Here is a 57,671-nt window from a genome sequence, read left to right on the forward strand (position 1 = left end):
CAGACCGTTTTTTACCATAAAAAAGCTCGCACCGCTTGCTTCTGCCACATACCCTTGATCATCCAAAAGAAGTGCTTCTTCATAACCACAATCGATAGCTTCATACTTTGCCATTTGAGAGTTTAAGTAGTTTGCAGTTGCTTTTGCTTTGCCCATGTTAGAAGTGTTTGCAGGTCTTGTCATAGAGACGATTTTGAGTTTAATCCCTTTTTTCATCCCCTCTTCGCCAAGATAAGCACCCCACTCCCATGCAGACATAACCGTCTCAACAGGTGCGTTTTTGTGATAAACCCCCATAACACCGTAACCCAAAAATGCAAAAGGACGGATGTAAACATTGTCACCCGTAAACTCATTGCGTCTAAGAAGTTCTAACTGCGCTTCGTTCATCTCTTCAACACTATAAGGGATGTTGATAAGGGTCATTTTTGCAGACTCTTTAAGTCTTTTTGTGTGGTCGTTCAGACGAAAAATAGCATACCCTTTTTCGGTTTTGTACGCTTTTGTTCCCTCGATAACGCCGTTTCCATAATGGATAGTGTGTGAGAGAACATGCACCTTTGCATCATCCCATGCCACAAACTTTCCATTCATCCAAATATACTTCGCTGCATCCATCTGTTTCTCCGATAATTATTACAAAAAATTGAAGTATTTTATCCAAAATGACGTTTATATTGCATTAATCTGTGAAAGAGTGGCAACAGAAGAGAAAGGTCTGTTGCCGTTTTTAGGAGAAAAAGGAGAATTTTGAGAATTTGAATATCGTGTTTGTTATCTAGGCTTTAAAAAGCCTAGAAGCAGTTGTTACCATTTTACTTCTGTAGTGAACATGTAAACGTCTTTAGATTCGCCAGAGTCATACTTTGTTGTTGCACCACTCTCCTCTTCTATAAACTTTGCAGAACCGATAAATGATACATACTTGTTATATTTGTATGCTAAAGCAGCAATCATTTTTGTGCCTTCAGCGCTTGAACTCATTGCAGTACCATTTACCGCTGTATCATCCCATTTATAGTCATCGTATCTACCGATGATTGTCCAATCTTTCATTGGACGTATTTCAGCATTTACAGAGAAAAGATCATATTCACGTTTATCCCAGCCAGTAACAGCTGTTGTATTTCCACCGCGAGCTTCATCTTCAGCAGTTACATACTGAGCAGCGATTAAGAAAAGTGGTTGATTATATACTGCATGGATACCGTAGAATGCTCTATCATATTCAACTTTTAGAGCAGAGTTGCTTGATTGATCAAATTCACCTTTATCATCTTTATGGTTTGCTGACAATAGACCAAAAGTAGAGATATGTGCATAACTATCTTTTGTACGATCTTGCTTACCTACTTTTTTACCGCTTCCGATTAGGTGACCAGTTAAACGCCACTCAACTGAAAGTTTCTCATCATTTTCTTGATTTGCTCCACCTTTATCAGCATGGTAACCCTCACCGTTAAATATACCTATTTCAGAAGAGAACACATCTGTTTTAGTCTTGAAGTTAACACCAAGGTCTGCAGAGTTTACAAGGTCAACACCTGACTCTGTCGCTGTACCTTTTTCTTCAAGAGCAACTTTGTTAAATGAGCGATAGAACCATCCATTATGCTCCTCATAGTCAATCCATGGGCGATGAGCGATACCAAACTCAACTCCAGTGTAAGGAAGAATACCATCTAAATAAAGATAAGCATATTTTACGAATACTTCTGAGTAGCCTTTTGTCTTACCGTCAGTACCTGGGTCAGAAGCAAGTTCTTTTGTTGCGTCAAATGTTACACGCCAGTAGTCTTTATCGTTAAAGAAACCTTTTACCTGAACATAGTTTCTTCTCATCTCAAAACCACCTGAGTTTCCAGCGTAATTTGACTGGTCTCCGCTTGGTACATCCAATCTAGTAGTAGGGCGCGTATTTGTATAACCAAAATAGTGAGTACCACTAAACTCTAAACTTTTTGCTTTAGAAAGAACTGAACTCTCTTTGTTTTCGATAGCAATACGATCTGGCGCAGAAGTAGTAAATACTTGCCCTTTTTCATCTACATAAAACTGCTGTGCAGCACTTAAAGCCGTTGCGCTCACTGCTAAAGCAGCGATTGTCGATAAAACGATTTTTTTCATTTTTCATTCCCTTGTTTTTTTGTATGAGAAGTATAAAATGATTAGATTACGAAAGGATTACAAAAAGTGTCTCAAAAATGAGATTTCAGAACGAAAAAATCCCCTGCAAACATTCGTAAGCAAGGGCTTTAGAGGAGAATTTCTTAGGAGAGAAATTTTGAGAAAAATGATGTCTGTTTGGGTGATTATTTGAGGTTGGCTGCCCAGTACTCTCTAATCATATTTTTAGTCTCTTCAGGAAGAGGAATGTATCCTAACTTCTTAGCAGCTTCGTCACCTTTTTTGAATGCATAGTCATAAAAAGCAACTACTTTTTTGTTCATCTCGCCACCTTCTCTTGGAAGCAAAATAAATGTTGCCGCTACGATTGGGTATGATGTATCACCAGCTTGTAGTGCCAAAACAGAGTGAAAGTGCTTCTCTTTTGTCCACGTTGCATACTTTGCAGCAGCTTTGAAGTTCTCTTCAGTTGCAGCAACCCATTTACCACTTGCAGTCTGAAGTACAGCCGCACTTAGGTTGTTTTTCTCTTTGTATGCGTTTTCGATATAACCGATAGAGTTTGGAGTCTCTTTGATAAGACTTGCTACACCCTCGTTACCTTTACCGCCGATACCTGTTGCCCAGTCGATTGCTTTACCGATACCGAACTTCTCTTTCCAGTTTTTAGAAGCATGTGTTAGGTAGTATGTAAAGTTAAATGTTGTTCCAGAACCATCTGAACGGTGTACTACAACGATTTTTTGGTTTGGAAGTTTTAAACCTTGGTTGTCTGCTACGATAGCAGGGTCATTCCAAGTAGTGATTTTTCCAGCGAAGATATCTGCAACAACTTCATTTTTAAGCTTCAAAGTAGCATCAGCAATCCCGTCCACGTTAAACGCGATAACGATAGAACCGATAACTGCAGGGAATTGGAACAAGTTGTCTTTTGCAAGTTGAAGTGGCTCTAGTGCCTCATCTGTTGCACCAAAGTTTACTGTTCTTTTAGCGATTTGTTTGATACCGCCGCCTGAACCTATAGACTGATAGTTAACAGCATTTTGAGTCTCATTTTTATAAGTGAAAGCCCAATCATAATATACAGGCGCAGGAAACGATGCACCTGCTCCACTTATCTTATCAGCCGCAAACGATGATGTAATCGACGCAGCAGCAACCAATGTAGCGAGAGCTAATTTCTTTAACATTTGTTTTCCTTTTTGAATGTTTGCGAAATTGTAGTTGCTCCTTATTACGAAATGATTACAGCGCTACTCCCCTTTTGAAGTAAACTTAAAGTAACTCTCCATCGCGATAGCCTCATCTCTGCCGAAGATTACGACCTCTTTATCGACTTCTATCTCACTTGCATCTATCTTGTCTGGGTACTCAACAAAGTTCAAGATATGCTTGATGGTGTTAATCCTTGCCTTTTTCTTGCTATCGCTTTTGATAACCGTCCACGGTGCCACATCCGTATGCGTTGCACTAAGCATCATATACTTTGCCAATGCGTACTCATCCCAAAGTTCTTGCGCTTTGAGGTCAACCGGAGAGAGTTTGTACTGCTTAAGCGGGTCTTGTTCTCGCTTGGCAAATCGTCTTGCTTGCTCCTCTTTGGTAACTGAGAAGTAAAACTTAAAGATTTTGATATCATCTTCTACTAACATTTTTTCAAAGAGCGGTGCGTCTTTTAAAAATTTACTCTGTTGTCTTTGCGTACAAAAACCCATAACAGGCTCTACCATCGCTCTGTTGTACCAGCTTCGATCAAAAAGGACTATCTCTCCGGCACTTGGCAAATGCATAGCGTAACGCTGAAAATACCACTGTGTCATCTCTTGGTCGCTTGGTCTTGGAAGTGCCACAACTCTAGCACCCCTTGGGTTGAGATGCTCTGTGATTCGCTTTATGGTTCCGCCCTTTCCCGCCGCATCACGCCCCTCAAAAATCATCAGAACCTTCAACCCCTTTTCTTTTACATAGTTTTGAAACTTTAAAAGCTCAATTTGAAGTTTTTCAAGCTCCCCTTCATAAAGAAGCGTCTCTTCTTTTACCCAAATACGCACTTTGCCATCTTTTGCATTTTCTCTTCTGTCTCTGTCCGTTTTTCTTCTGTCAGATTTTGATTCTCGTTGCTCTTTTTGCTCTTTCATAAAAACTCCTTTATAGCGCAATTATAGCCTCTTGTAATCTTTTTGTAATCATAAAAACTTAAAATTGCATACTTTTTATACATAGGAGCATCATTGAAAAATATCATCGATACAATCTTTGCAAATGCCACAAGAGCCATAGCCTTTGGTGTTTTGCTGCTTTTGGCATGGATATTTACCGTACTCTTTGAGCATTCGTTAGAGTCGCTCAAAGCGTTTGGGTTTGACTTTATCCTCGAGGACAAATGGGCTCCGAACTTAGAAAAATTTGGTGCACTTCCTGCCATCTACGGTTCTGTTGTCTCTACGTTTTTGGCAATGGTTTTGGCTGTTCCTGTTGCTATCGGTATCGCTATCTTCTTAAGCGAAATAGCGCATGCGAAGCTTAAAACTCCAGTAGGTGTCTCCATAGAGCTTCTAGCCGCTATTCCATCGGTCATCTACGGTATGTGGGGACTTTTTTACTTTGTGCCTATCATCCGTGATACATTTGGCGGCGTGGGCATAAGTATGCTCACAGCAGGTATCGTCCTCTCCATCATGATACTTCCGTTTATGGCGGCGGTTACTCGTGATGCGATGAACACAACGCCAGACATCCTCAAAGAGTCCGCTTATGCGCTTGGCGGAACAAAATGGGATGTTATAAAAGACATCATTATCCCTTACGCAAAGTCTGGAATCATCGGCTCTTTTATCTTGGCCCTTGGACGTGCTATCGGCGAGACGATGGCAGTTACCTTTGTTATGGGAAATGTCCACAAAATCTCTATGGACCTCACCGAACCCGCAACATCTATCCCAGTAGCACTTGCAAATGAGTTTGCAGAGGCGGACAGTGACCTTTACTACTCATCACTTTTTGAGTTGGCACTTTTACTTCTTGTCGTAAGTTTCGTAATCATCTCCATCGCAAAATTTTACTTTTTGCGTAGAAAAAGGGTAGGACAATGACACATACACAAAAAAGAATTTTTATGAGTCAAATCGTTATGATTCTCTCAACTGCTTCTGCGGTTGTGGGGATTGGATTTTTGTTTTGGATTTTGGGTGTTTTGGTTATCAACGGGGTTGATGCACTCACACTTACTATCTTTACCACAGAGGGAACACCTCCCGGAAGTGGCAACGGAGGTCTTAAACACGCACTTATCGGACAGTTGATGCTAGTTTTTTATGCCTCTTTGTTTGGTGTTCCGCTTGGCGTTTTGGCAGGAACTTACCTTAGCGAGTACAGCCAAAAATCAAAAATAGGCGAGATTATTCGTGATATCTCCGACATTATGATGAGCGCACCGAGTATCGTTATCGGTGCGTTTGTTTATGCGGTTGTTGTTGCACCTATGGGGCATTTTAGCGGATGGGCAGGCTCTATCGCGCTTACCATCATCATGCTCCCTATCGTTTTGCGTACAACCGATGACATGCTCCAACTTGTTCCGTCCACACTGCGAGAGGCTGCATTTGCCCTTGGAGCACCAAAATACAAAGTTATTACACAAGTCGTTTACCGCGGAGCAAAAGCGGGAATCCTCACAGGAATTCTTCTTGCTGTAGCACGTGTAGGAGGAGAGACCGCACCGCTGCTCTTTACCTCGTTTAACGATAACTTCTTAAACACAGACATGATGCAACCAGTCGCTTCGCTTACGGTAACTATGTATAACTATGCAACAAGCCCGTATGAGGATTGGCAGAAGCTTGGATGGGCGGCGGCGTTTATCTTAAGTATGTTTATCTTAACGCTCAACATTCTTGGAAGATTGATTTTATTAAAGAAAAAGGTTAAATAATGGCAACTATCGTAGAAATAGAAGAAGCAAAAGCACTTGAAGTAAAGGATTTTGAGTTTACCTATGCAGGAGCAGATGCACCGAGTGTGAAAAAACTCAATATGCCCATAGCAAAAAACAGTATTACCGCACTTATTGGACCATCAGGATGCGGAAAAACAACACTGCTTAGAAGCTTTAACCGCATGCACGACCTCTACCCTGGCAACAAATATGAGGGCGAGATTCTCTTTAAAGAGAGAAATATTTTGCTTCCAAAAGAGGATTTGATACAGTTACGAATCCAAATCGGGATGATTTTTCAAAAGCCAACTGCTTTTCCAATGAGCATTTTTGATAATGTTGCGTATGGGCTAAGACTTCAAGGGTTCAAAAACAAAACAGAGCTCAAAGACAGAGTAGAAAAAGCGCTTCAAGATGCGGCGATTTGGAATGAGGTCAAAGAGAGACTCTCTCACGATGCAAATGGACTCTCAGGCGGACAGCAGCAAAGACTTTGCATCGCTAGAGCGGTTGCCGTAGAGCCAGAGGTACTTCTTTTTGATGAGCCAACTTCCGCACTTGACCCTATCTCAACAGGCGGCATCGAAGAGCTTATCGTACAACTTCGAGAGAGAGTCTCCATCATCATCGTTACGCACAACATGCAACAAGCCGCACGTGTGAGCGACTACACAGGCTTTATGTACTTAGGCGAACTTATAGAACTCGGACGCACAGAAGAGCTTTTTGTTACACCAAGAGAAAAGCTAACAGAAGAGTACATCACTGGAAAATTCGGTTGATAATAGTGCAAAAAATTTATAAAATAAATTAAAGGAAAAGAGTATGGGATCAAAATATCATGAAAAAGTAAGTAACATTAAGGCGAAACTCTCGCTAATACTAGCAGACATTGTAACAGCAAACGAACTCGCACTTGATGCATTTAAAACATTAGACTTTGCAAAATTCAAAGAAGCAGAGACTATTTTAAGCAAAATAGGACTAAAAGCCGATGAAGTAGATAACGAAATTATCAAAGCATTTGCTCTTTTTGGACCAGAGGCGAATGAGCTTCGTTTTCTTGTTGCGTTTTTAAAGATGACAAACGAACTTGTAGGCATTGGCGACAATATCAAAAAATATGCACGCCGTATGAACGAGCATATGCAGAGCCAATGCGACCTTGAAGAGTTTAAATCAAGCATCGTTTTGCTCCACAAAAGCAGTCTCAATGCACTCAAATTTATCCTTGAGTGCTTTGGCGACTTGCATGCATGCAGCTATGAAGATAGTTACAGAAAAGTTCTTGTGGAAGAGAGCATCAATGATGATTTGTTTGCTGTTTTGGAAAAAGAGCTTCTTAGCAAAGTCATAGAAGAAAAAGAGCTCTCAGTCGATTATGTAAAAGTGCTTGGAACGCTCAGAAAACTAGAGCGTTCATGCGACAGAAGCGTCAATATCGCCAATCTTATGATGTACGCAGAACAAGGCGGAGAGATTAAGCTTTTTAAGTAATTGATTAAATTTTAATCAATTACCCCTGCTCTTTTGAGAGTGATTTTTGATATACTTCAAGCAATAAAATTTCTAGGAGAGACCTTATGGGAAAATTTGTAAATAGTATAGAAGAATTTTTTTCTTTTTGTGAAGAAAATGATGTTAAATATGTAGATTTAAGATTTACTGACTTAAAAGGAACATGGCACCATGTTACTTACAGAATGAGCGCGGTAAATGAAGGAAACTTGACAAACGGTTTCCCTTTTGATGGCTCTTCTATCGACAAATGGCAGCCTATCAACAAGTCTGATATGCTCTTAAAAGCAGATGTTCCAACAGCATTTTTAGACCCTTTTACAGCAGATCCTACCATCATCGTCTTCTGTGATGTTTATGATATTTACAAAGGGCAGATGTATGAAAAATGCCCTCGTTCTATCGCAAAAGCAGCTTTAAAGCATGCTGAATCTCTAGGTATCGCAGACGCTGCATATTTTGGTCCTGAAAATGAGTTTTTTGTATTTGACGATGTAAGAATCATCGACAACATGAACGAAGCAGGCTACAGAATCGACACTGAAGAGGGTGACTGGAACTCAAACACACACTACGCAGATGGCTACAACACAGGGCACCGTGGTGGCGTAAAGGGTGGTTACTTCCCAGTTGCTCCTATCGATACACAGGTTGACTTAAGAGCTGAGATGATGGACGTACTAGAGCAAGTTGGTCTTGAAGTTGTTCTGGGTCACCACGAAGTTGCACAAGGTCAAGGCGAAATCGGTATCGTTTTCTCTGACATTATCGGTGCAGCAGACAATGTTCAAAAACTAAAGTATGTTGTAAAAATGGTAGCGCACCTCAATGGTAAAACGGCTACATTTATGCCAAAACCACTTTTTGGCGACAACGGAAACGGTATGCACGTACACCAGTCACTTTGGAAAGACGGTAAAAACCTCTTCTACAAAGAGGGGAACTATGCGAACCTTTCAGAGATGGCTCTTCACTATGTTGGCGGTATTTTTAAGCATGCAAAAGCGATTGCATCACTTACAAACCCATCGACTAACTCATACAAGAGACTTATCCCTGGATTTGAAGCTCCTTCGATTTTGACTTACTCTATGCAAAACCGCTCTGCATCTTGCCGTATCCCTTATGGCGCAGGTGAAAAAGCAACGCGTATCGAGATGAGATTCCCAGATTCTACTGCTTGTCCATACCTTGCATTTGCAACGATGATGATGGCTGGACTTGACGGTATCAAAAACAAGACTGTTCCGGTTGGTCCGATGGATGAGGATTTATTTGAACTTACTCTTGATGAGATTCGCGAAAAAGGAATCCCTCAAATGCCTCACACTCTAAGAGAGGCTACTGAAGCACTTATCGCTGATAATGAGTTCTTAAAGCCTGTCTTTACAGATACATTTATCAATGACTACCAGCATTATATGTTTGAGAGACAAATCTGGCCAGATGAGAGCCGCCCAACGGCTTATGAGTTCAAAACAACATATACCTGCTAAAAACATCCCGCATTTTGCGGGATTTTCACAATCATTTCTCTCTTAACCTCCAAATCACTAATCACAAATTTGCTATAATTGCGCAACAATAAGAGTATGTAAGAGTGCATTATTGAAATTCAATTTACAAGGTTTATTATGAAAAATATTCCAGAGGGAAAATACCGTCCCTATCCAAAAATAGATTTGCCAAATAGAAAATGGCCAAACAACAGCATAACAAAAGCTCCAAAATGGTGCAGTGTAGATTTGCGCGATGGCAACCAAGCACTTATCAACCCGATGGACATGAACAAAAAAATTGAACTCTTTGCACTCTTACTCAAAATCGGATTTAAAGAAATCGAGGTTGGCTTCCCCTCTGCTTCTAAAGTAGAGTTTGAGTTTTTACGCCGCCTAGTAAATGACAAGCTTATCCCTGATGATGTAACTGTTCAGGTCTTGGTTCAAGCAAGAGAACACCTTATAGAGAGAACTTTTGAAGCGTTGCAAGGCGTCAAAAAAGCAACTGTACACCTTTACAACTCAACATCTGTTGCACAGAGAAAAATCGTCTTTAAAAAGCAAAAAGAGGAGATTATCGCTCTTGCTTTAGAGGGTGTTGACTTAGTTAAAAAGTACGAAGCAAAGCATGACGGAGAGATTTTTTTGGAGTACTCCCCTGAGAGTTTTACGGGAACTGAGTTAGAGTTTGCGGCAGAAATCTGCAATGCAGTTACAGCAAGATGGGGCATAAGCGAAAAGAGAAAAGTTATCATCAACTTACCTGCAACCGTAGAGATGGCAACACCAAATATCTATGCAGACCAGATAGAGTGGATGAGCGAACACTTAGACAACCGTGAAAATGTCATCATCTCTACCCACACACACAACGACAGAGGCACAAGCGTAGCAGCAACGGAGCTTGCACTTTTAGCTGGAGCCAACAGAGTTGAGGGAACGCTTTTATGTAACGGAGAGAGAACGGGCAACGTCGATATTATCACGCTTGCTCTTAACATGACGACACAGGGCATTGAGTCAAATCTCGATTTTAGCGATGTCACTGAAGTTTTAAAAGTGGTCGAAAAATGCACCGAGATAGAGACACACGTGCGCCATCCATACGTGGGAGAACTTGTCTATACCGCTTTTTCTGGTTCACACCAAGATGCTATCAACAAAGGTTTGGCGTATAGAAAAGCGCAAAAAGAGCCATTTTGGGAAGTGCCCTATCTTCCCATCGACCCAGAGGATGTTGGAAGAAGCTACGAGAGCATCATCCGCATCAACTCCCAATCTGGCAAAGGCGGAGTTGCTTATGTTTTAGAGAAAAACTTTGGTTATCAACTTCCAAAAGCGATGCACCCAGAGGTTGGCAAACTCGTCCAAGATGTAAGCGACAAAAAAGGTCAAGAGCTTAGTTCTGATGAGATTTTAGAGATTTTTACGGAGAACTATTTCAATGTGAAAGAGCATATATCGTTGATTGATTTTACAGTCTCCTCACTCAAAGGGATTTCGAAATGCACTCTTACCTATACCCAAAATGGTATGGAAATCATGGCAGAGGGTGAAGGCAACGGACCCGTTGATGCATGTAAAGATGCTCTTATGAAAAACTATAAAAACGAGTTCTCTATCAACTCCTACTTTGAACACTCTTTTGGCAACAAAAGCTCTGCAAAAGCCATAGCATACATAGAGATAGAGACAAAGACAACCCTATCATGCTTTGGTGTAGGTGCAGACAACGACATAGCAACCGCCTCAGTCAAAGCGCTCTTTTGCGCATTAAATAGAGCATTTCATTAAGTTTGAACGCCAAAGGAAGTAATTTCTTTGGCTCCACTCTCTTTTTCACAAATTATTAGAAGCATTCAAAAAACATTATGCTACAATCTAACACTACAAAACAAAGGATTTCACATGTACAAAACAGTAGTTGCGTTTACTCTTGCTTCTCTCTTCTCTTCTTCCCTTATGGCTTATGACCTTAAGTCAAATATGTTGCTTTTAAATGCGGAGCTTAGTGAAGTTCAAAGAGCTTTTATCTCAAGTGACCAAAAAGGGGTGGATGAGTCTATTAAGCGTTTTGCAAAACATGCACAGGATTTACTTGGAAACAAGGAGAAGTTTGCTGCAATGCTTCCTGAGAAGAAAAAAAACAAGGCTGGAGAAGCAGTTATGAGTGCGCAAATCATTAGCCACAATGTACAAATCATCTTGGATGCGATTGAAAATAAACACAACCAATCAGGGCAAGTTCGCCGTGAAGAGGCACAACGTGCCTATACTTACATAGAACACGCTTGTTTTCGCTGCCACAATATCGTGCGTGACGAGTACTAAAAACACAAGAGCGTTCTCTTAAAAAAGAAGGCTCTCTTGCGTCTCACCTCCCGCATCTATGCGCGGCGGCTTTGATGTGTCACTAAAGTACTCTTTTTCTCCCTTGATAACAATCTCCTTTATCCCCTCTGGAACATCAAACTTTCGTTGTATCTGCGGATAGAGCTCTAAAGCTTTTGTATAGTACATCGCAAATGCCGGACCTGCGATTCTTCCTCCCGTCTCTACTCTGTCCATCGGGGTATTATCATCATTGCCAAACCATACAATCGTCTCTATCGTTGGGGAGTAGCCTGCGAACCATCCATCCATATTGTTGTTGGTTGTTCCTGTTTTTCCTGCTATCTCTATCCCATTTACCTGAGCAGATTTTCCGGTTCCTCGCGTAACAACGTCTCTCAGGAGCGTTGTCATAATGTACGCCTGCGCTGGGCTTGTGATAGTGCGACTCTTATGCTCTTTTTCATAAAGCGTTGTCACCCCTTTTTCTATGCTGTTTATAAGCACTGGTTCAACTTGAACGCCTCCATTTGCAAAAGAGGTGTAGTAGTGCGCGAGTTGTAAAGGAGAGAGTGTGATACTCCCAAGTGCGACCGATAAATCAGGAGGCAGATTTTCTATCCCAAACTTCTTAAGCTCTTTGAGCAGCTGTGGCAAACCTATATCGTTTACAAGGTTTATGGTTGCAAGGTTGCTTGAGTGTACAAGCGCTTCTCTGAGAGTGACAAGTCCTTTATAGCTGTTTTTATAGTTTTTGGGTTGCCATTTTTGCTCTTGCCCATTTTTATAGTAGGTGTAGGTTCGTGCGATATCAACAAGCTCCGTAGCACCGGAATAGCCCAAATCAAGCGCTACTTGATAGATAAAAGGTTTAAATGCAGAACCTGGTTGGCGGCGACCTTGTGTTGCTCTGTTGTAGGAATTTTTTGTGTAATCCACACTGCCAACAAGTGCTAAAATCTCTCCGCTCTTTGGGTTGAGCGAGACCAATGCGCCATTTAAGAGGTCTGTTTTAGTCTCTACCTTCTCTTTGGAGGAGGTACTTGCCTTAATCCTTGCCACAGAGAGGTCATACGCTTTTTTTAGCGACTCTCTTGCTGCTTCTTGCAATTTTAAATCTATGGTCGTATGTATCTCATAGCCGCCTGTTTTAAAGTCAGTGATGCCCATATCTGCAACTCTTCTTGCCACCTCATCGACGATAAAAGGAGCACTGTTTTGTGTGAGTGTGTCATCATAAACTTTTGGCTTTTCAAGTAAAGAGGCAGTATGTGTTGCATCATCTATCCAACCAAGAGAGTGCATTCTCGAGACAACACGATTTGCTCTGCCCATAGATATCTCATAATTTTTTGTAGGGGCATAGGTGCTTGGTGCTTTTGGAAGTCCCACAAGAAGCGCTATCTCTTTGAGTGTGAGTTCACTCAGATTTTTATGAAAGTAGCCATCTGCCGCTGTTTTGATGCCATAGTACCCATGTCCAAAATAGATTTCATTCAGATAACGCTCTAAAATCTCCTCTTTTGTGAGGGAGAGTTCTACTTTGAGCGCGTAGATAACTTCTTTAACTTTACGTGAAATCTTTTTTTCTCTTGTTAAAAGTCTGTTTTTTACAAGCTGCTGTGTGATGGTACTCGCACCCTCCACCAACTTTCCTGCCTGCACGTCTTTGATAACTGCCCTAAAAATCGCATCGACATTGATACCGGGGTGTTCAAAAAAAGTGGTATCTTCGATGGCTAAAAGTGCTTCTATGACACGCGGAGGTATCTCATCAAACTTCGCGTAGTAGCGATGCTCTTCATCAAAAATACTAGCGATTTTCTCACCATTTTTATCATAAATCTTTGTAGTGAGCGGGGGTTTATACTCGATGAGGGAGGAGATGTCATAACTGTACTCTTTGAGAAAGTAGCCAAGTATTGCAAAAGGTGTCAAAACTCCAATAAGCAAGAGTGTAAAAAAAAGATTTCTTATAAATTTCATATTCTAAAGTTCCTATTTGCAAAATTTGCATCTATGAGTGTTTTGGTATAAGCTTCCACGGGGGCTTGCAAGACAGCTTCCATCTCTCCGCTCTCAATGACGTTTCCATCTTTTATAACGCAGATATTTTCGCATAGCATTTTAGCAGAATTCATATCGTGTGTCACAAAAAGCATCTTAAATCCAAGCTTTGCCTGCAACTCTTTTAAAAGATTTAAAATCAAAATCCGCGTTTGCGGGTCGAGTGCTGTTGTGGGTTCATCAAGCAAAAGAAGTTTTGGCTCATGACTAAGCGCCATAGCGATAACCACTCTTTGAAGCTGCCCGCCTGAGAGTTCCGGCGGAAATCTCTCTAAGAGTTGGCTCTCAAGCCCAACCTGTTCAAAAAGCTTTACAACCTTTGGAAGCGGGATAAAAAACTGTTTTTTTATCTTTGTCAAAGGGGAGAGTGCGGTAAAAGGGTTTTGCGGCACAAACGCCAAAGTCTCTCCAGCCACAAGAGTAAAATCGCTCTCATACTTAAGCGTTACATCCATCGTTTGAGGTAACATGCCAAGAAGTGCTTTGATGGTAAGGCTTTTGCCGCTTCCGCTTTGCCCTACAAGTGCGAGTGAAGAGGGGATGTCAAAACTTATGTCAACAAGGGTTTTTGCATCCATAGTGATGCGCAAAGTAGTTATTTTCATGCTTGAAGCTTTACCTGACGACACACATCTCTTAGGTCATCACAACTCACGCCAAGACGTGCTATAAGCCTGACAATCGCCCGCTCAACGGTTGGTTGACGTATGCCACCCACCGCATATCCCATACTTTTAAGCGCATCACGAATCTCTATGACTTTTTCATTATCATTTATGACTATAGGCACGATAAGTCCCTCAACTCGGATACCCAGCTCTTCATAAACGACATCTTGACGTTTTTTTATCTCCTCTTTAAGTAAAGAGCGATTTTGCTGCATATATCGGAGTGCATTGTGTGCCAAAAGCGTGTCATATAAAGAGAGTGCAGTAGCGTAAATAATAGGCTTTGCACGGTTTATAAGATACTCTATGATGTGTGAAGATGCCAAGATAAAAGCACCAAAACTTCCATACGCCTTACCAAGTGTTCCCATCTTGATGTAGTTTGGTTTTATGGGGACGTTGTAGTGGTCAAAAACTCCCATAAGATGCTCCCCGACAACACCGCTGCTATGGGCTTCATCGATTATCAAAAGAGCGTCATGCGCATCGCAGATTTCGAACACCTCTTTTGAGACAAGGTCGCCATCCATGGAGTAAATCCCCTCAACCGCAACTATCTTTCTCTTTGCCTCTGTTGTCTTTAAAAGTTCTTCAAGTTCTTGCATGTCGTTGTGTGCAAAAAATTTGACATTCATACCATTTAACCGTGTCGCCAAAACCCCAGATGCATGGTACTTCTCATCCATAAAAAGCACATCGCCACGTCTTACAAGTGCTTCAATGAGTGCGATGTTGGCATTAAACCCGCTTCCTACAATCACACCCTCTTCAAAGCTGTTTGCCTCGCAAAGTGCCTCTTCAAAATCTTTGTGGATTTGATGGTAGCCATTGACCAAAAGTGAGGCTTTTGCGCTGTGAAGCGGCATCTGGGAGAGTGTTTTGCACGTCGCATCATGTAGCTCTTTGATGTGGGAGAGTCCTAGATAGTCATTTGAGGCGAAGTCTAAAATATCTGGTTGGACAACCTCTCTTGTTCTGTAGCGTTTGGACTTTTTGAGCGCCTCTAGTTCATTTTGGTAGTACATCATCTCACCACGGCTCTATTTCTACCGCCGTTTTTTGCCTCATAAAGGGCTTTGTCGGCTCTTTTAAATGTGCTCTCCAAATCTTCGCCTTTGACATACTCTGTTACACCAAAGCTCATCGTCACTGCTAAAATCTCTTTGTGTTCCTGCACTTTAATGCGTATTTTGTCTGCTATCTTATAGGCATCTGATTTGTTGACATGGGGGAGTATAAGCGCAAACTCTTCGCCACCGATACGACAAAAGATATCGCTGTCTCTTAGGTAGGAGCTTATAAGTTTTGTATATTCTATGAGGACTTTATCCCCGACATCGTGCCCGTAATTGTCGTTAATCTTTTTGAAATGGTCCATATCGAAAATGACAAGTGAGAGTGGGTAGAAGTAGCGATTTGCACTCGCACTCTCTTTTTTTATTTGCTCGTTATAATAGTAGCGGTTTTTGATTTTTGTAAGCGGGTCGGTAATGTTGGTATGTTCAAGCTCATTTTGATAAATCTTTTGCGCGGTAACATCCGATAAAATCGTGCTGTAATGCCCCTTTTCCGCCGATATCAGAGAAGCACTCACTGAAAAATAGTACTCTTTGCCATCATAAACAATTTTAACAAAGTTGTTTTTTGGGTTTTTGATAAGATACTCAAGCCAGTTTTCGCCGTCCATATCTCTGTGTATATACCCCTCTTCTTCAACAAAAAAGTCTGAAATGGAACGATGCTCTTTTTGAAACTCTTCGATTGTGCTGTAGTGGTTAAAATAGCTAAAAAAGGTCTTGTTTGTATCGACGATATTTTGCGCATCCACCACCATCACGATGTTAGAAGAAGAGTCGATGATGTTTTTATAGTACATCTTCTGTTTTTTGTTTCTATAGTAGATAAAATTTCCAAAGATAACCCCAATCGCCATTGCCGCAACGATGGCGATGCCTAGCCATTTGTAGAGAAAAAAGTCCAGATTGACATTTAAAACCTCATCCTGTTTTTTAAACATGATGTAGTAACCGATAGTTTTGTTTTGGATGTTTTTGAGTTTATAGTTGCTTATCACATAGCCATTTTCTATCTTGCGTGGTGTATTGAGATAGTTATGTACCCCATTTCTTCGCAAATACCCCATCAAATCGACAGGAGCATCGATGTTTGCAACATAGTAATCATCCACAAACATTTTCGTGTAGGGGACAACAATAGTTTTTTTATGCTCTTTATCCAAAAGGACAACAGACTCAACCCCTAAACTCCTCATCTGCACAGAGATAGCGTCAAAGCGAGAGAGAACCTCCACCAAACCAACCAACTGCCCATCTTTGGTGATGGGAACGATGGCGCGCATAGAGAGGTCAGAGCCGCACGCACTGATAGACGATATGGGCTTTTCAAGTGAACGTGCTTCTAGGAGGTCTGCTCTTGCGTGATTGCCATTGATGCCGTTTTTTTTGTTCCAACTACTGTAAAGCGTTTGAAGCTCTCCATCAAAGAGGCGTACCCAAATATTTTTCTCCAAACCATTCGTATCAAGCGCGTGGATAAACTGGTCATAATAGTCTTCTTCAAGAGCGTTTTGCTCTATGGCATCGCCAAGCGCTCTTTCGTTTGCGATTGCAAGAGCTATGGCTAGGGTTGCTTTTTGTTTGCTAAGAATCATCTCCTCAGCACGCGTCTGCATCAGTGACGCCTGCTCTTTATAGCTCTGCTCTTTTATTTTGGCATGCTCATCTCTGATAAAATCGATATAGAGCCACGTTATAAGCGCCACAACAAGAACAACGGTAGTTTCAATGGGGTGTAATTTACTCAGTCTCAAGATAGAAATCTCCTCAAAAGCTCTGTGTTAAGCCCCATTGCGGTACTTTCATGACCTTTGACGCTCTTGATGTACTTTTTGCAAAACCCCTCTACCATACACGCTCCCGCCTTTCCACGCCACTCGCCACTTGCAATATACGCCTCTATATCATCAAGATCAAATGCGTCAAAAAGATACTCTGTCGTTGAGATATCGACTATCTTCATGGTTTTGGATTGGTAAATCATGCAGGTAATGATGCTTGTGATGTTGGAGCTTTGCGTCATAAGAATATTTCTTGCGTCACCCGCACATTTGGCTTTGCGCAAAATCTGTCCCCCTGAAGCGACAACCGTATCGGCGACCAAAAGAGGCAAATCATCATATCCAAACGCTTTTAGGTTGGCTTCATACTTTCCAAGCGTTGCCTGATAGACAAAGTTTTTTGGGCAAGAGGCGATAATGCACTCCTCGTCAAAATCAACACTCTGTTGCACAAACGCTATATCCGAATTTCTTAGAAGCTCTGCACGAGTAGGAGAGGAGGAGGCAAGGCGCAACATTTAGAGCGTGCCTGAGAGATAAGTTCCTAAAAAGATAGCGATAACCCCAAGAGCGATATTCAGCGGTACCATCACTTTTCCGATAAGCTCTATCTGGTTTTTTGCTCCCACCATATTGCCCTCATGAAGCATCCTCTCGCCTCTGTTGCGTCGCAGTATCATCACCATAAGGTTTACAAACATCACGCTCCAGATAGCCTCTTTAGCGTAACTAAGAGGTGCAAAATCGCTTTGTGAGAGACCATAGCCCTTGACCATAAAAATGGCAGTAACAAGCAAAATCACTACAAAAGGAACGACAATGGTAAAAAGTCTCTTGAGTGCATAGGCTATATGTTCCAATCTTTTTAGAGGAGATTCTATCTTTAAAAAGGAGTGGTGTGCGGCGTAGCGCATCGCTACCATACCGCCCACCCAGACAACACCGCTGATGACATGCAAAAAGACAAAAAGCGTTTTGTACTCTAAAAAAATATCCTGCATTATGCGAGTATCTCCGTGATAAATTTCAATGCTTCAGCCTTCGCTTCTGCAAGTTTTGTAACATCTTTACCGCCGGCTTGAGCAAAATCTGCTCTGCCGCCCCCGCCGCCGCCAAGAAGCGGAGCTATGTGTTTTATCCAGTCGCCCGCTTTCGCATCGCACCCTTTAACACCCGCCGCCATCATCACTTTGTCATCTTTTACTTGAAATAGGATTGCACAAAGTTTTTCATGCTGATTTTTAAGCTCATCAATCTTCTCTTTGATATCGCCTGCACCAAGCTCATCTACAACAACGCTTACACCGTTGATAAGTTCAGCTTTTATCTCTGTTTTTACACTGTTTTGAACATCTTGAAGCTCTTTTTTCAGCTCTGCTATGTTTGACTTTAGTCTGCTTATACCTGCCATAACATCAAGGTTTTTAACCTCTGCTTCTATCTCTTTGATGAGAACTCTTTGCTCTGCAAAGTGTTGATACGCCGCATGTCCGCAAACCGCTTCTATACGTCTCACACCCGCACTGACACCGCTCTCTTTTGTGATAATAAACGAGCCGATAACCGCCGTGTTTTCTACATGCACGCCGCCGCAAAACTCGACACTCACATCGCCAAAACTGACAACTCGGACTTCATCGCCGTACTTTTCGCCAAACTGAGCTTTTGCACCCGACTTTTTAGCCTCATCAATGCTCATAACCTCTGTTTTGCCACTTATGCCACGCATAATCTCATAGTTTACTCTAGTTTCTATCTCTACAAGTTCTGCATGAGAGAGTGCTTTTGGATGAGAGAAGTCAAATCTAAGTCTCTCTGCTTCCACCAAAGAGCCTGCCTGAGAGATATGGTCACCCAAAACATCAAAAAGAACCGCATGAAGCAAGTGTGTTGCGGAGTGGTGTTTTGTTATCTCGCCCCTTGAGATATCCACAACTGCCTCTACCTCATCACCGACTTTTAGCTCTTTTTCTACTGAAATTTGCGATAAGTTCAGTCCAAAGAATTTTTTAGTGTCAAGCACCTTTGCAAAACCTGCAAGCGCACCGCTATCTCCGCACTGTCCGCCGCTTTGAGCATAAAAAGGAGTAACATCTAAAAATACCCAACCGTTTGCGCCTGAGGAGAGTTTATCTATATGACGGTAGTTTTCATCCAAAAGTGCCAAAACCTTACTTTTATGTTTTGTACTCTCATAGCCCACAAAACTGTTTTCGCCAAATTTCTCTAAAAGCTCTTTAAAATCTCCATGGACTGCATCGTCTCCACTGCCCTTCCAAGCGGCTTTTGCACGGCTTCTCTGCTCTTGCATCAATGTTTCAAATATAGCTAGGTCTAGTTTTAGCTCTTTTTCTCTTAGCATATCTTCAGTTAGGTCAAGTGGGAAACCAAAAGTGTCATAAAGCTTAAACGCAACCTCGCCGCTGAAAATCTCTTTTGTATTTTCAAGTTCAGCATTGAAAAGTTCTATTCCCGATGCGATAGTTTTGAAAAATCTCGCTTCTTCAAGCTCTATCTGCTCTTTTACGGCATTTGATTTTGTCGCCAAATAGTCATACTCTTTGCCCATAATCGCTACAACGGTATCGACAAGTTTGTGCATAAACGGTTCGCTAAATCCAAGCAGATATCCGTGTCTTACTGCACGGCGAAGGATACGGCGAAGAACATAACCACGCCCCTCGTTTGAGAAGTTTACACCCTGAGCAAGCAAGAAAAGCACTGTTCTTATGTGGTCGGCTATAACACGGTACGATGCGCCGCTAGCGTAAAGATACTCTTTGCCTATAAGCGCTTCAACTTTTTTGATGATTGGCATAAAAAGGGATGATGAGTAGTTGCTTGTAACGCCCTCGCTGATGGCAACAACTCTCTCTAGCCCCATACCCGTGTCGATGGATGGTTTTGGCAGTGGAGTAAGTTTGCCGTCCGCACTTCTCTCGTACTGCATAAACACAAGATTCCAAATCTCCAAAAATCTATCGCCGTCTCCGCCCATATAATCTTCTGAACCAGAGAAATTTTCCGCGCCTTGGTCAAAAAAGATTTCGCTACATGGTCCGCACGGCCCCGTGTCACCCATCTGCCAGAAGTTGTCTTTGTCGCCTAAGCGCATGATTCTATCAAGAGCTACATGCTTTTGCCAAAGCTTCTCTGCCTCATCATCGCTCTCATGAACCGTTACCCAGAGTTTCTCTTTTGGAAATTTCAAAACTCCCGTGACAAACTCCCACGCATAGTCAATCGCATCCTCTTTGAAGTAGTCGCCAAAACTAAAGTTACCAAGCATCTCAAAAAAAGTGTGGTGTCTTGCAGTGTAGCCTACATTTTCTAGGTCATTGTGTTTGCCGCCTGCGCGGATACAAGTTTGGCATGAAGTGGCACGAGGATTAGCCGGAGTCGGCACTTCGCCTGTAAAAATCGACTTAAAAGGCACCATGCCAGCATTGTTAAAAAGCAGTGTTGCATCATCAGGCACTAAGGGTGCACTTGCAACTCTTGCGTGGTTTTTTGACTCAAAAAATCTTAAAAACTCTTCTCTAATGTCCATAAACATATCTCTTTTTATAAAATTACGCGATTATATCTAAAAATTATTGAAAGGCACATCTAACAGATAATGACGCTTTTCATCTCCGTCATCTCTTCAATGGCAAAACGTGGACCCTCGCGCCCTACTCCGCTAAGTTTTACACCGCCGTAAGGCTGAATGTCAAAACGGAGTGTGGGCATATCATTTACCACTACACCGCCTGCATCAAGCGCATCTATGGCATCTTTTGCAAGTGCCAAATCGTTTGTAAAAAGAGAAAATTGAAGCCCGTAAGGCGAGTCGTTCATCATCCCACACGCCTCATCAAAACTCTCAACTTTTATCAAAGAGACGATTGGTGCAAAGACCTCTTGACAAACAATCGCCATATCTGAACGCACGTTCGCCATAACACATGGAGAGAAAATTCTCCCCTCTACTTTAGGCTCTAGCAGTGCAACCGCTCCCTCATCTTTGGCGCTTTGAACCCACTCCATCGCTCTTTGGCACGCCTCATCATTTATAAGGGGTCCCATAAAAGTATCTTCATTGTAAGGAGAGCCGACAATAAGTTTTGCGCTCTCCTGCGCCATTTTTGCGGCAAAAGCGTCATAGACTTTTGCATGAACATAGATGCGTTGCAACGAGATACAGACCTGACCAGAGTTGACAAATGCCCCAAGCGCACACCTTTGTGCCGCCAAATCTAAATCGGCACTCACATCTACAAAAGTCGCCGCATTGCCACCAAGCTCTAGTGATACTTTTTTTATCCCTGCACGCTTCGTGATAATCTCTCCAACCCCGACACTCCCAGTAAAGCTAATCACTCTAGGTATATCGCTTGAAACAAGTGCGTCTCCAACCTCAGCATCCCCATAAACCACGCTTAGTGCATCTTTGATGGCATACTTACTCTCGATAAAAAGTTTTGCAAATTTATAGGCGGTAAGCGGTGCTTCTGGTGTCGGTTTTAGCACAACCGCATTGCCCGCTACAAGTGCGGGGGCGATTTTGTGTGCAACAAGATTGAGCGGAAAGTTAAAAGGGGTAATCGCCACAACAACACCGCAAGGAACTCTCTTGAAAAATGCCATCGTCTTTTTTCCGGAAGCAAAAGCGTCGCTGTTTATGGTCTCTCCATGCATGGTGCGCATCGTCTCAGCTGCAAGTGTCACCGTCTCGATGCATCGCTCCACCTCTACCCTTGCAAAAGCGATAGGCTTGCCCACCTCATCGGTAATGGTTTTTGCCATCTCCTCTTTATGCTCTCTTAACTTTTGCGCAACATCCAAAAGCCAACTGCATCGTTTTGCAAGTGTAGTTTTTGCCGCCTCTTTTGCCGCCTCTTTTGCGATGAGAAGTGCCTTTTTTGCGTCATCTGCATCACATAAAGGAGCAAAAGAGACCACCTCGCCGCTATAAGGACTTCTTCTCTCACTCACACGCTCTTTTGTTGCCTCACATGAACCAAAATAGACACCAGCTCTCATAAAAATTCTCCTACACTTACATTTTTTTATGTTATTATAATACAAAAAGAAGAAGGAGAGGACTTATGGAAGTAACTCGCTATATATACCAATCACCTTATTCACAACCCATTCAGTTTGGACGACCAGAGACAAGTACAAATGCCAACGCAAGCCAAACCGATACAGGCAGTAACCCAGTAGCAAATGTCGTTTCACTTGAGAGCAAAACAGAGCAAGAGAGTACACTAAGCACAAACCCAAATAACTTGCTAGACCTCTACGCATGAGAGGGCTCTTTTTAACACTCGCTCTGCTGAGTTCACTCTTTAGTGCAGACCTGCCTTGGCTTCACGACTACGACACAGCCATCAAACAAGCACAAAAAGAGAAAAAAGAGATATACCTTTTCATCGGTGCCGATGTTTGCAGATGGTGCGATAGGTTTAAAGAGATGACACTTTCTAAAAAAGATGTTATCGCCAGACTTGAAAAAGAGTACGTACTTCTCTACCTCTCAAGAGACAGACATAAAATCCCAAACCACTTTACCACGCAAGGCGTACCGAGACACTACTTTTTAAAGAGTGACGGAACTATCATCTATGAAGACAGAGGAAGTAGAGAGGCGGATGGTTTTTTAAGCCTGCTTGATGAGGTTGAGTTAAAAAAAGCCCATTAAATCGTAATATTCTCCAAATGCCAAATCTCCAGTGGTGTTACGATGATAGCGTCATACATATAGTCCATGGTATGCAAGCCATTTTTTTTAAGGTAAACATCGCCTGTTTTAAGTAGTTTTGAGAGTTTGGATTTGGTGATGTTTTGGATGGCTAGTTCGTAGTCAAGCGCACTTTTTACCTCAACAAAGTGCAAAACTTTATCTTTGGTTGCGATAATATCTATCTCGCCAAAGCGGGAGGAGAAGTTGCGTTCAACTACCACAAACCCTTTTTCTAAAAGGTATGCGTATGCCCGCTCTTCTGCATAGTCCCCTTTGGCTCTGCTCATTTAGAGGTTTACCACTTCCACTTTTACGGATTTGAAAGCTGCCGTAAGTATAAGCTCGTCTCTCTCATCCCCAAAGAGCGAGTTGATTTTGGAGTCGGCATAGTGAAATGTTACAAAAAGCGTCTTTGGTGCGACTTTGTCACTAAAGCGGATTTTAAGCGGTTTTGTCTCCCCATGTACAGTTTTAAGGATTACTCTCTCGCTTGTAAAATCCGCCATATCTTCCTCACAAACCAGTAAAATATCCTCATCGTATCTATCAACAAGGCTTAGTGTCTGTTTTGTTTGTGCGGCATTGTTGTACATCGCTATGGTTCTGCCCGTTGTGAGGTAGTAGCCGCTTAATCTCTTTTCAACTATCTCTTGCACCATTCCACGGAGTTTGTACTGATGATAGTGAAATTCACCTAAACCGTCATCCGTTCTAAAGTCAAGCTGATGGAGTATCGGGGTATCTTCTGTATGAACAGGCCACTGAAGCCCTCTTTTTCTGTGTCGCTCCAGTCTGACATAAGATGCTCCGCTAAAACGGTGGTAGGCTACCTTGCGCACCTCATCCCAAATTTCATTGGAGTTTTTATAAGCACTCTCTCCACCCATTTTGTTGTCTAACATCTGAAGCACTTCCCAGTCATCTGGCAAATCAGACTCTACAAGAGGTTGTGATAGGTGTAGTCTTCTCATCGCATTAATGTAAACGCCCGTCTTCTCATACGCCGATTTTACGCCCACGATGATGTCTGCTTTTGCGGTGATATCTGTTACAAAAAGCTCCTGCACCATTATAAGCTCAAGGTTTTGCAAAGCTCTGTCTATTTTGTTTAGGTTTGGATGGATATGCGTCAAATCTTCTCCAACATTGATAACCGCCTTTAACCGTCCCTCAAGCATCTCATCAACAAGCTCCGGCGTCATAAGACCGACCTCTTTTGGCACTTGATAGTCTGGGTCATAGTATGGAAGCATCCCCATATCACAAGCTCCTTGAACATTATTTTGCCCACGAAGCGGCATAAGTCCTGCTCCCGCTTTACCGATGTTACCCGTCATAAGAGCAAGATGCGTTATCGCCATAACCGCATAAGAGCCGTCTACATGCTCCGTAATTCCAAGTCCCCAAAAGATCATAGACTTTTTAAGCGCATACTCTCTTGCCACTTTTGGTATCATCTTGCTTAGTTGTTCATACCCCTCAACCTGCTCAAAATATTTCGGATTTGCAAAAGGGTCGTTTATGATCTTTTCTCTAAACTCTGCAAAACCTTTTGTGCGCTCGGCAACAAAGCTTTCATGATAGAGATCTTCGCTTATGATGACATAGGCGAGCATGTTAAGAACAAGCAGATTTGCCTCGTAGGGGATGATGGCTTTGTACTTTGCAAATTTGTGAAGTTTTATCTCTCTGACATCAAAAACCGCCATATTGTCGTGCTTTTGCGCTACTTCCACGATACGATTTGCGATGATTGGATGTGCTTCTGTCGTGTTAGAGCCTATCACTATCATAAACTCGCAGTTGTAGATATCATTGTAAGGGTTGGTTGCAGCCCCCTCGCCGATGGTTGTACGCATCCCTTTTAAGGACGGTGAGTGGCAAACTCTTGCACAGTTATCGACATGCGGCGAGTTAAGCGTATGACGAGTAAATTTTTGGAAAAGATAAACGCTCTCGCATGAAGTCCTAGCCCCGCCGATGGAAGCGACACTTTTGCGTCCATACTTTGCCTGAATCTCTTTTAGCTTCATAGCCGCAGCAGTCGTTGCAGCATCAAGGTCGCTCTCATACCAAACATCATCAAACTCTACCAAAGAGGAAGCTATAGTCTCTTTAATGGAAGGATTTTTCTCTAAAAAGCTCTTTTTAATTCGTGGGATTCTCAAACGTTCTTTTGAGTCAACAAAATCAAATCCGTACTTTCCCTTGACACAAAGCTTGCCTTGTGAGACGACACCATCTTTGTGTGCAAAAATCCTAACGATTTTATTATCTTTTACATCGGCTGCTATATCGCATCCGACACCGCAGTAGGTACAAACGCTATCTATTGTTTTTGTGTTTTCCATAAAGTTAGCTCCTTTGAGTGAGTGAGTGTATAATTTTTTCTTTTAAAAAATCAGGAAATAGATTGAGTAATCTAATAATAGTGTAAAATCTAAAAGGAAACGGATAGTACCGTTTCTCTTTTGCTATGGCATCATAGATTCTTTTTGCACCCGCCTCGGTACTTAGAAAAAACGGCATCTTAAAGCTGTTTTTATCGGTTATTTCACTCTTGATAAATCCGGGTAAAATGTTGATAACTTTTATCCCCTCTTTTTTGTATTTGTATCTCAACCCCTCTGCATAGGCGTTTAATGCTCTTTTGGATGTGCTGTAGGCTAAGGAGGTAGGCATTGTGATGAGCGAAGCCAAAGAGGAGATAAAGACGATTTTTCCGCCTCTTTTTGCTCTAAAGTGCGGTAGTAAAACCTCTAAAATCGCATGATTGGAGAGGAGATTTGCATCAAAGAGTTTTTGAAAATCATCCATGGGAGTAATCTCTAGCGAGTGTCCAAGCGAAACACCGGCGTTTAAGATAACCATGTCCACATCCCCAATTGCTCTAATTTTTTCTTGAAGCAGAGCAAAGCCAGTAACATCGGCAGTCACAATCTCCACACTTAAAGCCTCTTTTTCAAGCTCCTTGCAGAGTGTTTGCAGCCGCCCTTCTCTTCTGGCAAGGAGAAAAAGCTCGTTGTCTTTAGTAGCATAAAGCCTCGCCAACGCCTCTCCGATACCACTGCTAGCTCCAGTTATGAGGATTTTCACCTTGTTTATACAATCCTAATCATGACAGGTCTTTGGTTGACAAACTCAAGCCCCTCAATAGAATTGATGAGATTTTGGATGTCATGTTCGTACGCTGTGTGTGTCGAGATAAGGAGGTTTGCGCTGTCACTTGAAGCTTGTCTTTGTAAAATCGCCTCGATAGAGATACTGTTTTCTTCAAATATCTTCGTAATGCGTGCCAAAACGCCTATCTTGTCGGAGACATTGATACGCAAATAGTATTTGGACTCTATATTGCCCGCCTCTTTAAGCGTAAGTTTGCCCTCCATCGGTCTGTCAAAACCAAGCATAGGTTTGCTTTTTCCGCTTCTTGCTATATCTATGATGTTCGCAACAACTGCACTCGCTGTTGCATTGCCGCCCGCTCCTGCTCCATAGTAGAGTGTTTCGCCAACTTTATCACCCACAACGCTTATGCCATTCATAACGCCATCTATCTTTGCTATCATCGCCTCTTTTTTGATGAGAGATGCATGAACCCTAAGCTCAACTTCGTTTTTATCTTTTTTTGCGATTCCAAGAAGTTTTATGACATAACCGAACTCTTTGGCAAATGCGATGTCATCTTGAGAGATATTTTGTATCCCTTCAATAAGGATATCTTCTGGTTTTGCATCGATTCCGTAAGCTATGCTTGCTAAGATAAGCAGTTTGTGCGCTGCATCATATCCACCCACATCAAAAGTAGGATCTGCCTCTGCATAGCCAAGCTCTTGCGCCTCTTTTAAAATAGCATCATAAGCAACACCCTCGTTGGTCATCTTCGTCATCATGTAGTTACAAGTTCCGTTCATGATGCCCATGATGGACTCTATGTGGTTTGCGGACAAACCGTCACGCAGTGCATTGATGATGGGGATACCGCCTGCGACACTTGCCTCATACTCAAAAGCGATATCTTGCGCAATCTCTTGAAGCTCGTAACGGTGATATGCTAAGAGTGCCTTGTTTGCAGTGACAACTGCTTTGCCGTTTTTAAGCGCACGTTTTACTATCTTAAGGGGCTCTTCCACACCGCCCATAAGCTCCACGACAATATCTATCTCTTTATCTTCTAAAACATCATCAACATTATCTGAAATCTTGATACCCAAAGAGCTTCTGTCTTTGCTTAGATTTTTGACGACACCGCTTTTTGCGACTATATCGACACCTGCACGTGCAGAGATAACATCTGCATTATCTCTTAAGATATTGACAACACTCGCACCTACAGTTCCAACACCGATGATTCCGACTTTTATCATACTATTTTTTTTCGTCTTGATATTTTTTCAAAAACTCTTTGATATTGCGTGCTGCCTGACGGATACGGTTGTCATTTTCTATAAGTGCAATACGAACATACTCATCGCCGTAAACCCCAAAACCAATCCCCGGAGCAACCGCAACACCTGCCTCTTTAAGAAGTCTCTTTGAAAACTCCAATGAACCCAACTCTTTACAACAATCAGGTATTTTTGCCCAGACAAACATACTTGCCTGATTTTTTCTGATATGCCAGCCTGCTCTCTCAAACGCATCAAGAAGCACCTCTTGGCGATGGTTGTACTTATCAGTAATCTCTTGAACACACTGCTGATCACCGTTAAGTGCGATAGTAGCCGCAACTTGGATAGGAGTAAACATACCATAATCAAGCCACGATTTGATTTTTTGAAGTGCACCTATGAGTTTTTTGTTTCCTACAAAGAAGCCTACACGCCAGCCTGCCATATTGTAGCTCTTAGAGAGCGTAAAACTCTCAACCGCCACATCTTTAGCTCCCTCAACACTCATAATAGATGGCGTTACATAGCCGTCAAACGTGATGTCGCCATAAGCGATGTCGCTGATGATGTAAAATCTCTTCTCTTTTGCCATAGCAACAAGACGCACATAAAAATCTTGTGTTACAGTCGCCGTTGTCGGATTGTGAGGGAAGTTTACCAGAACGTATTTTGGCTTAGGAGAGCTCTCTTTGAAAACTCTATCCAAATCTTCAAAAAATTTATCCTCGTTAAGCTTGTAGTCCTCATCAAACTCGATGCCAAATTTAGCGACATTGCCACCCGCTAAAATGAAAGAGTACTCATGAATCGGGTAAGTCGGATCCGGAACAATCGCCACATCACCTGGGTTTGTAATAGCGTACGCTAAGTGTGCATACCCCTCTTTGGAACCCATTGTCGCAACACACTCAGTCGCAGGGTCTAACTCACAGCCATATCTTCTTAGGTACCAATTGGATATCGCCACAAGAAGCTTTGGAATTCCCTTTGAAACAGAGTAACCATGTGTTTTTGTCTTTTGGGCAGATTCGATAAGTTTTTCTCGGATATGTTCAGGAGTGTCCCCATCAGGATTTCCCATAGAAAAATCTATTACATCTACTCCAGCTCTACGCTCTGCCATTTTAAGTTCATTCACCTCAGCAAAAACGTACTTTGGCAACCGTTTCATTCTATCAAACTGTATCTCATCAAACATGATTTTTCCTACTCAAATAATTAGCGACATTCTATCGAAAAAAATTTAATTTTTTCTCTCTAAAGGAGTGAGAACAAGGTCATCTTTGATATTTTTAAGTGTGTAAATATCTGATATTTTGATGTAGTACGCCTCTGGGTCAAGCTCTAATGTTATATTTGTTTTTTTTGTATCTATTTTTATGACATTTAGAAGTTTAAGAGATTTATCATAAAAGGCGATGTAAGGGTACCATTCGTTTCTTATAGAGCTGACAATATCAAGCGTGCCAATTTTAGAAACATCCAGCCAGTAGGCGTAAAGTGAGCGTTTAAGGTTAAACTCTACACCGCCCTCAAGCGCTGCCACGTCAAGCTTTGCTTTTTGCATATCAATAACGTAACTCCAATCACTCTCATTTTCACGCACAACGTCCACAATCTTGCAGTTGTTTTTCTCAAGCTCTTGTGCTAAGATAATAGGGTCAGCCGCGTACTCTGATGTAAGATTGATTTTCCATACAAACTCTGCATCCTCAAAACTTGACTCTTTTGTCATGTATTTGTAATACCCGATATTTTGCAAAGAGTCACTCATGATTTTAACAAATAAAAGGGGTTTGCCTTGTGTCTTAAAGCTTATATTGATTTCGCGGGGGGTTTTAAAAAAAAGATTTAAGATTCCGTTATCTTTTAACGTCTTGATTACTTTGATAGAATCAACTCTTCCATCTTCCGTATAATAAGCACTCTTTGGAGAAAATACGGTCTCTATAAAGGCTTTATCTTTAGCAAAAGTCCTAGGATTTACAAGATTTTGAATCTTTTGCATAAGCAAATCTTGTGCATGCGAAAACGAAACAAGGCAAAGCAGAAGAAGTGCTATTTTTACCATGCATTGCCGCCATTATAAGTTTTATACTCTTCAACGTCTATCTGCTTTAACACGCCATTTTTATAGACAAATCTCATATTTTTTGGCGTTTTAAACTCATGAGAAACACCATTTAGCTCAATGTTTATATTTCCATGCCCAAATGCAAGAAGCCACTCTTTTGAAGCATCCAGCAAAAGTTCGTCCGAAGATGTCGCCTGAAATTTGTCGTTTGTCTGCAAGTCTATGTACCCTACCCAAACCTTACTCTTTGGCATAATTTTAAGCACGCCACTTTGAGTTTTTGGAGGTTGTGGTGCTACTTCTATTTGCTCTTTTTTCTTCTCAATTTGTGTTGTATTTTGCTCTACTACACTACTGTTATTTTCACTAACAGTTAGGTTTTCATCTGCAAGGGTCTGGTTTTGTTCTTGCTCTTGAGGCTGCACGATTTTGCTCTCTTGAAGTTGCGGCGGACTATTTTGAAGCGTTTGTTGCAGTGACTCTGTAGCAGCGATTTCCTCATTGTCATTTTTTGTACTTATAAATGCAAATAAAAGAAAAAGTGCAATTCCTAAAACAGTATAAAAAAGTGTCAAATTTCTCTTTTTATTGTCTGTTTTAAACATTTGTGTTGATTGCTCAGGCTTCATATATTTTGCAACATACCCAAAATGCTCTTTTGCTTTTGCTCTCAAATCACTCAAATCAACGCCATACTCTCGCTCAAGTATTGAGAGAAAACCATTAAACTGTACGCCATGCATATCTTCAAAATTTTCCTGAAATATCGCCTCTATGTGTGCTCTTGATATATGCGTATCTTCGTGGATTTTTTGGATGCCGATGTTTTTTAATTTTTCCATACCAGCGCTCATCTTCTCATCCTATCCATTAAAATCGCTCCCGCCGCACCTACATTTAAAGAGTCAAATGCATGCGCCATTTTTATGCTCACCACTTCATCAAGCTTTGAACTTACTCTTGCACTTAGTCCCTCGCCCTCGCTACCTAAAAAAAGCGCTCTTTTTGGCTTGATGGCAATTTCTCTGATATCTTTGCCGCCCATATCAGCCCCGTACGTCGTAAATCCTGACATTTTGAGGTCGTTGAGGACATTGTGTACATTGGTCTCTATGGCAAAAGGAGTGTCATAAAGCGCGCCAGTACTTGTTCGTATAATCGCTTCAAGCGGGAGTGATTTTACACCGCATGCGATGACACCATCCACCCCAAGCGCATAAGCAGTTCTCACAATCGCTCCGATATTTCCAACATCCGTAAGCCCTGAGAGAATAAGCACAAATTCATAATTTAAAAATGTTTTATAGTCATGAAGCTCGTATGCCTCTACTTCTGCAAGCATCCCTTGATGTGAGGCATTTTTGCACATTGCTCCTGCCGCATCTGAGGGGATTCTTTTTATCTCAAAACCCATTTTCATAAGGCGTGAGTACTCTTTTTTATCTATCTCTTTAGCAAGATAAAGTCTCTTTATCTTACTCGGATGATTTTGAATGATATAGTTTATGGGTTGTTTTGCGTATATTAACATAGGGGTATTTTATCCAAAAAAATTAACATTAGAGACTAAGTAATCTCTCATAACACGCTTTTGTATTTTCGCCTGTTATTTTAGAGATAAGTTTTGCTTGTACTTTCTTCGGTAGGTCAAGTTCCAAGATATCGTTTTGGCTGATGGCAGAGCTGCCAAACGTCTCTTTTGCCTCAAGAACAACCACCCATTCGCCTCTAAGATTTGCATCCACTTTTTGTTTTACTTCATCGGCAGTTCCAACATAGTACCTTTGATACTTTTTTGTAAGCTCTTTTGCCAAAAAAATCTTTCGAGAGGGTTCTTCATGTGAGAGTTCATCCAAAAGTTTCTCAAGTCTATGCGGTGACTCGTAAAGAACAGTCGTATATCCGCTGTTTAGGGCACCCAAAAGTGAAGCCGCTCTATCTTTGCCTTTATGCGGCAAAAATCCCCAAAAAAGCATCTTTGTAGTAACAAATCCGCTTGCCACAAAAGCGGTCAAAAGTGCGTTTGCACCGGGGAGAACATCATATTTCACGCCATTGTCTTGACAATATTTTACAAGTGCCTGCCCAGGGTCGCTGATACCGGGCATCCCTGCATCGCTTGCATAGATAACATTCTGCTCAAAAAAAGCAGGGGTTAGCTTTTGGATAAACTCTTTTTCATTATGCGAATGGAGTGAAATAAAATGTTGCTCTTCTTTAAAAGAGGTGTTGTAACGTTCTTTGAGGATTTGGATAAGTTTTTTTGTAACCCGCGTATCTTCACACAGAAGTATGTCGGCTTCACTTAGTGCCTCTATGGCTCTAAGTGAAATGTCACCTATGTTTCCAATCGGGGTTGGAATGAGTGTAAGCAAGAAAAATCTTGATTAGTTTTTAGCGTAACGCTTGTTGAATTTGTCAATTCTTCCGGCAGTATCTACCATTCTCTCAGAACCTGTAAAAAACGGGTGGCACTCGTTACAAATGTCCACTCTCATCTCTTCTTTTGTTCCTTCGTTGATGAAGCTGTTACCGCATGAACAAGTTACTGTACAAGCTACTAATTTTGGGTGGATATCTTTTTTCATTTTTTTACCTTTTGATACTCGTTCGTGTGCGAATATCTATATATTTTTTAAATCCGTATGGGGGCGGATTATTACGGTGTGAATTTTACCGAGATTTATCTTAAAGAGACCACTGCACAACAGAGGATTTTGTTCAAGTTCGAGGCAAATTAAAGTTAAATTGAGGAGTTTACTGTAGTAAATGACGAAATTTCACTTTAGTTTAACGAAGAAATTGGGCAAAAGCATTGTTGTGCTGTGGTCTCTTAAAAAAGTATTTTGCTTGCTACTGCAAGAGCCGCACTCTCTGAGCGCAAAACCATCGGGGTATCAAGCCTAAAACTCTGCACTGATGCAAAAAGTTCTCTCTCTTTTGGGGAAAATCCGCCCTCACATCCTATAAGAACGGTTGTTATATCGCTACACTCTTGCAAGGTTGTCTCACAAAAATCAAACACTTTTACATCTGGATATGCCTTGATAAACTCCTGCACACTTTTGCAAATCTCCAACTCCACATAGCTGCTGCGTCCGCACTGCTGCATGGAGGCCTCCTGAATCCTCTCAAAACGTTTAAAATCAATCTTGAAGTTTTTTTGGCTTCGCTCACATGCGATAAAAGTAATCTTACTCACACCAACCTCACAAAGAGAGGGAAGCACTTTTTCTATGGAGTTGGTATCGATGATGCACCATCCTATATGAAGCTCTTTTGCACTTTTAACCTCTTTGAGTTCCGATGCGACAAGTGACAACTCCGCACTTCGCGGCTCAACGCTCTGTATCTTATACGTATGAAGCATCTTGAGATTATCTCTTGAGCGAAAAGAGAGCAAGTCACCCTCTTTGTGGCGGCGTACTTTGATAAGATATTTGTGCTGTTCCCCTCGTATATAAAGGCTTTGTGCGCCCGCCTCATCATCCAAAATATAAATCATGCCCACATCCAAAAAGAGATGCTAAGTACCGTAGCTATCTGTGCAAGAAAGATTTTGAGTGCATACTTTCTATGCTCCAAAAAGCTCTTTTCATCTTTTCTATCCACATTGGCAAGATGCTTGGAGCGTTTTGCTTCAAGGACGATAAGAAGCGTTGCAAAAAGTATCATCGCTATGTTTTCAAGCGTAAAATCAAGATGCTTTGCCGCCATCATAACCACGCCCGTAAAAACAACCATACCTATCGTCGTTCCCACTATCGGGGTATAAAGCGTCATGGCTCTTGTGTACTTCACTCTACTTTTTATACCAAAAAGGAGTAAAAGATTGACTACTACTGCGCCCAAAACCGACATAACACCCCAGTTATGTGTTACAATTCCCATATCATACATTTCATTCATATCGCAATATTACAATAAAAAATGTATAAATACCCCTTGATTTCTCGAAAAACTATGTTTTTTGTAGCTTTAGGGGGTCGTAGGGACTAAAGTCCCCACCACTAAAACGGACGAGTTCGTTTTAGTGCTTAATATCAAATGAAAAAGAGAAAAATATGGCTGTTACAATCGAAGAAGCACTTGAATTTATATATAAAAATACCAAACCGACATCACTTAAAATCGTGCCGCTTGAAAATGCACTAGGCTCTATCTTAGCAGAAGATATCGTCGCAACCTACAACCTCCCCCCATTTGATAACTCCGCTATGGATGGTTATGCCATAAAGATGGAGGACACTGCAAAAAGTGTCAGCGTTACGCATACTATTTTTGCAGGCGACAACTCGGATGCAGTGCTTGAGAGTGGATGTGCCATAAAAATCATGACTGGAGCAAAGATTCCTGACGGTTGCGAGGCTATCATCCCCATTGAAGATGTGACCCATCAAGATGGTAAGATAGTTTTACCACAAAATATCAAGAAAAACTCTCATATCCGTTTTTGCGGCGAGGATATCAAAAGAGGCATGACACTGCTACATCGTGGGCAGAAGCTATATGCACACCATATCACGCTTCTTGCTTCTCAGGGTATAAGCCATATCAAAGTCCATAAAAAGCCACGTATCGCTATCTTTTCCTCTGGAAATGAGCTGAAGATGTACTTTGAGAGTGTTGCGGCACATCAACTCTACAACACAAATTCGCCTACTTTTTTTAGCAGAGTGCAAGAGCTTGGATGTGATGTTGACTTTATCGGCACGGCAAGTGATTCTCTACAGAGCATACAAGAGCATATCAGAAGTGCGTTGCAAAGTGACCTTATCATCACCTCCGGCGGTGTGAGCGTAGGCGATGCCGACTTTACAAAAGAGGCGTTTGGAGCTTTTGGATATGAGATATTTTTTGACAAAGTGGAGATTAAACCCGGAAAACCGACTACTTTTGGGCGCATTGGAGAAACTCTTGTTCTCAATCTTCCCGGAAACCCGATGGCGGCAGCTCTTAACTTTGAACTTTTCGGACAAAGCATCATCTTAGCTCTTAGCGGCAATGAAGCAAAATATCTCGCCCCTATCGAGACAAAAATGGCAAATGACTATGCGCTAAGGGGAGGCAGAAGAAGCGTAATTCCCGGTTATTTTGACGGAGCTACATTTGCACCTTACGACAAATTTGCCCCGGGGATGATAACACCTCTTGCAAATTCAAACGCTTTTATGATTGTAGATAGCAGTTGTGAAGCATTTGAAAAAGGCGATAGCATCAAGATAGTTCCAACACGCTTTAGTTTTACATCTTCTAAGAGGGTTGGTTTGGTAAATACAAAATAGGGGGCAAGGGGCAAAACCCCTTGGCATTGCTAATGTAGCAACGGTGCAAAGATACACATAAGCAGTATTGTTAGTATGAGCTTATCCATAAAGACCCCTTTCTTTGTAGTTTTTGGAGGGCAAAAAAAAAGGTCGAGAGTTTCGAACCTCTCGACCTCTATTACCACTCCATCAACTACAATGAAAAGTTCATACTAACAAAAAAATTATACCATAAAATTTCAAACACTCTGCGGGTTAATAAACGTCTTGCCACTTTTTATCTTCTCAAAAAGTCTAGCATCATGCCACTCTTTTTGTATCTCCTCGCTAAAAAAAATCTCTTCTAAGTTTATAGTGCCCATGGCTTGCGAGTAGGCATCTTCCCTGAAAGCTTGTGCATAGCCCGTATCTGTCTCATGAACGATAATACTGTGAAGTTTTACCTCTTTTTCTCCGTTTACTGTGGTTGTAAGGGAGAGGAGTTTGTCAACAAGAACAAAAAAGAGACGGCTAAACTGTTCGGCAGATGGAGAGAGAGGGATTTCAATCCAGCGTGCAGAATGTTTTTTCATATCCTCTTTGTAGCTCTGCTCATCGCCACTCCATAGAGCGATAGCATGGTCAAAACTATCAATGATATCTTTCATATTTTGCTTCATTAGCCCAAAATCATAGACCATCTGCCCATTGTCCAAAAAGTTGGACTCAAAAAGAAGCTCAACTTTATAGGAGTGTCCATGAATGGAACTTCTGCATCGCACTGTGGAGCAACCTCGCACAACGTGCGCATTTTCAAATTTAAAAAGTTTTCGTATCAGCATCACACCCCCTTGTTTTGATCCCAGATTCTTATGTGAAGTCGGTCGCTAAAGCTGTATCCTTTTGCCTTGCAAAACTCTATCAGCGGTTCTGTGTTGGCTTCTACCTCTTTTTTGTTTCCGCCAAGAGGCATACAGTAAACTTCAAGCGATGGTGCAAAAGCGCAAATTTCTGCTATCTCATCTTCTAGTGCAGCATTTATGGAGTCTGCATCGATAGAGAACTTGAAAAATGCCTCTTTGGCGCTGAGTGCTATCTCGCTGATAACCTCTCCTCGCACACGCTTGCTAAAAGGCTCATTTGAGTTTGAGAGTTTTACAGAGAGTGCAAAGATGCACTTTTTATAGACACAAAAACGCTCAAAATCAACACGCAACGAACCGTTTGTCTCAAAAGTTATCTTGTGCCCCAAGGCATCTAAACCCTCTAAAAATGCGACAAAAAGAGCATCGTTTGCATACAAAAGCGGCTCTCCGCCAGTAAGAACAACGTCAACAGCATAAGGTAAATCATAAAGGCTCAAGATACCTAAAAGCTCATTTACATGGTTGATTGGAATCCAGTTTTGCGAAAAATGCTCTCTGCTCACTGCATAGACCGTATCGCATCCTAAAACTTTTGTGCCATCAGATGCGCTCTCCGTGCAACCAAAACCCTCACAACGCATATTACAGCCGCCAAACCGGAAAAAAAGTGATGGTCTGCCCACATATCGACCTTCGCCTTGGATGGAGTAAAAATGTTCAACAAGATATATCATCACCCGCCCGTCTCATAAAAGGCTCTTGAAGATACTTCGCCGTCTTCTCCGCCCCAGCGGTTCTTTTCGGGTTTGTTTTTGACAACTTCTCTTAGTACTTCTGCCGCAGCTGCAATATCGCCCTCTTTTATGGCTTTGCCTATACTTAGTGCTTCATCAAAGTAGAGGCATGGGATGAGTTGTCCCTCAGCGGTGAGGCGTATGCGGTTGCATTGCTTGCAAAAATCATCTCCATAAGGCTCAATAATGCCAAACTTGTAGCCATCACTCATACGGTAGTAGCGTGAAGGTGACGCACCGTCGTAACCCTCTTCTACAAAATCATAGTGCTGAGCCAAGCTCTCCAAAAGTTCGCTTGACGGTACTCTGCTTATCTCTTTTGAAGCGTAGCGATTTTCCATGTACTCTATAAATCGTACCGTCATGTTACGCTCTTTGCAATACTCTAAAACATCTACTATCTCATCGGCATTCATGTTGTGCATAGGTACCATATTTACTTTTACTTTTAGCCCCACTGCAAGTGCCTCTTCAACGCCCTCTAAAACATTTGCCAAAACATCTTTTTGCGCTATCTTTTGAGCTACGTCTGGCTTGAGTGTGTCGATGCTGACATTGAGACGTTTAAGACCTGCATCTTTGAGTTTTTGTGCAGTGGACTTGAGCAGATAAGCGTTGGTGGTCATGGCAAGGTCGATTTCTGGAGCGTAGTCATAAATCATCTTGATAAATACGTCCAAATCTTCTCTCAAAAGCGGTTCTCCACCAGTGATACGAATCTTTTTGACACCCTCATCAATAGTTACTTTGATAAACATAAAAAGCTCTTCAAATGTAAGCAAGTTCTCTTTTGGCACCCATGAAAAAGGCTTCTCTGGCATACAGTACTGGCATCTAAAGTTGCAGCGCTCTGTTACTGAGATACGGATGTAGTCAACAACTCTGTTGTAGCTGTCTATAAGCATAATAATTCCTAAACTTTTTTATATGTTTGTATTATAGCTTTTGGAGGTAAAAAGGAGTTTAAATTTTAAAAGAGGGTTCAAGCCGCCAAAAGCGACTTGAAAAGGTTTCGTTACTTTGTAGCGAATTTGTAGTCTAACATTGCCCAGAATTTTGTTGTGTCAACATAAGCACTTTCAGAATCTGCATCAAAATCTGCAACTTTAAGTGTACCTGTAAGATTGTTTACACCTGGGATAGCTCTTGCATATGTTACATCAAGCTCAGTTCCATAATCATCACTTCCAACTTCTGCAGTATAATCATGGTACGTAGCTTTTAACATACCAAACTCTTTTGATTTATACCCAAGAGACATACTTAAATCTTCAAGACCATCCACTGGCGTAGTCAAAAACATATCTGCAAAACCGTTGTGTGCGTGTAGTGTAGCAAGCGGTGTTTGGAACGCTGTTTCAGTACCGCTATCATTCGCTCCACTTAATGTTTCATACTGGATACCAGCTAAAATACCGCTGACATCTGCACAAACTTGAAGATTCATATAGTTAGCGTCAACATTGATATTTGTTGTAGAACCTGAATTTTCCATTGAAGGATCAGTCTGTTCTGCATACTCCGCACGGTAAGTTAATTTTGCAGCTTCAGCAACTTTTACTTCTCCAGTTAATGCGATACCATAAGTATCACTTCCATTTCCACCTGTTGCCAAGTTTCCTGTTCCTTCGCCTATCATATAGTCATAAACAGTTACTTTAAGCTCTGGCATTACTTTATAAGAAGCATTTAAAAGAAGAGTTCTTGTATCCCAGTTTTTAGCTTTAGCACCAGCTTCATCAGCAAATACTCTATTTACTTGAGTTACATAAGAAGCAAAAAGATTAAGACCTTCAATTGTGTTATCTGTCAAAGTTACCGCATCAAAAGTTTGTGGCATTTGTCTCCAGTCAACTGTGCCAACAAATCTAATATTATCAAGATTAATCGCTTGGCGTCCCATTCTTAACTTTGTTTTTCCATATTTTGCATCGATATACGCTTGAGTTAAACGAGTTTGTTCTGCATCAAAAACTTGATCGTTAGTTTGAGTTACAGGACCATTATCTGCGCTAACATCATCATAGTTGTCATTCAGCGCTCTAACATCAGTCATTTGCACATATGCGCTTAACCAGTTAAGACCCATAAGGTCAGCACCTACGCCAAGGCTTAAGCGGTTAGTAAATGCATTAGCGTTAGACAAGTCATTAGCATCCTTCGCATCCACCATCTCATATCTAGCTCTTACTTGTCCGTCTGCTTTGATATTTGTTAGAATATCATTTGCTTGAACTGAAACAGAGCTTACGCCCATTACCATAACTGCTGCCATAGACATTTTTATCATTTTTCTCATTTTTTTCTCCTGTTTTCTCTTTTTTGCTACAACTCGAGCGATATATCACTTCAAGTTATGCAATTTATTAGAGCTGAGAGCATTCTACACTTGCAATTTTTAAAGTAAGTTTAAATTCCAACTTTTGTTAACGATTTATTAACAGAATGTTCTTTATGGTACTAGAAGTCTCTTATTTTCTCATTTCAAAGAGCTCTTTGGTATAATGACACCATGAGATTTAGAAATATTAAAAACAGACAAAAAAAAGAGCAGACCAAAGAGCAGCCACGCTATGTTTATGCTCCCTATAACCATAGGGTTAAAGCTTTTATCACAGACCTTTTTATGATATATGCGCCCATACTCTACATCATCACATATGTTGTGATGAGTGGAAAAGAGGAGTTTCAGTCTTCGCAACTTGCTCCTTTTGCGGGGGTTGCGCTTTATGGGCTTATCTATGCCTTTCTTGTGAGCAGGTTTGGGCAGACTCCCGGGAAAAAGGCGTATGAGATAAAAGTGGTAGATGATAAGAGCGGTGCAAACATCGGCTTTTTAAGAGCCATTTTGCGCTTTGTGCTTTTCTTGTTTACTGCTACTACACTTCTTGGGCTTTTTGTCCCTTTTTATAGAAGAGATAAAAAAGCGCTGCATGACATTTTGTGTCATACTTTGGTTGTGGCTAAGAAAAAAGAGGGTTGAATTTTGCGGGGCCAAAGCCCCACTTCCGAGAGCATGTTTGGCTTTAGGTAGTTACTATGAGCGGGTTAAATGCTTTGCTGGAGAGGACTACACGGGAGCCTATTTTGAGGTTTTGAACCTCTTTTTTGCCTGCAACTGCTTTTACTATCTCGCTCTCAACAAGTACGCTTACTATGTACAAAATATCGCTTTTAGTGATGGCAACTACTTCGCCGTTAAACTTAAACTTACCGCTTATGCCCACGCCGCCAAATATCTCGCTTGGGGTGCCGCTTTTTGCGACTAAGCCCTCCTTGATCTCATAGACAAAATCTCCGAGTTTATAGACTTCTGAAATATCGTGGCTTACAAGGAGTGTTGTTGTTTTGAGCTTATGTTGCAGGGCTAAAAACTCATCTTGAAGTTTAGCTCTCATGGCAAAGTCGAGTGCGGAGAGCGGCTCATCGAGCAGAAGAATCTTTGGTTTGCGCACAAGTGCTCTTGCAACTGCCACACGCTGCTGCTGTCCGCCTGAGAGTGTGTTTGGTTTTGCGTCTTTGAGAGATGTCAGCTCCATAAGCTCCAAAATCTCATCGACGCTTTTTCTGTCGCTTTTATGTTCAAGTGCGTAGAGGAGATTTTCTTGGACGCTCATATTTGGAAAAAGTGCGTAGTCTTGGAACACAAAACCTATACTGCGCTTTTGCGGTGGCAGGTTTATCTTTTTGGCACTGCTAAACCAGATGACATCATCAACTACAATCTCCCCGCTATCGGGCTTGATAAGTCCTGCTAGGATTTTTAAAATAGTGCTCTTTCCCGCTCCGCTTTTTCCAAAGAGGATGGAGAGTTTCTCTTTTGGAATCTCTTGGTGGATGGTCAAATCAAAAATGCCCTCTGCGCCTTGGAGTTTTTTTGTAAAATCGAGGCGTATCATTGGATGCCTTGGCGCATAAAGTGTTTGTTGAGCGCATAGACAAAAAGCAGAATCACAAAAGAGATGATAAAGAGTGTCAGTGCGTACTGGTTTGCAACGCTGTAGTTGAGCGCTTCTACTTCATCATAGATGGCGATACTTGCAACCCTTGTTTCGCCCGCTATGTTGCCTCCCATCATCAAAACAACGCCAAACTCGCCTATGGTGTGGGCAAAGGAGATAACTATGCCTGTGAGAAGCGAGGAGCGGATATTTGGCAGTAACACATAAAAGAGTGTGTTTATCTTGCTTTTGCCTAGTGTGTAAGCGGCATAAGTGAGATTTTTAGGAAGTGCGGCAAACCCGCTTTGGATGGGATGTACCATAAAAGGGAGACTAAAGATAACCGAAGCGACAACAAGCCCTTCAAAACTAAAAACAAGCCTTACATCGAAATTTTGCTCAAGCCATACGCCAAAACTGTTTTTTGGACTAAATGCAAGAAGCAGATAAAAACCCAAAACAGATGGCGGAAGTACGAGCGGTAGAGAGACAAGCGCTTCTAAAACCGGTTTAAAAATCCAGCGTGTTTGGGAGAGAAAATAGGCAAGCGGTATGGCAATGAAGAGAAGAATCAGCGTTGTAACCGTGGCTAACTCAAAGGTTAGCTTCATTGTTTGAAAAAAGGTATCTTCCATCTAGTTTCCGTTTTGGATAGTGATCTCGTTTGCTTTGATGAACCACAAAAATGTAGCGCCAACACTGCAGGAGAGCTCTTCAAACGATGTTTTTGTGATAAACGCGCTTATCTCTTCTGCCTCAAAGTCAAAAACGACATTTGCAAAGAGCTCACCGACTTCAACCTCTTTTATCTTTGAGACAAAAGCATTTTGCGTGCTTACTTTGGAGGTTGTTGTTGCAAGCATCACCTCTGTCTCTTTAAAAAGTAGATTTATCTTGCATCCCACGGCTACATATGAGAGAGCGGGGCTTTGCAGGGCAACCACAAAAAAGAGTTTATCGCCAACAAGAACGCTTAGAGATAAGAAATCATCTACGCTTTGTACTGTTGCGACTTTGCCGTGTAAAATATTCATATTGACCTAATTTTTGAGTGTTGCGTTATATAAAAACATATATAACGATGAATATAAAAAGTGTATCGTTAAATATCTTAAGGAAGAATGAAAAGCGAGTGAAGATTTGCCTCGGAGAAGTTCCGAGGCGTTAAAAAAAAGAACTGGTCTTTTTTGTAGAGGAAGTTAGGAAAACTTAGTGTAAGTTTTTCCAAACTTGTTTTTTCCATAGAAGAGCAAAGATTGCAAAGATTACTGCATAAATCATAACCATCTTACCTACAGATGCTCTCTCATGTCTCTTTGTGTCTCCCGCATCTGCCATATGCTCGATTACTTTGTGTGCAGCGTCTGCTGTTACACCAACACGAGGCATTGCAGTTCCTTCAAGGTGTGCTTGAGGATTTTCGATAAATGTGCTGATGAAGTGCTCACCACGAGAACGGATATACATAGATAAATCTGGTGGTAGTTTACCCATATATTTTGTAAGGTGTTCTTGGTACTCTAACACTTTAATGTCATATGCCAATGCATCTTTTTCAAATTTAAATGCAGGTTTTTCACCGATTTGCGTCCAGTTCTCATAAGAGAGTGCGTGACATCTACCACAAGCATTTTCATACGCCATTTTTGGTGTTACTTCACTTGGTTTTACAGCAATTGACTGTAAGTATGCAACCATATCAGCAACTTCTTGCTCTAAATCACCGCCTGCTCCTGCAAATGGAGCCATTGGGTGCATTTGACCTTTAGCAGCATCAAACTTATGCTCAACTTTAAGTGCATGAGCAGGGTTTACAATAACATCAGCCAAAAACTTCGCATCGTAGATAGAGCCTGCGTTGCTCAAATCCGGTGGATTAACACCATAACTTGCAGCAGCAGCAACTGCATCCATTGCAGCCGGCATACCATCTTTCTCGATTGAGTGACATCCCGTACAAGCTCCAGCACCCATTACTAAATCTTTACCTGCAGCAGCATTTCCAGTTTTAGCCAATGGCTTCAAATCTGCATACGCAAAGTTTTCACTCTCAACATGCTTATGTAAAACTGAGTGTGCGTATGGCTCAACTAACCAGTATGTTAGGAGAGTAAAAGCAACAACAACAACCAGAATCAAAGGTTCTTTATTTTTCATCCTATTCTCCTTATACTTTTTTTTCGTTCATAGTTATAAATGGTAGCGCAACCCATAGAAGGATAAACCCTACTGCCGCAACTAAACCAATAGTACTAAATATACCCTCTGGAGGTAATTTACCCATAGCTGTTAAAACAATCATATCAGCAAGAAGTACCCAGAACCAAATCTTAAATACACCACGACGACTTGCCGGAACAGCATTTGGACTTCTGTCTAACCATGGTAAGAGAACAAAAATAACTTGTGCAAAACCAAAAGCCAATAGACCGATATTTACAGAGAACGGACGTAAAATCTCATAAGACCACAAGAAGTACCACTCTGGGTAGATGTGTGCCGGAGTTTTCAAACCATCTGCCGGGTCAAAGTTTACAGGGTCAAGCGCGAAACCGTAGTTAAAGAACACTAAATAGAAGAAGAAGATAAGGAAGAATCCAACAACCATCATATCCTTACTCATAAAGTCATTTGCAAAACGGATAACTTTTGAACCTGCAGTATCACCTGCCAAATATTTTTTAGCTTCTGCATCAAAATCGATCTCTTCACCATCTTGGTTGTTAACGTGAGGAATACGAAGAGCTGCGAAGTGAAGCCCGATAAGTCCTATAATCGCCAACGGAATAAGAACTACGTGAAGCATAAAGAAGCGAGTTAAGAATGCTTGAGCCGGAACATAATCCCCTCTAATCCACTCAACCAAACCATCCAAATGTAAATCACCAAGAGCAAAAATATTTGTAATAACCATACCAGCCCAGTAGCTCATTTGTCCCCATGGAAGCATGTATCCAGTAAACGCCTCAGCAGAAAAAGCTACGAAAAGAAGCATACCAGAGATCCAAATCATCTCACGACCTTTTTTATAAGAACCGTAGTAGATACCTGTGAACATATGGATGTAGATAATCAAGAAAACAACTGATGCAGCAACACCGTGGATATGTCTCCATAACCAACCATAGTCAACATCTCTCATAATAGTGTAGTTTACGCTATAAAATGCGTCTTTAACATCTGGTTGATAATACATTAAAAGGAAAAGTCCTGAAACCAATAGTAATGCAAAAGTAATTGCTAAAACCATACCCATCGCCCACAAAAAGTTAATGTTTTTTGGAATCCAATACTCAGATGCCATAACCCTTTCAACTGTTTCAATTGCTAAACGTTGGTTTAACCAATCTTTAACACTTGTTGCTTTTGTAAAATGTGCCATTTAATCCCCCTCCTTTACAGCGTTACGCCGCTATCTTTCATTTTTTGATATTCTGGACCTGCTTCACCTAAGATGACCTTCATTCCATCAATCTTGAATGGAGGAATATCAAATCCACGTGGTGGTGGAACTTTTGTTACTTCACCAGCCCAGTTAAACATACCACCGTGACATGCGCAAAGGAATGACTCTTCAGCAGGAATGTATGCAGGAATACATCCTAAGTGTGTACAAAGACCAATCGCTAACATGAAGTGTGAATCACCCACAACAACATCTCTTGCTTTTTGCTCTTCTGTCTGTTTTGCTATCATCGCTGCGGTTTTTTTCAAAACAAAAATTGGCTTCCCTCTCCATTTTTCTGTAATTACTTCACCCTCTGGATATATTGACATATCAAGAGTTGTGAAACCAGCTGCTTTAACACTTGGAAGCGGATCCCAAGTCTTTTTCATTGCAACCAATGACCCAACGGCACCGACACCTGCTACGGCACCAAATGCTTTACCCATGAAACCTCTACGGCTACTGTTATGCATGTGTTTGCTCTCTTTCCCTTAAAATTAAAGGCTGATTATATACTAAATTAGTTTTAATTAATTATAAATTTAAGGTTTCTTTTAAGAAATTTGCTATTTTTTGCGTAGAGTGTTCCATTTTGAAATAGTTTTTATTATTGACATCCCTTATGATATCCATAAGCATCTCTTTTTTATAGTTATACACAATAGGAATATGCAAGCTCTCAAAAAATGGTACCAAATCAGCTGGGTGGTCTTCTCTTTGCACGTATATGGGCTTTGCGCCTGATGCAAGAGACTCTAAGACAGCTTGGGGCGATGCAGTGATGAGGATTTTGCTCTGCTGCACGACGTCATCATAATCTTCAAACTCGTGGTGGTGTGGAAATTTTTTTCGCAACATCTCCTCATAGTCTAAAAAATAGTAAAAACCGAGCTGTAAATCGGGGTTGAGCTCTGCAATAAAGTCAAGGTTTTTTTCCAAATCTTTCTCATAATCATCATCTCCAAAGAAGTAGGAAATTTCAATGGTTTTATCTTTTGGCTCAAAATACTTCGCATCTACGGCAACTGCTGTGCAAATTCCCTCACCACTTAAGTAAGGAGAGATAAGAGACTCACCTGAGGCTTTGGCGTCCTCTTTTGCGTCAGATATGCGGATGAAAGTGGAGAAAAAGTTTCTCATATCTTCAAGCATGATAGGGTTGGCTTCATCTGAATCAAAAATCATCTTATCGCCATGAACGGCTATCTGTGGGATATTTTGAACGGCGTCGATACCTACTGCTTTAGCAACTCCAAAATGGCGTGCCTCGGCAGCTATACGAAAATCAGAACATAAAAGCGTGATATCGACATCGCCGAGTGCGCGGATGATGGTGCATGCACGTCGAAATCTATCGAGTCCAACGCGGTGTCCTGTGTGAACATAGTAAAAAAGTCTCATAGATTTATCCTCTCTTTTTTTGACTTATTTTGATGTAGATATGTAAAATCTCAATCGCGGCGGGTGTGATACCGCTTATCTGCGATGCCGCTTGGAGTGTTGGCGGGTTGAACTTCTCAAGCTTCTCTACTATCTCTTTGCTTAGTCCGCTAATGCCTTTGAAGTTGAAATTTTCCGGGATTTCTACTTTAAGATACTTCTTCATCTTCTCTATCTCTTGGCTCTGTTTTTGTACATAACGCGCATACTTTGCCTCTACTAAAATCTCCTCAAGGATGTAAGGCGCGTACTTTGCGAGCTCTGGGGCGATGAGGAGCATCTTTGCTTCATCCACACTTTTGCGTGAGACAAGCTGCTGTGCGGAGAGTGAATCACTGATTTTCTCTTCATCTATACTCTCTAAAAACGCCAAAAACTCTTTGTTTGGAGTAAAGATTTTCTCTTGGAGGAGTTGAAGCCCCTCCTCTATCTGCATCTTTTTTTCTTTCACTTTTTCATAAAGAGCATCATCGATAAGCCCTACTGCATGTCCGTAGCGGCTCAATCTTACATCAGCGGACTCTTCACGCAAAAGAAGTCTGTACTCGGCACGGGATGTAAACATGCGGTATGGCTCTTTTGTCCCTTTGGTTACCAAATCGTCTATCAAAACGCCGATGTACGCCTCATCTCGGCGCAAAACAAGCGGCTCTTTGTTTTGGATGCTCAAAGAGGCGTTGATGCCTGCCATAAGTCCCTGAGCGGCTGCCTCTTCATAGCCTGTCGTACCGTTAATCTGTCCTGCGAGATAAAGCCCTTTTATCTTTTTGGTCTCCAGTGAGTGTTTGAGTTCTCTTGGGTCAACAAAATCATACTCGATAGCATAGCCGTAACGCACGATTTTGGCATTTTCCATGCCATGGACGGAGTGAATCATCTGCTGTTGTACATCGGGTGGAAGGGAGGTACTCATGCCGTTGATATAGCACTCTGTGTTTTCAAAAGTTTGCGGCTCTATGAAGAGGTGATGTCTCTCTCTGTCACGGAAACGGTTGATTTTGTCCTCGATACTTGGGCAGTAACGAGGTCCTGTTCCCTCGATTTGCCCCGTAAAGAGCGGTGCGCGGTAGAAGTTGCTCTCGATGATGTTGTGCGTTGTTTCGTTGGTGTAAGCGATGTAGCATGGAACTTGTTTTTTGGTTTTTCTAAACGCATCACGGTCTGTGCGAAAACTAAAAGGGCTTGGAGTGGCATCGCCGTCTTGCTTCTCCATAACGGAGAAGTCGATGGAAGAGGCGTCAATCCTTGCACATGTACCGGTTTTGAGTCTTCCCATCTCTAAACCGCATGCTCTAAGGGCGTGGCTTAGTCCCTCGCTGCTCTGTTCGCCAAAGCGTCCACCGACTTGCTTTATCTCACCGACGTGCAAAACACCCCGCAAAAATGTACCGCTTGTGATGATGACTTTTTTGGCTCTGTACTCATTTAAAAGGTTGCTTTTTACGCCCTTGACTTCGCCATCTTCCACGATGAGCGACTCCGCCATCTCCTGAACCAAATCAAGGTTTGGCGTGGTAAGGATGGTGTTTCTAGCGATGACACGGTATCTGTCCATATCTATCTGCGCACGGCTTCCACGCACGGCAGGACCTTTTGTCTCATTGAGGATACGAAACTGGATGCCCGCTTCATCGGTAATGAGTGCCATCTCTCCGCCGAGCGCGTCAATCTCTCTGACTAAATGTCCCTTTGCCAAACCACCGATTGCAGGGTTACAGCTTGTTGCGCCGACATTTTCGGCGAGCATAGAGATGAGCAGAGTTTTGTTACCCATCCTCGCACATGCAAGAGAAGCTTCTACTCCTGCGTGACCGCCACCGATTACTATTACATCATAATTCATACTTTTTCCAATGAAAGGATTTTTGCAATTATAGGGTGTTTGATATGAAATTAATCTAACTTTTATTAGAATGAGTAGAAAATTTTTACAAAGTTGAGCAAATGCAAACTACTACCATTCTTGCCGTTGATGATGAGCCCTTTAATCTCGACCTTATAGAACTCACTTTTATGGACGCTCCAGAGATTGCGCTCATCAAGGCGGTTCATGGGCGTGATGCGCTTGAAAAACTCCAACATATAGAACCACACGTCATCCTTTTGGATCTTAGAATGCCTGTGATGGATGGACTAGAGCTCCTTGGCATCCTTAAAAACGATGCACTTCTTGCAAAAATTCCTGTTATCGTTATCACTGCAAACTCTGAAGAGAAAAACCGTGCGCTTGCGCTTGGAGCAAATGACTTTTTAGCAAAACCCGTCGATACGAATGAGTTAAAACTACGTACTTTCAACGCCGTCTCGCTCTACAAAAACCAAAGAGAGCTTGAAAAACTCAACGCTTCTTTAGATGAGGCAGTCAAACAAAGAACGCGAGAGCTTGAGCGTGCTTTGGAGTTTGCGCAAGAGACGGAGTATGAGATATCGCTTAGACTTGGGCTTGTGAGTGAGTATCGAGATTTGGAGACGGGGATGCATATCAAACGCATCAGCCGTTACTCGGCACTCCTTGGGCGTTTGTGTGGGATGAGCGAGGAGGAGGAACGACTGCTTCTCTATGCTTCCCCACTCCACGATATAGGCAAAATCGGGATTCCAGATGCCATACTTCTCAAAAATGGAAAACTTGAAGAGCATGAGTTTCGCGTTATGAAAGAGCATGCGAGTATTGGCGCAAAGATGCTTGAGGGTGCAGAAAAATACCCAGTTATCGAGATGGGAAGAGTCATCGCACATGAGCACCACGAGAGGTATGATGGCATGGGGTATCCAAGGGGGCTTAAGGGAGATGCCATAAGTGTCTATGCAAAAATCGTTGCCATTGTCGATGTTTTTGATGCGCTCTCTTCAAAGAGGGTTTACAAAGATGCATTTCCTCTTGAAGTTGCGCTCAAAATCATGCAAGAGGGGCGTGGAACGCATTTTGACCCGCATCTGCTTGATCTTTTTTTGCAAAATATTTCACAATTTTTAGAAATCCAAAAAGAGTATGCGGACAAGGAGATAGTACCTCATCTCTTAGGTCTGCTTGAGGAGTATAGATGAGATGTTTGCTTGTAGAAGATGAGATGTTTAATCTCATCGTGCTTGAAGAGATGATAAAGATTTTTTATCCAGATGCAGAGATAGTCACGGCGACCAATGGACAAGAGGCGTATGCGCTGCTTCAAAGCGAGAGTTTTACACTTATACTTAGCGATATCAATATGCCCGTGATGGATGGGTATGGGCTTATCAAGAAGATAAAAGGGGAGCTCGGGCTTACAACACCCACTATCGCGGTTACTGCTTTTGCGATTCAAGGCGATAAAGAGAAAATTTTGATGGCAGGGTTTGATGACTATATCTCAAAACCTATCGATATCACAGAGCTCCAAAGAGTCCTTGGCGCATCACTCTAACGTATGATACAACTGCACCATATAAAGTCTAAACTTCTTTTTCTCTCTACCGTTCCCATAGTTTTACTGCTTGTTCTCTTTTTTTTGATTCTCTCGCACACTATGGAAGATAAAAGAAATTTTGAACTAACAAAAAAGTATATTTTTGAGCTCCAAGCCATCTCGCGTGTTGTTCACTTTATGCAGCTTGAGCGTGGACTGAGCATCGGGTATGCAACGAAAAAGGATTTTACGCAAAAAGAGCATCAACTCGAAAATGCGCGCAAAGAGCTAAGTGCATCCATAGAAGAAGCACTCAAAGCCTATGAAAAAAACGACAAAAACGGCGCTATCCTCACACTCTTAGAGGTCATAAAAAGAGAGCGGGAACTTTTGGATTTAGCAAAAACAACACCCTATGCACTCAAAGAGCACTACTCACACAAAATCGCCATGCTCCTTACCTACGCTTCTACCATCCCTACTCTTATGGATGAGAGACAAAACCGTAACTTTATGCAGGCATTTGTCTATCTTGCAACAGCAAAAGAGGCACTTGGCATCATCCGAGCGACACTCAACCAAAGCTTTATCAACGATGCATTTGAGCAAAGAGAGCAGATAACCATTCAAGAGTCGCTTAAGATTTACAACACAGAGCTAGAGCGTTTTAAAAACAGTGTTCCTAAGGAGTTTTTAAACTCTTTTGAAGCAAATCTTCAAGATGCAAAGGTAGAAAAAACATTTGCGATTATCCAAGAGGCTCTTGCTCAAAAACATCTCACACTTATGCCTGATGCATGGTTTGAGGAGGCAACCCGCACGATAGACTTTTTCAAAAAAATGGAAGATGCACTCTTTGCACATGTCGCTGGGCTTGTGGCAAGTGAGCTTCAGGCGATCATCTACCAACTCACCATCATCGCTACACTGTTGTTGCTCTTCTGTGCCCTTCTCATCGCAACTATCATTACCTTAGTAAAGAAGATTTTATCTTCCGCAAATGCACTAAGCGAGGAGCATTTTGACTCTTTGGCTCTTTTGGAGCAGTACAAATCAGCGGTTGATAGAAGCTTTATCGTCTCAAAAACCAACGCACATGGCAACATCACCTATGTCAATGATGAGTTTTGCAAAATCTCTGGTTTTTCGCGAGAAGAAGTGATTGGCAAATCGCACAAAATCATCAGACACCCCACCACCCCAAAAGCACTTTTTAAAGAGATGTGGCATACCATCAAAGAGCGCAAAGAGCCGTGGTTTGGGGAGATACAAAATCTCTCCAAAACAAAAGAGAGCTACTGGACAAAAGCAGTCATTAACCCCATTCTCGACAAAAACGGCAATGTCGTCGAGTATATCGGGATACGCATCGACATCACAGAGATAGAAAACGCAAAAGAGGCGGCCCTTGGCGCACAAAGAGCAAAGAGTGCGTTTTTGGACACCATGAGCCATGAGCTGCGTACACCGCTCAACGCTGTTATAGGTTTTTCACAAATCATCAAAGCAAAGAGCGATTTACCAGAGCAAAAGCGCAACGAGTACATCGAAAAAATCCACCTCTCAGGCGTGCATCTTCTGGGGCTTGTCAACACTATCTTGGACTTTTCAAAAATCGATTCTGGCAAAATGGAGCTACACATCAAGGAGTTTGCGCTTGAGACTTTTATGCAAAAGGTACTTCTGCTTGTTGAGGGTGAAGCGGCAAAAAAGAGCATCGCACTCTCTCAAGAGGGTCTTGAGGGTACTCTAAGAGCCGATGAGCAGCTCTTCAAACAGGTATGCATCAACATCCTCTCCAATGCCATCAAGTTTTCAGCGGCACATACGACCATCACCATCAGCTACAAACTGCAAGAATCAAACCATCTTCTTACTATCTGCGATGAGGGCGTGGGGCTTACACAAGAGCAAATTAGCCTGCTTTTTGAGCCCTTCTCACAGATAAAAGAGCATCAAAATCAAGCCATCAAAGGAACAGGTTTGGGTCTAGCCATCTCGCAAAAAATCGTAGCGCTTCATGGCGGAACCATAGACGTACAAAGCACCCCAAACAAAGGGAGCTGCTTTTGCATCTCTCTCCCCACACATAAGGAATAAAATGCATACCACACTTCAGTACATCACAAAAAGTTTCAACATCACAGAGCAGGTTCTCTCAGAGAGAAAGGCGGTGGGTTTGTACATAGAGTCTCTCTCCTCTTTGATGGTTGATAAATTTTATGACTACTTTTTATCGAACCCAGATTTTGCGGGGCATGTTACCATGCAAGAGCTTCCGCGCCTTAAGCGCATGAGAGCGGAGTTTATCGTCTCGCTTTTTAATGATGACTTTGATACCAAACTTCTTGAAAAAATCGCACAAGCGTACAAAGACTCACCTGTGAGGCTCAACCCCTACATCATCGCCTCTGCATTTGAGATAACTACGCAAACCGTCGTCGATATCGCATCGGTAAACCTTCCGCTTCAAAGGCAGCTCAAAACAATGCTGAAATTTTTCCATATTGCTGAGTTTGTGATGCAAAAGGAGTATCAAAAAGAGAGCGCTTATCTCTCTGAGAACTCTAAAAACACCCTTATCGAAGCGTTGGAATCTCTCTTTGAAATGCTCTCTATCCATAAAAACAAACAGGCTTTTTTGCTTGATGCGTATGAAAACGGTACTCTTTTACACAACAACTCCCCTAAATTGCCCTCCTTGGATGTTCTCTCGTGCCAGTTCCACGAAACACTCGCGCGCGTCAAAGCACTCGCCCCTCAAATCGATGAGTTTAGCGTGGACATCGTAGCCATTGATGCGCGGCACAACGACTACCACAAACATGTAGAAGCACTCTGTCGCTCCCTTAGCCAAAATGAGACGCTTGCGATGCAACAGTCCCATCTTCAAGTGCTTCATGAGAGCTCTGAGAAGCTCTTTGAAGCTATCAGCAAACCTTTTGAACACACCTCCTCTTTGGCTTTTTTAGCTGTCAACGCCGGTATGCGCTTTATCCAAAAATATGGCTATATGCTCAATGAAGCGAAGTTTATCCCTTTTAGAAAACCCGAAGAGATGGTGCTTTTTTTAGAAAACATCCTTAAAGAGTCTCTTAAAAACTCTCTCTCATGGGCGATTTCTTCTTACAGCGTTTCACAAGAGAAAAAGAGTGAGGCGTGGGATATCTCAGAGCAGATTTTTTTCAACAATGCCACCATTACGATCTCTTTACGCGTCAAAGAGATACCTTACAAAGCCTTTATTTTTGACACATTGCGCATCTTTTTAGAGATTTTAAAGATGACGCTTACCAACAGAGAAAAGGAGTATAACCTTACTCTTCTTGCCGACAAAGCAGAAGCGGCAAACCGCTCTAAAGATATCTTTTTGGCAAACATGTCACATGAACTTCGCACACCGCTCAACGCGATTATCGGTTTTTCACAAATCTTACAAACAAGGCAAGAGATACCACAAAATCTACGCTCTTACATAGAAAAAATCGCCATTGCGGGAAATAACTTGCTCTCTTTGGTCAATACGATTCTCGATTTTGCAAAACTTGAAGCCGGAAAGATATCGTACCGCCCGAAAATGTCGCTCTTCTCGGACATCATCCATGAGGTTTCAGTGATTACCTCACCGCTTGCCGAGGCAAAAAAAATCGCGCTCACACTCCCATCAGACATCTCTTTAACACTTTTCATGGATGCCCAACTTATCAAACAGGTGCTTATCAACATCCTCTCAAACGCTATCAAATTTACCCCTGAGCATGGCACGGTGACGCTCAGCGTGCTTTTTGAGGGCACTCGCGGCGAATATGTTCTTTGGGTGAGCGATACGGGTGTAGGTATGAGCAAAGAGTCTCTCGCAGAGCTCTTTACGCCATTTACACAGATAGACAACCATCTCCAAAGCGCTTCAAAAGGAACAGGTCTCGGACTTGCGATAAGCAAACGCATCATCGAAGATTTGCATGGCGGGCGCATTTGGGTGGAGAGCGAACTTGGTGTTGGAAGCAGTTTTTATATCAGTATCCCTGTCAAAAACGATATGACGACTGTTGAGATGTTTCCTGCAAAAGGGGAGAACAAAGAGAAGCTCCTCATCGTAGAAGATAGCCCAGAGTATGTCAAGATTTTGGTAGAGAAGCTTGATAGACACTTCAATATCACCGTCACAAACTCCATCAACAAAGCAAAAGAGCTTTTAGAGAAAAACACTTATGACAAAATCATTCTTGATTTCTTTCTCATCGATGGCATCTGCTCTGAGGTTCTCTTTTTTATGGAGAGCAAACAGATAGAGACACCCGCTTACATCATCTCCGCAGAGGATGATTTTAAGATAGTCGAGCATCTTCAAGAGTCCCAAAACATCATCGGGGTCTTTAACAAAAAAAATGCCGCGCTCATTTGTGATGCTATCACGGGGGAAATGCATGAGTAGCGTGAGCATTCCTGAGACATTTCCAAATCTGCCCGCTTCGGTGCAAAAGATACAAAAAATGTATGCTTCACAGAGCGTTGCGATACCAACTCTTGTAGCGCTTTTAGAGAGCGAGCCTCTTTTGGCGGCAAATATCTTAAAACTTGTCAACTCGCCCTATTATGGGCTAAGTGCAAAGGTCTCCTCCATAAATGGCGCCGTCATGCTTCTTGGCACAACGGTTATACGCGGCATTATCTTGGCGACCATTTTGAAAAAATCATTTCCTCTTGATCTCTCTGTTTATGGCATCACGGTAGCGCAGTTTGAGACTATCTCCATCTTAAGAGTCAAACTGCTCAAAGAGTGGCTCCAAAACACAGACATAGATACCCAATCACTCTCTTTAGCGGCTTTTTTGATGGAGAGCGGTAAGATAGTTATAGCACATGAGATAGCGAAAAACAATCTTAAAGTAGAGTTTGTTGCTCTTTGCCAAATCAAGTCGCAAGAAGAGGCGGAGATGGAACTTTTCGGTGTGCAGAGCTACAGTGTCGCTTCTGCTCTTTTTTCGCAGTGGCAATTTGATGATGCTTTTTGCGCACTCATTGGCAGCGTCACCAACCCTCAAAGTAGTGATGCAAAGATACTCCACGCCCTGCAAATAGCCATTAACACAAAAAATATTTTTGACGCGGATGAGATAGCCAAAGCCAAAGAGTTTTTAGACATACACCAACTTTACGGGGATGCATTTTTACAAAGTGTTGAAAAAATTAAAAATATTTAAGTATCATTTGCAAAAAAATAGGTTTTACAACAATGTTACAACAAGCACATAACGCATATAACAGCAAAGATTTCAGGGCTGCTTTTGAGCTCTACACACAACTCGCAAACGAAGGCAATGCCGATGCAATGACCTCACTTGGTTACATGTACCAAAACGCGCAAGGATGCGCACAAGACGATGCAAAAGCGTTGGCACTTTATGAGAGAGCGGCGGAGTTAAAACAGCCCTACGCGCTTTATAATCTTGCTATTTTATATATGAACGGATTTAGCGGCGTGGAACATGACCAGTTTAGGGCGCATGAGCTCTTTATGGAGGCGGCAATCCGTGAAGTTCCCAGAGCAATGTACGAAGTAGCTCTTATGCTTGAGCGTGGTTTAGGATGTCTGCAAAACTTCTCCGAAGCCGCTTTTTGGTACGAAGAGGGAGCAAAAAGAGGCAACTTAGAGTGTTTCAACAATCTAGGCGTTCTCTACAAAGAGGGGCATGGCGTAAGCATGGATGAGAAGCGATGTTTTATCTGCTTCAAAAGAGCCGCTGATGGCGGTCTTGCCGAGGGGCTTTACAATCTGGGACTTTTGTACGACCAAGGTATAGGGTGCGAGCAAGACCACGACATGGCACTAGAGCAGTGCCGCAAAGCCGCTTTTAAAGGGCATGCAAAAGCAAAAGAGATTATAAGATGGCTTCAAGAAGAGGGCAAGATTGTTTTTTAGGTGTGGTACAATTTTATAAAAAAAGGGGAAATTATGCAGATAGCTATTAATGTCAACGACTCTTCAATCGCTCATAAGATTCTTAACTATTTAAGTAGTTTTAAAAACGAGATAGATGTAACATCTTTTGAGAGCAATAGTTTTGATGTGCAATTTCAAAAAGACAAAGAGACTTTGACAAAGCAGGTAATGGAGTATAAAAGCGGTAATGCAGAACTGCTAGATGAGAAAAAATATGATGAGGAGATGAACTTGTTTTTGTCTCAACTCAAAGAAAAATATGCAAATAGTTAAAGAGAGAAAATTTTTAACCTCACTCCAATTTACCTTAGAGTTTATTGCACAAGATAGTCTGCAACAAGCTTTGCTCTTCAACAGTGAACTCAATAAAAAAATAGATGATTTGAAGTTTATGCCTCTTAAGTTTAGAAAGTCGCTCTATCATGCCGATGCAAATATCAGGGATTTGGTCTATAAAGGGTACTGCATACCTTATTTGGTAGAAGATGAAAAAATAGTCATCTTAAATATTTTCAAAAGCAATCAAGAGAGATAAAAAATGTTCACAGGACTAATTAGAGAGATAGCGCATGTTAAAAGTTTGGCTGGAAGTACACTTAGTGTGCGTGCAAAGCATAAAGCAAAGCTGGGGGATTCTATAGCGATAAACGGGGCTTGTCTTACTGTCATAAGCGTTACGAGTGATGGTTTTAGCGTGGAACTCTCTCCCGAGAGCCAAAAGCATCTAGCTATGGAGAACTATAAGGGCGAGGTACATATCGAGCCTGCCATGATGATGGGAGACAGGTTTGAGGGGCATGTCGTGCAGGGGCATGTGGACGCTATCGGTGTGGTGGAGAGCATAAAAAATAACGGCAACTCTTTTGATGTTTTTATAAAAATCGAGAAAAAGTTTATACCTTATGTCATCCCTAAAGGTTCTATAACGGTAGATGGAGTGAGTTTAACCGTAAATGAGGTGTTCGAGGAGAGTTTCCGTCTTACCATCATTCCCCACACTATGCGTGAGACACTCTTTAAAAACTACAAAAAAGGTTCACGGGTAAATATAGAGACCGATATGTTCGCAAGGTATGTTGCGCACATCTTAGCGCACAAAAAAAGCACGCTCTCATGGGATGAAGTCGATACTATTTTGGCACATTACTGATGAAACTAAAATCGCTCAAACACTACTTTGGGCATAACAGTTTTCGGGAGCTTCAAGAAGAGGGGGTGGATGCGGTTTTAAGCGGGCGTGATTTGCTTATGATCCTCCCCACTGGTGGCGGTAAATCGCTTGTTTATCAGCTTCCCACGCTTATGATGGATGGCATAACCATCGTCGTCTCTCCGCTTATCGCTCTTATGCAAGACCAAGTAGCCGCACTCAAAGCACAGCAGATCAGTGCCGACATGATAAGCTCTGCGCAAAACCGTGAAGAGGTAGAGAGCATCATCCAAAGGGCTTCTGTCGGTGCGCTAAAGTTTTTATATCTCTCTCCAGAGCGGCTAAACAACCAAGCGACGATTACGCTACTGCGTGGGCTTAACATCAACTTTTTTGTCATCGACGAGGCGCACTGTATCTCACAGTGGGGGCATGAGTTTAGGGATGACTACAGAGCATTGGGCATGTTGCGCTCAAACTTCCCGCACACGCCCATCTGCGCCTTTACAGCGACTTCAACCGGGCATGTTACGGAGGATATTTTACGGGAGTTGCGCCTTGAAAATCCGCTCCTCTTAAAAGGCAAAATCTTCCGCAAAAACATCTTTATCTCAGCGCAAAGAAGAGTGAGCAACGGGCATCTGCAACTCAAAGCATTTTTGCACCGCTACAAGGGCGAGAGCGGGATTATCTATGTGAGTTCACGCAAAAAGGCGGAGGAGTTAAGCAGCTATCTCAACTCCAACGGTTACCGCTCACTTCCCTATCATGCGGGACTACCGCAACATGTGCGAGAGCAAAATTTTAAGATTTTCGTCAATGACAAAGTAAACATCATGGTAGCCACCATCGCATTTGGCATGGGCATAGACAAGAGCGACATCCGTTTTGTAGTGCATATGTCGCTTCCAAAATCGCTCGAAAACTACTATCAAGAGATAGGAAGAGCGGGACGAGACGGCGAGGATGCGGAGGCACTTTTGCTCTTCAATGCAGGCGATATGGCGCAACACAAAAAGTTTTTGGAGGAGCTGACCCAGAGTGAGTACAAAGAGCATCTAAGCCAAAAAATTGACACGCTCTACAAATACGCCACAAGCGAGGTCTGTTTTCACCAGCAAATCGCCGCATTTTTCGACGACACTATCGATGAGTGCATTAACAGATGCGACAACTGCCTAAACTCAGACGAGAAGAGACAAAACATAACCAAAGAGGCGCAAATGCTTCTAAGCACAGTATATAAAACAGAGCAAAATTTCGGCAAAAACTACATCATCGACATACTTAGAGGCTCAAAAGAGCAAAAACTCCTAAACAACGGTGCCGATAATCTCTCCGTCTATGGCATCGGCGTACATCTCGCAAAAAAAGAGTGGTTTGTTATCTTGGAGCGGCTTTTAGAACTGAAGATTTTGCTTCTGGGAGAGTTTAGCACACTCAAACTCACGCAAGAGGCGGCAGAGATTTTAAGAGGCAAAAAAGAGCTATTTATCAAAGCCTCACGCCTAGAGATAAATGTGAAAGAGAAGAAAGTAAAACAAGAATCAAGAGACGATGTGGACACAGAACTCTTCGAGCAGTTACGCACGCTAAGAGCCTCACTAGCAGCCCAACTCAAAGTCCCCGCTTACATCATCTTCTCCGACAAAGTGCTTAAAAACATCGCCGCCGCAAAACCGCATGACAAAGAGAGCATGCTTGAGGTAAGCGGTGTCGGGGAGAAGAAGTTTGAACAGTTTGGGGAGGCGTTTTTGGCGGTTATCAATCCATAAGCGAACAAACAAGCGGATTGCACTTTATCTTATGCTGCATTAAGCCACCAAGACGGGAAGAAAACTTCAATTAACTTTTATATATTTTCTCTACCGTTTGCAAAAACTGTTCAAAATCCTCATCCAGTGTGTCCCATAAAACTTTATCATCCAAACCGAAATAGTGATGAGTTAAGATATCTCTCATCTTAGCGATTTCGCTCCATGGGATATTGGGATACTCTTTTGTAATCTCTTTTGGAAGCTGTTTTACGGCTTCACCTATATTTTCAAAGGCTTTTGCCACGGCATAAACTTTTTCTAAATTTTCCGTGAACTCTTCATATGTTACACCGTTTGTAAACTTTTTGATATTTTCACACTCTTGTAAAATATCTTTTGCATACAACCTCCAATCTCTGTTCGTACTAAACATATATAACATCTTTTGATATATAGCTTTTTAACGACTCTTTGATTGTGGCTTCTCTTACAAGGTCAACTTTCGCAT

Annotated in this window: 59 protein-coding genes (2 of these 59 only partly in view); 21 read left to right on the forward strand and 38 right to left on the reverse strand. The window is 41.9% G+C overall.

Annotation, left to right across the window (positions count from 1 at the left end):
- The 4 genes from AC6H4V_RS10720 to ppk2 all read right to left on the reverse strand — a co-directional run.
- Positions 1-618 carry the 5' portion of a branched-chain amino acid transaminase gene (locus AC6H4V_RS10720; RefSeq protein WP_497606832.1) on the reverse strand. The gene continues 303 nt to the left of window position 1, outside the view, so the window shows 618 of its 921 coding nt (coding positions 1-618); it begins with the start codon at positions 616-618; its stop codon lies off the left edge, out of view.
- A gap of 189 nt (positions 619-807) precedes the next feature.
- Complete coding sequence (locus tag AC6H4V_RS10725) at positions 808-2,127, reverse strand: hypothetical protein (protein WP_497606833.1); 1,320 nt, start codon at positions 2,125-2,127, stop codon at positions 808-810.
- Between the two features lie 185 nt (positions 2,128-2,312).
- On the reverse strand, positions 2,313-3,317 hold the full coding sequence (gene pstS / locus AC6H4V_RS10730) for a phosphate ABC transporter substrate-binding protein PstS (RefSeq protein ID WP_497606834.1): 1,005 nt from the start codon (positions 3,315-3,317) through the stop codon (positions 2,313-2,315).
- Between the two features lie 63 nt (positions 3,318-3,380).
- Entirely contained in the window at positions 3,381-4,265 is an 885-nt protein-coding gene (gene ppk2, locus AC6H4V_RS10735) for a polyphosphate kinase 2 (RefSeq protein ID WP_497606835.1), read from the reverse strand.
- A gap of 102 nt (positions 4,266-4,367) precedes the next feature.
- Between ppk2 and pstC the strand changes: the two genes are divergently transcribed.
- The 7 genes from pstC (at position 4,368) to AC6H4V_RS10770 (ending at position 11,409) form a co-directional block, all read left to right on the forward strand.
- On the forward strand, positions 4,368-5,219 hold the full coding sequence (gene pstC, locus AC6H4V_RS10740) for a phosphate ABC transporter permease subunit PstC (RefSeq protein ID WP_428730000.1): 852 nt from the start codon (positions 4,368-4,370) through the stop codon (positions 5,217-5,219).
- Positions 5,216-6,058, forward strand: a complete 843-nt coding sequence (gene pstA, locus AC6H4V_RS10745; RefSeq protein ID WP_497606836.1) for a phosphate ABC transporter permease PstA — start codon at positions 5,216-5,218, stop codon at positions 6,056-6,058. Before pstC ends, pstA begins: the two co-directional genes overlap by 4 nt.
- Positions 6,058-6,843: a phosphate ABC transporter ATP-binding protein PstB gene (pstB, locus tag AC6H4V_RS10750; protein WP_428729956.1), complete on the forward strand. Its 786-nt coding sequence runs from the start codon at positions 6,058-6,060 to the stop codon at positions 6,841-6,843. The genes pstA and pstB overlap by 1 nt, the downstream gene beginning before the upstream one ends.
- 43 nt (positions 6,844-6,886) lie before the next feature.
- Positions 6,887-7,558, forward strand: a complete 672-nt coding sequence (locus AC6H4V_RS10755; protein WP_497606837.1) for a phosphate signaling complex PhoU family protein — start codon at positions 6,887-6,889, stop codon at positions 7,556-7,558.
- An 86-nt stretch (positions 7,559-7,644) separates the two neighbouring features.
- The gene (gene glnA, locus AC6H4V_RS10760; RefSeq protein WP_428729958.1) at positions 7,645-9,075 is read left to right on the forward strand and encodes a type I glutamate--ammonia ligase; all 1,431 of its coding nucleotides are present in this window, start codon (positions 7,645-7,647) and stop codon (positions 9,073-9,075) included.
- 138 nt (positions 9,076-9,213) lie between these two features.
- Positions 9,214-10,872, forward strand: coding sequence for a 2-isopropylmalate synthase (gene leuA / locus AC6H4V_RS10765; protein ID WP_497606838.1), 1,659 nt, complete (start codon positions 9,214-9,216; stop codon positions 10,870-10,872).
- Between the two features lie 114 nt (positions 10,873-10,986).
- Positions 10,987-11,409 carry a hypothetical protein gene (locus AC6H4V_RS10770; RefSeq protein ID WP_428729960.1) on the forward strand — a complete coding sequence of 141 codons (423 nt, stop codon included), beginning with the start codon at positions 10,987-10,989 and terminating at the stop codon, positions 11,407-11,409.
- An 18-nt stretch (positions 11,410-11,427) separates the two neighbouring features.
- Here AC6H4V_RS10770 and AC6H4V_RS10775 read toward each other — a convergent pair whose 3' ends face one another.
- The 8 genes from AC6H4V_RS10775 to AC6H4V_RS10810 are packed head-to-tail and all read right to left on the reverse strand — an operon-like array spanning position 11,428 to position 22,026.
- Positions 11,428-13,395 carry a penicillin-binding protein 1A gene (locus AC6H4V_RS10775; RefSeq protein ID WP_428729961.1) on the reverse strand — a complete coding sequence of 656 codons (1,968 nt, stop codon included), beginning with the start codon at positions 13,393-13,395 and terminating at the stop codon, positions 11,428-11,430.
- Positions 13,392-14,081: an ATP-binding cassette domain-containing protein gene (locus tag AC6H4V_RS10780; RefSeq protein ID WP_497606839.1), complete on the reverse strand. Its 690-nt coding sequence runs from the start codon at positions 14,079-14,081 to the stop codon at positions 13,392-13,394. Before AC6H4V_RS10780 ends, AC6H4V_RS10775 begins: the two co-directional genes overlap by 4 nt.
- On the reverse strand, positions 14,078-15,169 hold the full coding sequence (locus AC6H4V_RS10785) for an aminotransferase class I/II-fold pyridoxal phosphate-dependent enzyme (protein ID WP_497607934.1): 1,092 nt from the start codon (positions 15,167-15,169) through the stop codon (positions 14,078-14,080). Before AC6H4V_RS10785 ends, AC6H4V_RS10780 begins: the two co-directional genes overlap by 4 nt.
- Positions 15,169-16,974 carry a diguanylate cyclase gene (locus AC6H4V_RS10790; protein ID WP_497606840.1) on the reverse strand — a complete coding sequence of 602 codons (1,806 nt, stop codon included), beginning with the start codon at positions 16,972-16,974 and terminating at the stop codon, positions 15,169-15,171. Before AC6H4V_RS10790 ends, AC6H4V_RS10785 begins: the two co-directional genes overlap by 1 nt.
- Positions 16,971-17,519: a septum formation inhibitor Maf gene (gene maf, locus AC6H4V_RS10795; protein ID WP_497606841.1), complete on the reverse strand. Its 549-nt coding sequence runs from the start codon at positions 17,517-17,519 to the stop codon at positions 16,971-16,973. Before maf ends, AC6H4V_RS10790 begins: the two co-directional genes overlap by 4 nt.
- Complete coding sequence (locus AC6H4V_RS10800) at positions 17,520-18,002, reverse strand: hypothetical protein (protein WP_300693430.1); 483 nt, start codon at positions 18,000-18,002, stop codon at positions 17,520-17,522.
- Positions 18,002-20,551 carry an alanine--tRNA ligase gene (alaS, locus tag AC6H4V_RS10805; RefSeq protein ID WP_497606842.1) on the reverse strand — a complete coding sequence of 850 codons (2,550 nt, stop codon included), beginning with the start codon at positions 20,549-20,551 and terminating at the stop codon, positions 18,002-18,004. The genes AC6H4V_RS10800 and alaS overlap by 1 nt, the downstream gene beginning before the upstream one ends.
- A gap of 59 nt (positions 20,552-20,610) precedes the next feature.
- Complete coding sequence (locus AC6H4V_RS10810; protein WP_497606843.1) at positions 20,611-22,026, reverse strand: aldehyde dehydrogenase family protein; 1,416 nt, start codon at positions 22,024-22,026, stop codon at positions 20,611-20,613.
- 65 nt (positions 22,027-22,091) lie between these two features.
- Here AC6H4V_RS10810 and AC6H4V_RS10815 point away from each other — a divergent pair, with 65 nt between their 5' ends.
- Both AC6H4V_RS10815 and AC6H4V_RS10820 read left to right on the forward strand, forming a co-directional pair.
- Entirely contained in the window at positions 22,092-22,295 is a 204-nt protein-coding gene (locus AC6H4V_RS10815; protein WP_428729968.1) for a hypothetical protein, read from the forward strand.
- Positions 22,292-22,687 (forward strand): thioredoxin family protein, encoded by a 396-nt coding sequence (locus AC6H4V_RS10820; RefSeq protein ID WP_428729969.1) that lies wholly within the window; start codon positions 22,292-22,294, stop codon positions 22,685-22,687. The genes AC6H4V_RS10815 and AC6H4V_RS10820 overlap by 4 nt, the downstream gene beginning before the upstream one ends.
- Here AC6H4V_RS10820 and AC6H4V_RS10825 read toward each other — a convergent pair.
- The 12 genes from AC6H4V_RS10825 to AC6H4V_RS10880 form a co-directional block, all read right to left on the reverse strand.
- Positions 22,684-23,016, reverse strand: a complete 333-nt coding sequence (locus tag AC6H4V_RS10825; protein ID WP_497606844.1) for a YraN family protein — start codon at positions 23,014-23,016, stop codon at positions 22,684-22,686. The genes AC6H4V_RS10820 and AC6H4V_RS10825 overlap by 4 nt on opposite strands.
- Positions 23,017-25,080, reverse strand: a complete 2,064-nt coding sequence (locus AC6H4V_RS10830) for a molybdopterin oxidoreductase family protein (protein ID WP_497606845.1) — start codon at positions 25,078-25,080, stop codon at positions 23,017-23,019. It abuts the gene before it with no gap.
- A gap of 4 nt (positions 25,081-25,084) precedes the next feature.
- The gene (locus tag AC6H4V_RS10835; protein ID WP_497606846.1) at positions 25,085-25,825 is read right to left on the reverse strand and encodes an SDR family NAD(P)-dependent oxidoreductase; all 741 of its coding nucleotides are present in this window, start codon (positions 25,823-25,825) and stop codon (positions 25,085-25,087) included.
- 5 nt (positions 25,826-25,830) lie between these two features.
- On the reverse strand, positions 25,831-27,093 hold the full coding sequence (locus AC6H4V_RS10840; RefSeq protein ID WP_497606847.1) for a homoserine dehydrogenase: 1,263 nt from the start codon (positions 27,091-27,093) through the stop codon (positions 25,831-25,833).
- 1 nt (position 27,094) lies between these two features.
- Positions 27,095-28,315, reverse strand: coding sequence for an LL-diaminopimelate aminotransferase (locus AC6H4V_RS10845; RefSeq protein WP_497606848.1), 1,221 nt, complete (start codon positions 28,313-28,315; stop codon positions 27,095-27,097).
- A 45-nt stretch (positions 28,316-28,360) separates the two neighbouring features.
- Entirely contained in the window at positions 28,361-29,188 is an 828-nt protein-coding gene (locus AC6H4V_RS10850; RefSeq protein ID WP_497606849.1) for a hypothetical protein, read from the reverse strand.
- Positions 29,182-30,045, reverse strand: a complete 864-nt coding sequence (locus AC6H4V_RS10855; RefSeq protein ID WP_428729976.1) for a helix-turn-helix domain-containing protein — start codon at positions 30,043-30,045, stop codon at positions 29,182-29,184. Before AC6H4V_RS10855 ends, AC6H4V_RS10850 begins: the two co-directional genes overlap by 7 nt.
- The gene (gene rlmB, locus AC6H4V_RS10860) at positions 30,042-30,722 is read right to left on the reverse strand and encodes a 23S rRNA (guanosine(2251)-2'-O)-methyltransferase RlmB (protein ID WP_497606850.1); all 681 of its coding nucleotides are present in this window, start codon (positions 30,720-30,722) and stop codon (positions 30,042-30,044) included. The genes AC6H4V_RS10855 and rlmB overlap by 4 nt, the downstream gene beginning before the upstream one ends.
- A gap of 28 nt (positions 30,723-30,750) precedes the next feature.
- Entirely contained in the window at positions 30,751-31,566 is an 816-nt protein-coding gene (gene rsmI, locus AC6H4V_RS10865; RefSeq protein WP_497606851.1) for a 16S rRNA (cytidine(1402)-2'-O)-methyltransferase, read from the reverse strand.
- A gap of 12 nt (positions 31,567-31,578) precedes the next feature.
- Complete coding sequence (gene rpmE / locus AC6H4V_RS10870) at positions 31,579-31,779, reverse strand: 50S ribosomal protein L31 (protein ID WP_428729979.1); 201 nt, start codon at positions 31,777-31,779, stop codon at positions 31,579-31,581.
- Between the two features lie 245 nt (positions 31,780-32,024).
- Positions 32,025-32,696 carry a 16S rRNA (uracil(1498)-N(3))-methyltransferase gene (locus tag AC6H4V_RS10875; protein ID WP_497606852.1) on the reverse strand — a complete coding sequence of 224 codons (672 nt, stop codon included), beginning with the start codon at positions 32,694-32,696 and terminating at the stop codon, positions 32,025-32,027.
- Positions 32,693-33,100, reverse strand: coding sequence for a hypothetical protein (locus AC6H4V_RS10880; RefSeq protein ID WP_497606853.1), 408 nt, complete (start codon positions 33,098-33,100; stop codon positions 32,693-32,695). Before AC6H4V_RS10880 ends, AC6H4V_RS10875 begins: the two co-directional genes overlap by 4 nt.
- A 155-nt stretch (positions 33,101-33,255) precedes the next feature.
- Between AC6H4V_RS10880 and AC6H4V_RS10885 the strand changes: the two genes are divergently transcribed.
- Entirely contained in the window at positions 33,256-34,476 is a 1,221-nt protein-coding gene (locus tag AC6H4V_RS10885) for a molybdopterin molybdotransferase MoeA (protein ID WP_497606854.1), read from the forward strand.
- A 221-nt stretch (positions 34,477-34,697) separates the two neighbouring features.
- Here AC6H4V_RS10885 and AC6H4V_RS10890 read toward each other — a convergent pair whose 3' ends face one another.
- The 4 genes from AC6H4V_RS10890 to AC6H4V_RS10905 all read right to left on the reverse strand — a co-directional run bounded on the left by AC6H4V_RS10890 (position 34,698) and on the right by AC6H4V_RS10905 (position 38,396).
- Entirely contained in the window at positions 34,698-35,279 is a 582-nt protein-coding gene (locus AC6H4V_RS10890) for a 6-pyruvoyl trahydropterin synthase family protein (protein WP_497606855.1), read from the reverse strand.
- Positions 35,279-36,037 carry a 7-carboxy-7-deazaguanine synthase QueE gene (locus AC6H4V_RS10895; RefSeq protein ID WP_497607935.1) on the reverse strand — a complete coding sequence of 253 codons (759 nt, stop codon included), beginning with the start codon at positions 36,035-36,037 and terminating at the stop codon, positions 35,279-35,281. Before AC6H4V_RS10895 ends, AC6H4V_RS10890 begins: the two co-directional genes overlap by 1 nt.
- A complete protein-coding gene (gene moaA, locus AC6H4V_RS10900; protein ID WP_497606856.1) occupies positions 36,037-37,002 on the reverse strand; it encodes a GTP 3',8-cyclase MoaA in 966 nt (321 codons plus the stop codon). Before moaA ends, AC6H4V_RS10895 begins: the two co-directional genes overlap by 1 nt.
- 110 nt (positions 37,003-37,112) lie before the next feature.
- On the reverse strand, positions 37,113-38,396 hold the full coding sequence (locus AC6H4V_RS10905; RefSeq protein ID WP_497606857.1) for an OprD family outer membrane porin: 1,284 nt from the start codon (positions 38,394-38,396) through the stop codon (positions 37,113-37,115).
- Positions 38,397-38,609: 213 nt separating this feature from the next.
- Here AC6H4V_RS10905 and AC6H4V_RS10910 point away from each other — a divergent pair, with 213 nt between their 5' ends.
- Positions 38,610-39,080 carry an RDD family protein gene (locus AC6H4V_RS10910; RefSeq protein WP_497606858.1) on the forward strand — a complete coding sequence of 157 codons (471 nt, stop codon included), beginning with the start codon at positions 38,610-38,612 and terminating at the stop codon, positions 39,078-39,080.
- Between the two features lie 43 nt (positions 39,081-39,123).
- On the opposite strand, the gene AC6H4V_RS10915 is transcribed toward AC6H4V_RS10910, so the two are convergent.
- The 8 genes from AC6H4V_RS10915 to mnmG form a co-directional block, all read right to left on the reverse strand.
- Positions 39,124-39,996 (reverse strand): ATP-binding cassette domain-containing protein, encoded by an 873-nt coding sequence (locus AC6H4V_RS10915; protein ID WP_497606859.1) that lies wholly within the window; start codon positions 39,994-39,996, stop codon positions 39,124-39,126.
- A complete protein-coding gene (gene modB / locus AC6H4V_RS10920) occupies positions 39,993-40,673 on the reverse strand; it encodes a molybdate ABC transporter permease subunit (protein ID WP_497606860.1) in 681 nt (226 codons plus the stop codon). Before modB ends, AC6H4V_RS10915 begins: the two co-directional genes overlap by 4 nt.
- A complete protein-coding gene (locus AC6H4V_RS10925) occupies positions 40,674-41,072 on the reverse strand; it encodes a TOBE domain-containing protein (protein WP_428729990.1) in 399 nt (132 codons plus the stop codon).
- Positions 41,073-41,247: 175 nt separating this feature from the next.
- Complete coding sequence (locus tag AC6H4V_RS10930; protein WP_428729991.1) at positions 41,248-42,195, reverse strand: c-type cytochrome; 948 nt, start codon at positions 42,193-42,195, stop codon at positions 41,248-41,250.
- Between the two features lie 10 nt (positions 42,196-42,205).
- Positions 42,206-43,420 carry a cytochrome b gene (locus AC6H4V_RS10935; RefSeq protein WP_497606861.1) on the reverse strand — a complete coding sequence of 405 codons (1,215 nt, stop codon included), beginning with the start codon at positions 43,418-43,420 and terminating at the stop codon, positions 42,206-42,208.
- A 14-nt stretch (positions 43,421-43,434) separates the two neighbouring features.
- Positions 43,435-43,959: a ubiquinol-cytochrome c reductase iron-sulfur subunit gene (gene petA / locus AC6H4V_RS10940; RefSeq protein ID WP_428729993.1), complete on the reverse strand. Its 525-nt coding sequence runs from the start codon at positions 43,957-43,959 to the stop codon at positions 43,435-43,437.
- A gap of 61 nt (positions 43,960-44,020) precedes the next feature.
- A complete protein-coding gene (locus AC6H4V_RS10945) occupies positions 44,021-44,887 on the reverse strand; it encodes a hypothetical protein (RefSeq protein ID WP_497606862.1) in 867 nt (288 codons plus the stop codon).
- Between the two features lie 4 nt (positions 44,888-44,891).
- A complete protein-coding gene (gene mnmG / locus AC6H4V_RS10950) occupies positions 44,892-46,769 on the reverse strand; it encodes a tRNA uridine-5-carboxymethylaminomethyl(34) synthesis enzyme MnmG (RefSeq protein WP_497606863.1) in 1,878 nt (625 codons plus the stop codon).
- A 101-nt stretch (positions 46,770-46,870) separates the two neighbouring features.
- Between mnmG and AC6H4V_RS10955 the strand changes: the two genes are divergently transcribed.
- Genes AC6H4V_RS10955 through recQ form a run of 10 tightly spaced genes read left to right on the forward strand, consistent with a single transcriptional unit; the run spans position 46,871 to position 57,181 of the window.
- Positions 46,871-47,974 (forward strand): HD domain-containing phosphohydrolase, encoded by a 1,104-nt coding sequence (locus AC6H4V_RS10955; protein WP_428729996.1) that lies wholly within the window; start codon positions 46,871-46,873, stop codon positions 47,972-47,974.
- Positions 47,971-48,330, forward strand: a complete 360-nt coding sequence (locus AC6H4V_RS10960; protein ID WP_497606864.1) for a response regulator — start codon at positions 47,971-47,973, stop codon at positions 48,328-48,330. The genes AC6H4V_RS10955 and AC6H4V_RS10960 overlap by 4 nt, the downstream gene beginning before the upstream one ends.
- A gap of 3 nt (positions 48,331-48,333) precedes the next feature.
- Positions 48,334-50,412, forward strand: a complete 2,079-nt coding sequence (locus AC6H4V_RS10965) for an ATP-binding protein (RefSeq protein WP_497606865.1) — start codon at positions 48,334-48,336, stop codon at positions 50,410-50,412.
- A 1-nt stretch (position 50,413) separates the two neighbouring features.
- Positions 50,414-52,747 carry an ATP-binding protein gene (locus tag AC6H4V_RS10970; RefSeq protein WP_497606866.1) on the forward strand — a complete coding sequence of 778 codons (2,334 nt, stop codon included), beginning with the start codon at positions 50,414-50,416 and terminating at the stop codon, positions 52,745-52,747.
- Positions 52,740-53,516: an HDOD domain-containing protein gene (locus tag AC6H4V_RS10975; RefSeq protein ID WP_497606867.1), complete on the forward strand. Its 777-nt coding sequence runs from the start codon at positions 52,740-52,742 to the stop codon at positions 53,514-53,516. The genes AC6H4V_RS10970 and AC6H4V_RS10975 overlap by 8 nt, the downstream gene beginning before the upstream one ends.
- A gap of 32 nt (positions 53,517-53,548) precedes the next feature.
- Positions 53,549-54,235 (forward strand): tetratricopeptide repeat protein, encoded by a 687-nt coding sequence (locus AC6H4V_RS10980; RefSeq protein WP_497606868.1) that lies wholly within the window; start codon positions 53,549-53,551, stop codon positions 54,233-54,235.
- Between the two features lie 33 nt (positions 54,236-54,268).
- Positions 54,269-54,529, forward strand: a complete 261-nt coding sequence (locus AC6H4V_RS10985; protein WP_497606869.1) for a hypothetical protein — start codon at positions 54,269-54,271, stop codon at positions 54,527-54,529.
- A complete protein-coding gene (locus AC6H4V_RS10990) occupies positions 54,516-54,791 on the forward strand; it encodes a type II toxin-antitoxin system RelE/ParE family toxin (protein WP_497606870.1) in 276 nt (91 codons plus the stop codon). Before AC6H4V_RS10985 ends, AC6H4V_RS10990 begins: the two co-directional genes overlap by 14 nt.
- Before the next feature lie 3 nt (positions 54,792-54,794).
- Positions 54,795-55,406 carry a riboflavin synthase gene (gene ribE, locus AC6H4V_RS10995; protein WP_497606871.1) on the forward strand — a complete coding sequence of 204 codons (612 nt, stop codon included), beginning with the start codon at positions 54,795-54,797 and terminating at the stop codon, positions 55,404-55,406.
- Positions 55,406-57,181, forward strand: coding sequence for a DNA helicase RecQ (gene recQ, locus AC6H4V_RS11000; protein WP_497606872.1), 1,776 nt, complete (start codon positions 55,406-55,408; stop codon positions 57,179-57,181). Before ribE ends, recQ begins: the two co-directional genes overlap by 1 nt.
- A gap of 70 nt (positions 57,182-57,251) precedes the next feature.
- Here recQ and AC6H4V_RS11005 read toward each other — a convergent pair whose 3' ends face one another.
- A complete protein-coding gene (locus AC6H4V_RS11005; RefSeq protein WP_497606873.1) occupies positions 57,252-57,596 on the reverse strand; it encodes a HepT-like ribonuclease domain-containing protein in 345 nt (114 codons plus the stop codon).
- Positions 57,589-57,671 carry the 3' portion of a nucleotidyltransferase family protein gene (locus AC6H4V_RS11010; protein ID WP_497606874.1) on the reverse strand. 214 nt of this gene lie beyond the right edge of the window, so 83 of the gene's 297 nt are visible here — the last part of the coding sequence; its start codon lies off the right edge, out of view; its stop codon occupies positions 57,589-57,591. The genes AC6H4V_RS11005 and AC6H4V_RS11010 overlap by 8 nt, the downstream gene beginning before the upstream one ends.

The organism is Sulfurimonas lacustris (genome assembly GCF_059705355.1).

Coding starts and splice junctions, on each gene's coding strand:
- AC6H4V_RS10725 (WP_497606833.1), bottom strand. CDS start 2,127: ATGAAAAAAATCGTTTTATCGACAATCGCTGCTTTAGCAGTGAGCGCA.
- pstS (WP_497606834.1), bottom strand. CDS start 3,317: ATGTTAAAGAAATTAGCTCTCGCTACATTGGTTGCTGCTGCGTCGATT.
- ppk2 (WP_497606835.1), bottom strand. CDS start 4,265: ATGAAAGAGCAAAAAGAGCAACGAGAATCAAAATCTGACAGAAGAAAA.
- pstA (WP_497606836.1), top strand. CDS start 5,216: ATGACACATACACAAAAAAGAATTTTTATGAGTCAAATCGTTATGATT.
- pstB (WP_428729956.1), top strand. CDS start 6,058: ATGGCAACTATCGTAGAAATAGAAGAAGCAAAAGCACTTGAAGTAAAG.
- AC6H4V_RS10755 (WP_497606837.1), top strand. CDS start 6,887: ATGGGATCAAAATATCATGAAAAAGTAAGTAACATTAAGGCGAAACTC.
- glnA (WP_428729958.1), top strand. CDS start 7,645: ATGGGAAAATTTGTAAATAGTATAGAAGAATTTTTTTCTTTTTGTGAA.
- leuA (WP_497606838.1), top strand. CDS start 9,214: ATGAAAAATATTCCAGAGGGAAAATACCGTCCCTATCCAAAAATAGAT.
- AC6H4V_RS10770 (WP_428729960.1), top strand. CDS start 10,987: ATGTACAAAACAGTAGTTGCGTTTACTCTTGCTTCTCTCTTCTCTTCT.
- AC6H4V_RS10775 (WP_428729961.1), bottom strand. CDS start 13,395: ATGAAATTTATAAGAAATCTTTTTTTTACACTCTTGCTTATTGGAGTT.
- AC6H4V_RS10780 (WP_497606839.1), bottom strand. CDS start 14,081: ATGAAAATAACTACTTTGCGCATCACTATGGATGCAAAAACCCTTGTT.
- AC6H4V_RS10785 (WP_497607934.1), bottom strand. CDS start 15,169: ATGTACTACCAAAATGAACTAGAGGCGCTCAAAAAGTCCAAACGCTAC.
- maf (WP_497606841.1), bottom strand. CDS start 17,519: ATGTTGCGCCTTGCCTCCTCCTCTCCTACTCGTGCAGAGCTTCTAAGA.
- AC6H4V_RS10800 (WP_300693430.1), bottom strand. CDS start 18,002: ATGCAGGATATTTTTTTAGAGTACAAAACGCTTTTTGTCTTTTTGCAT.
- alaS (WP_497606842.1), bottom strand. CDS start 20,551: ATGGACATTAGAGAAGAGTTTTTAAGATTTTTTGAGTCAAAAAACCAC.
- AC6H4V_RS10810 (WP_497606843.1), bottom strand. CDS start 22,026: ATGAGAGCTGGTGTCTATTTTGGTTCATGTGAGGCAACAAAAGAGCGT.
- AC6H4V_RS10815 (WP_428729968.1), top strand. CDS start 22,092: ATGGAAGTAACTCGCTATATATACCAATCACCTTATTCACAACCCATT.
- AC6H4V_RS10820 (WP_428729969.1), top strand. CDS start 22,292: ATGAGAGGGCTCTTTTTAACACTCGCTCTGCTGAGTTCACTCTTTAGT.
- AC6H4V_RS10825 (WP_497606844.1), bottom strand. CDS start 23,016: ATGAGCAGAGCCAAAGGGGACTATGCAGAAGAGCGGGCATACGCATAC.
- AC6H4V_RS10830 (WP_497606845.1), bottom strand. CDS start 25,080: ATGGAAAACACAAAAACAATAGATAGCGTTTGTACCTACTGCGGTGTC.
- AC6H4V_RS10840 (WP_497606847.1), bottom strand. CDS start 27,093: ATGATAAAAGTCGGAATCATCGGTGTTGGAACTGTAGGTGCGAGTGTT.
- AC6H4V_RS10845 (WP_497606848.1), bottom strand. CDS start 28,315: ATGTTTGATGAGATACAGTTTGATAGAATGAAACGGTTGCCAAAGTAC.
- AC6H4V_RS10850 (WP_497606849.1), bottom strand. CDS start 29,188: ATGGTAAAAATAGCACTTCTTCTGCTTTGCCTTGTTTCGTTTTCGCAT.
- AC6H4V_RS10855 (WP_428729976.1), bottom strand. CDS start 30,045: ATGAGCGCTGGTATGGAAAAATTAAAAAACATCGGCATCCAAAAAATC.
- rlmB (WP_497606850.1), bottom strand. CDS start 30,722: ATGTTAATATACGCAAAACAACCCATAAACTATATCATTCAAAATCAT.
- rpmE (WP_428729979.1), bottom strand. CDS start 31,779: ATGAAAAAAGATATCCACCCAAAATTAGTAGCTTGTACAGTAACTTGT.
- AC6H4V_RS10875 (WP_497606852.1), bottom strand. CDS start 32,696: ATGATTTATATTTTGGATGATGAGGCGGGCGCACAAAGCCTTTATATA.
- AC6H4V_RS10880 (WP_497606853.1), bottom strand. CDS start 33,100: ATGAATGAAATGTATGATATGGGAATTGTAACACATAACTGGGGTGTT.
- AC6H4V_RS10885 (WP_497606854.1), top strand. CDS start 33,256: ATGGCTGTTACAATCGAAGAAGCACTTGAATTTATATATAAAAATACC.
- AC6H4V_RS10890 (WP_497606855.1), bottom strand. CDS start 35,279: ATGCTGATACGAAAACTTTTTAAATTTGAAAATGCGCACGTTGTGCGA.
- AC6H4V_RS10895 (WP_497607935.1), bottom strand. CDS start 36,037: ATGATATATCTTGTTGAACATTTTTACTCCATCCAAGGCGAAGGTCGA.
- moaA (WP_497606856.1), bottom strand. CDS start 37,002: ATGCTTATAGACAGCTACAACAGAGTTGTTGACTACATCCGTATCTCA.
- AC6H4V_RS10905 (WP_497606857.1), bottom strand. CDS start 38,396: ATGAGAAAAATGATAAAAATGTCTATGGCAGCAGTTATGGTAATGGGC.
- AC6H4V_RS10910 (WP_497606858.1), top strand. CDS start 38,610: ATGAGATTTAGAAATATTAAAAACAGACAAAAAAAAGAGCAGACCAAA.
- AC6H4V_RS10915 (WP_497606859.1), bottom strand. CDS start 39,996: ATGATACGCCTCGATTTTACAAAAAAACTCCAAGGCGCAGAGGGCATT.
- modB (WP_497606860.1), bottom strand. CDS start 40,673: ATGGAAGATACCTTTTTTCAAACAATGAAGCTAACCTTTGAGTTAGCC.
- AC6H4V_RS10925 (WP_428729990.1), bottom strand. CDS start 41,072: ATGAATATTTTACACGGCAAAGTCGCAACAGTACAAAGCGTAGATGAT.
- AC6H4V_RS10930 (WP_428729991.1), bottom strand. CDS start 42,195: ATGAAAAATAAAGAACCTTTGATTCTGGTTGTTGTTGTTGCTTTTACT.
- AC6H4V_RS10935 (WP_497606861.1), bottom strand. CDS start 43,420: ATGGCACATTTTACAAAAGCAACAAGTGTTAAAGATTGGTTAAACCAA.
- petA (WP_428729993.1), bottom strand. CDS start 43,959: ATGCATAACAGTAGCCGTAGAGGTTTCATGGGTAAAGCATTTGGTGCC.
- AC6H4V_RS10945 (WP_497606862.1), bottom strand. CDS start 44,887: ATGAGACTTTTTTACTATGTTCACACAGGACACCGCGTTGGACTCGAT.
- mnmG (WP_497606863.1), bottom strand. CDS start 46,769: ATGAATTATGATGTAATAGTAATCGGTGGCGGTCACGCAGGAGTAGAA.
- AC6H4V_RS10955 (WP_428729996.1), top strand. CDS start 46,871: ATGCAAACTACTACCATTCTTGCCGTTGATGATGAGCCCTTTAATCTC.
- AC6H4V_RS10960 (WP_497606864.1), top strand. CDS start 47,971: ATGAGATGTTTGCTTGTAGAAGATGAGATGTTTAATCTCATCGTGCTT.
- AC6H4V_RS10965 (WP_497606865.1), top strand. CDS start 48,334: ATGATACAACTGCACCATATAAAGTCTAAACTTCTTTTTCTCTCTACC.
- AC6H4V_RS10970 (WP_497606866.1), top strand. CDS start 50,414: ATGCATACCACACTTCAGTACATCACAAAAAGTTTCAACATCACAGAG.
- AC6H4V_RS10975 (WP_497606867.1), top strand. CDS start 52,740: ATGAGTAGCGTGAGCATTCCTGAGACATTTCCAAATCTGCCCGCTTCG.
- AC6H4V_RS10980 (WP_497606868.1), top strand. CDS start 53,549: ATGTTACAACAAGCACATAACGCATATAACAGCAAAGATTTCAGGGCT.
- AC6H4V_RS10985 (WP_497606869.1), top strand. CDS start 54,269: ATGCAGATAGCTATTAATGTCAACGACTCTTCAATCGCTCATAAGATT.
- AC6H4V_RS10990 (WP_497606870.1), top strand. CDS start 54,516: ATGCAAATAGTTAAAGAGAGAAAATTTTTAACCTCACTCCAATTTACC.
- ribE (WP_497606871.1), top strand. CDS start 54,795: ATGTTCACAGGACTAATTAGAGAGATAGCGCATGTTAAAAGTTTGGCT.
- recQ (WP_497606872.1), top strand. CDS start 55,406: ATGAAACTAAAATCGCTCAAACACTACTTTGGGCATAACAGTTTTCGG.
- AC6H4V_RS11005 (WP_497606873.1), bottom strand. CDS start 57,596: ATGTTTAGTACGAACAGAGATTGGAGGTTGTATGCAAAAGATATTTTA.